Source organism: Bacillus sp. K2I17 (genome assembly GCF_002209985.1).
Lineage (GTDB): Bacteria > Bacillota > Bacilli > Bacillales > Bacillaceae_G > Bacillus_A > Bacillus_A wiedmannii.
Map to the genome: position 1 here is coordinate 56,777 of NZ_NJGF01000004.1, position 57,671 is coordinate 114,447.

Annotated in this window: 61 protein-coding genes, 1 pseudogene and 1 riboswitch (2 of these 63 running past the window's edge); of the genes and pseudogenes, 41 read left to right on the forward strand and 21 right to left on the reverse strand. The window is 36.0% G+C overall.

The window, feature by feature from the left end; all coding sequences use genetic code 11:
• Nucleotides 1-725 carry the 5' portion of an MFS transporter gene (locus CER22_RS06960; RefSeq protein ID WP_088608431.1) on the reverse strand. It extends 478 nt beyond the left edge of the window, so 725 of the gene's 1,203 nt are visible here — the first part of the coding sequence; the start codon lies at nucleotides 723-725; its stop codon lies off the left edge, out of view.
• Between the two features lie 317 nt (nucleotides 726-1,042).
• On the opposite strand from CER22_RS06960, the gene CER22_RS06970 reads away from it, so the two are divergent.
• From CER22_RS06970 to CER22_RS32440, 8 genes and pseudogenes are all read left to right on the forward strand, one after another.
• On the forward strand, nucleotides 1,043-2,131 hold the full coding sequence (locus CER22_RS06970) for a DUF871 domain-containing protein (RefSeq protein WP_088608432.1): 1,089 nt from the start codon (nucleotides 1,043-1,045) through the stop codon (nucleotides 2,129-2,131).
• 76 nt (nucleotides 2,132-2,207) lie between these two features.
• On the forward strand, nucleotides 2,208-4,148 hold the full coding sequence (locus tag CER22_RS06975) for a BglG family transcription antiterminator (RefSeq protein ID WP_088608433.1): 1,941 nt from the start codon (nucleotides 2,208-2,210) through the stop codon (nucleotides 4,146-4,148).
• A gap of 111 nt (nucleotides 4,149-4,259) precedes the next feature.
• Nucleotides 4,260-4,580: a PTS lactose/cellobiose transporter subunit IIA gene (locus CER22_RS06980; protein WP_088608434.1), complete on the forward strand. Its 321-nt coding sequence runs from the start codon at nucleotides 4,260-4,262 to the stop codon at nucleotides 4,578-4,580.
• Nucleotide 4,581: 1 nt separating this feature from the next.
• The gene (locus tag CER22_RS06985; RefSeq protein WP_000275649.1) at nucleotides 4,582-4,887 is read left to right on the forward strand and encodes a PTS sugar transporter subunit IIB; all 306 of its coding nucleotides are present in this window, start codon (nucleotides 4,582-4,584) and stop codon (nucleotides 4,885-4,887) included.
• Nucleotides 4,888-4,964: 77 nt separating this feature from the next.
• Nucleotides 4,965-6,275, forward strand: a complete 1,311-nt coding sequence (locus CER22_RS06990) for a PTS sugar transporter subunit IIC (RefSeq protein WP_088608435.1) — start codon at nucleotides 4,965-4,967, stop codon at nucleotides 6,273-6,275.
• On the forward strand, nucleotides 6,251-6,529 hold the full coding sequence (locus CER22_RS06995) for a hypothetical protein (RefSeq protein ID WP_000900037.1): 279 nt from the start codon (nucleotides 6,251-6,253) through the stop codon (nucleotides 6,527-6,529). The genes CER22_RS06990 and CER22_RS06995 overlap by 25 nt, the downstream gene beginning before the upstream one ends.
• Nucleotides 6,519-7,604: a DUF871 domain-containing protein gene (locus CER22_RS07000; RefSeq protein WP_087985792.1), complete on the forward strand. Its 1,086-nt coding sequence runs from the start codon at nucleotides 6,519-6,521 to the stop codon at nucleotides 7,602-7,604. The genes CER22_RS06995 and CER22_RS07000 overlap by 11 nt, the downstream gene beginning before the upstream one ends.
• 80 nt (nucleotides 7,605-7,684) lie before the next feature.
• Nucleotides 7,685-7,807: pseudogene (locus CER22_RS32440) on the forward strand (HEAT repeat domain-containing protein); the annotation flags it as partial.
• Between the two features lie 76 nt (nucleotides 7,808-7,883).
• On the opposite strand, the gene entC reads toward CER22_RS32440, so the two are convergent.
• The 4 genes from entC to CER22_RS07025 all read right to left on the reverse strand — a co-directional run bounded on the left by entC (nucleotide 7,884) and on the right by CER22_RS07025 (nucleotide 12,847).
• Nucleotides 7,884-9,293 (reverse strand): cell wall-binding protein EntC, encoded by a 1,410-nt coding sequence (entC, locus tag CER22_RS07005; RefSeq protein WP_097907877.1) that lies wholly within the window; start codon nucleotides 9,291-9,293, stop codon nucleotides 7,884-7,886.
• 601 nt (nucleotides 9,294-9,894) lie between these two features.
• Nucleotides 9,895-11,046: an ABC transporter permease gene (locus CER22_RS07015; RefSeq protein WP_404841059.1), complete on the reverse strand. Its 1,152-nt coding sequence runs from the start codon at nucleotides 11,044-11,046 to the stop codon at nucleotides 9,895-9,897.
• Nucleotides 11,047-11,072: 26 nt separating this feature from the next.
• Complete coding sequence (locus CER22_RS07020) at nucleotides 11,073-11,747, reverse strand: ABC transporter ATP-binding protein (protein ID WP_000609098.1); 675 nt, start codon at nucleotides 11,745-11,747, stop codon at nucleotides 11,073-11,075.
• Entirely contained in the window at nucleotides 11,744-12,847 is a 1,104-nt protein-coding gene (locus tag CER22_RS07025; RefSeq protein WP_088062044.1) for an efflux RND transporter periplasmic adaptor subunit, read from the reverse strand. The genes CER22_RS07020 and CER22_RS07025 overlap by 4 nt, the downstream gene beginning before the upstream one ends.
• A 211-nt stretch (nucleotides 12,848-13,058) precedes the next feature.
• Here CER22_RS07025 and CER22_RS07030 point away from each other — a divergent pair, with 211 nt between their 5' ends.
• The 4 genes from CER22_RS07030 (at nucleotide 13,059) to CER22_RS07045 (ending at nucleotide 17,816) form a co-directional block, all read left to right on the forward strand.
• Nucleotides 13,059-13,793: a YwaF family protein gene (locus tag CER22_RS07030; protein ID WP_088608437.1), complete on the forward strand. Its 735-nt coding sequence runs from the start codon at nucleotides 13,059-13,061 to the stop codon at nucleotides 13,791-13,793.
• Nucleotides 13,794-13,881: 88 nt separating this feature from the next.
• Entirely contained in the window at nucleotides 13,882-14,748 is an 867-nt protein-coding gene (locus CER22_RS07035; RefSeq protein WP_142293434.1) for an ABC transporter permease subunit, read from the forward strand.
• Between the two features lies 1 nt (nucleotide 14,749).
• The gene (locus tag CER22_RS07040) at nucleotides 14,750-15,754 is read left to right on the forward strand and encodes an ABC transporter permease (RefSeq protein ID WP_088608438.1); all 1,005 of its coding nucleotides are present in this window, start codon (nucleotides 14,750-14,752) and stop codon (nucleotides 15,752-15,754) included.
• A gap of 139 nt (nucleotides 15,755-15,893) precedes the next feature.
• Nucleotides 15,894-17,816, forward strand: coding sequence for an FtsX-like permease family protein (locus CER22_RS07045; protein ID WP_088608439.1), 1,923 nt, complete (start codon nucleotides 15,894-15,896; stop codon nucleotides 17,814-17,816).
• Between the two features lie 36 nt (nucleotides 17,817-17,852).
• Here the strand turns inward: CER22_RS07045 and brnQ2 are convergent, their stop codons facing one another.
• From brnQ2 to CER22_RS07065, 4 genes are all read right to left on the reverse strand, one after another.
• The gene (gene brnQ2, locus CER22_RS07050; protein ID WP_088608440.1) at nucleotides 17,853-19,169 is read right to left on the reverse strand and encodes a branched-chain amino acid transport system II carrier protein BrnQ2; all 1,317 of its coding nucleotides are present in this window, start codon (nucleotides 19,167-19,169) and stop codon (nucleotides 17,853-17,855) included.
• 217 nt (nucleotides 19,170-19,386) lie between these two features.
• Nucleotides 19,387-19,956: a spore coat protein CotJC gene (gene cotJC / locus CER22_RS07055; RefSeq protein WP_000265275.1), complete on the reverse strand. Its 570-nt coding sequence runs from the start codon at nucleotides 19,954-19,956 to the stop codon at nucleotides 19,387-19,389.
• Nucleotides 19,957-19,968: 12 nt separating this feature from the next.
• Nucleotides 19,969-20,232 carry a spore coat protein CotJB gene (locus CER22_RS07060; RefSeq protein ID WP_000194492.1) on the reverse strand — a complete coding sequence of 88 codons (264 nt, stop codon included), beginning with the start codon at nucleotides 20,230-20,232 and terminating at the stop codon, nucleotides 19,969-19,971.
• A gap of 8 nt (nucleotides 20,233-20,240) precedes the next feature.
• Nucleotides 20,241-20,456 (reverse strand): spore coat associated protein CotJA, encoded by a 216-nt coding sequence (locus CER22_RS07065; RefSeq protein WP_046957262.1) that lies wholly within the window; start codon nucleotides 20,454-20,456, stop codon nucleotides 20,241-20,243.
• Nucleotides 20,457-20,504: 48 nt separating this feature from the next.
• On the opposite strand from CER22_RS07065, the gene CER22_RS07070 reads away from it, so the two are divergent.
• Together CER22_RS07070 and CER22_RS07075 are read left to right on the forward strand one after the other, a co-directional pair.
• The gene (locus tag CER22_RS07070) at nucleotides 20,505-20,918 is read left to right on the forward strand and encodes a VOC family protein (protein ID WP_097891327.1); all 414 of its coding nucleotides are present in this window, start codon (nucleotides 20,505-20,507) and stop codon (nucleotides 20,916-20,918) included.
• Between the two features lie 14 nt (nucleotides 20,919-20,932).
• A complete protein-coding gene (locus tag CER22_RS07075) occupies nucleotides 20,933-21,712 on the forward strand; it encodes a DUF2935 domain-containing protein (RefSeq protein WP_088608441.1) in 780 nt (259 codons plus the stop codon).
• A gap of 17 nt (nucleotides 21,713-21,729) precedes the next feature.
• Here CER22_RS07075 and ku read toward each other — a convergent pair whose 3' ends face one another.
• Nucleotides 21,730-22,542 (reverse strand): non-homologous end joining protein Ku, encoded by an 813-nt coding sequence (gene ku / locus CER22_RS07080; protein ID WP_088608442.1) that lies wholly within the window; start codon nucleotides 22,540-22,542, stop codon nucleotides 21,730-21,732.
• A 350-nt stretch (nucleotides 22,543-22,892) separates the two neighbouring features.
• On the opposite strand from ku, the gene CER22_RS07085 reads away from it, so the two are divergent.
• From CER22_RS07085 to CER22_RS07100, 4 genes are all read left to right on the forward strand, one after another.
• Nucleotides 22,893-23,174, forward strand: a complete 282-nt coding sequence (locus CER22_RS07085) for a YkvA family protein (protein ID WP_000733852.1) — start codon at nucleotides 22,893-22,895, stop codon at nucleotides 23,172-23,174.
• Nucleotides 23,175-23,185: 11 nt separating this feature from the next.
• Entirely contained in the window at nucleotides 23,186-23,791 is a 606-nt protein-coding gene (locus tag CER22_RS07090) for a DedA family protein (RefSeq protein ID WP_061677846.1), read from the forward strand.
• Nucleotides 23,792-23,901: 110 nt separating this feature from the next.
• The gene (locus CER22_RS07095; protein WP_088062054.1) at nucleotides 23,902-24,270 is read left to right on the forward strand and encodes a DUF3992 domain-containing protein; all 369 of its coding nucleotides are present in this window, start codon (nucleotides 23,902-23,904) and stop codon (nucleotides 24,268-24,270) included.
• 20 nt (nucleotides 24,271-24,290) lie between these two features.
• The gene (locus tag CER22_RS07100) at nucleotides 24,291-24,635 is read left to right on the forward strand and encodes a DUF3992 domain-containing protein (RefSeq protein ID WP_000525803.1); all 345 of its coding nucleotides are present in this window, start codon (nucleotides 24,291-24,293) and stop codon (nucleotides 24,633-24,635) included.
• A gap of 57 nt (nucleotides 24,636-24,692) precedes the next feature.
• On the opposite strand, the gene CER22_RS07105 is transcribed toward CER22_RS07100, so the two are convergent.
• Nucleotides 24,693-25,118, reverse strand: a complete 426-nt coding sequence (locus CER22_RS07105; RefSeq protein WP_088608443.1) for an S-Ena type endospore appendage — start codon at nucleotides 25,116-25,118, stop codon at nucleotides 24,693-24,695.
• 362 nt (nucleotides 25,119-25,480) lie between these two features.
• Here CER22_RS07105 and CER22_RS07110 point away from each other — a divergent pair, with 362 nt between their 5' ends.
• From CER22_RS07110 to CER22_RS32970, 3 genes are all read left to right on the forward strand, one after another.
• On the forward strand, nucleotides 25,481-27,943 hold the full coding sequence (locus CER22_RS07110; protein ID WP_142293435.1) for a LamG-like jellyroll fold domain-containing protein: 2,463 nt from the start codon (nucleotides 25,481-25,483) through the stop codon (nucleotides 27,941-27,943).
• An 80-nt stretch (nucleotides 27,944-28,023) separates the two neighbouring features.
• Complete coding sequence (locus CER22_RS07115) at nucleotides 28,024-28,227, forward strand: hypothetical protein (protein ID WP_088608445.1); 204 nt, start codon at nucleotides 28,024-28,026, stop codon at nucleotides 28,225-28,227.
• A gap of 12 nt (nucleotides 28,228-28,239) precedes the next feature.
• Nucleotides 28,240-28,404 carry a hypothetical protein gene (locus CER22_RS32970; protein ID WP_075312097.1) on the forward strand — a complete coding sequence of 55 codons (165 nt, stop codon included), beginning with the start codon at nucleotides 28,240-28,242 and terminating at the stop codon, nucleotides 28,402-28,404.
• A 34-nt stretch (nucleotides 28,405-28,438) separates the two neighbouring features.
• Here the strand turns inward: CER22_RS32970 and CER22_RS07125 are convergent, their stop codons facing one another.
• Entirely contained in the window at nucleotides 28,439-29,842 is a 1,404-nt protein-coding gene (locus CER22_RS07125) for an amino acid permease (protein WP_088608446.1), read from the reverse strand.
• A 180-nt stretch (nucleotides 29,843-30,022) separates the two neighbouring features.
• Between CER22_RS07125 and CER22_RS07130 the strand changes: the two genes are divergently transcribed.
• From CER22_RS07130 to CER22_RS07170, 9 genes are all read left to right on the forward strand, one after another.
• The gene (locus CER22_RS07130) at nucleotides 30,023-31,246 is read left to right on the forward strand and encodes a cation:proton antiporter (protein WP_142293444.1); all 1,224 of its coding nucleotides are present in this window, start codon (nucleotides 30,023-30,025) and stop codon (nucleotides 31,244-31,246) included.
• Nucleotides 31,247-31,372: 126 nt separating this feature from the next.
• Complete coding sequence (locus CER22_RS07135; protein WP_046956701.1) at nucleotides 31,373-31,687, forward strand: hypothetical protein; 315 nt, start codon at nucleotides 31,373-31,375, stop codon at nucleotides 31,685-31,687.
• 29 nt (nucleotides 31,688-31,716) lie between these two features.
• A complete protein-coding gene (locus CER22_RS07140; protein WP_000648163.1) occupies nucleotides 31,717-32,580 on the forward strand; it encodes a MurR/RpiR family transcriptional regulator in 864 nt (287 codons plus the stop codon).
• 296 nt (nucleotides 32,581-32,876) lie between these two features.
• Nucleotides 32,877-33,761 carry an N-acetylmuramic acid 6-phosphate etherase gene (gene murQ, locus CER22_RS07145; RefSeq protein ID WP_088608447.1) on the forward strand — a complete coding sequence of 295 codons (885 nt, stop codon included), beginning with the start codon at nucleotides 32,877-32,879 and terminating at the stop codon, nucleotides 33,759-33,761.
• A 24-nt stretch (nucleotides 33,762-33,785) separates the two neighbouring features.
• On the forward strand, nucleotides 33,786-35,150 hold the full coding sequence (locus CER22_RS07150) for a PTS transporter subunit EIIC (RefSeq protein WP_000711311.1): 1,365 nt from the start codon (nucleotides 33,786-33,788) through the stop codon (nucleotides 35,148-35,150).
• 48 nt (nucleotides 35,151-35,198) lie between these two features.
• Entirely contained in the window at nucleotides 35,199-36,263 is a 1,065-nt protein-coding gene (locus tag CER22_RS07155) for a DUF871 domain-containing protein (RefSeq protein ID WP_088608448.1), read from the forward strand.
• Nucleotides 36,264-36,423: 160 nt separating this feature from the next.
• Entirely contained in the window at nucleotides 36,424-36,828 is a 405-nt protein-coding gene (locus CER22_RS07160) for a DoxX family protein (RefSeq protein WP_088608449.1), read from the forward strand.
• 155 nt (nucleotides 36,829-36,983) lie between these two features.
• Complete coding sequence (locus tag CER22_RS07165; protein WP_088608450.1) at nucleotides 36,984-37,385, forward strand: nuclear transport factor 2 family protein; 402 nt, start codon at nucleotides 36,984-36,986, stop codon at nucleotides 37,383-37,385.
• Nucleotides 37,385-37,870 carry a PRK06770 family protein gene (locus tag CER22_RS07170; protein WP_088608451.1) on the forward strand — a complete coding sequence of 162 codons (486 nt, stop codon included), beginning with the start codon at nucleotides 37,385-37,387 and terminating at the stop codon, nucleotides 37,868-37,870. Before CER22_RS07165 ends, CER22_RS07170 begins: the two co-directional genes overlap by 1 nt.
• Nucleotides 37,871-37,904: 34 nt before the next feature.
• Here the strand turns inward: CER22_RS07170 and CER22_RS07175 are convergent, their stop codons facing one another.
• Nucleotides 37,905-38,816, reverse strand: a complete 912-nt coding sequence (locus CER22_RS07175; RefSeq protein ID WP_088608452.1) for a DMT family transporter — start codon at nucleotides 38,814-38,816, stop codon at nucleotides 37,905-37,907.
• A gap of 204 nt (nucleotides 38,817-39,020) precedes the next feature.
• Here CER22_RS07175 and CER22_RS07180 point away from each other — a divergent pair, with 204 nt between their 5' ends.
• Complete coding sequence (locus CER22_RS07180; protein ID WP_000446106.1) at nucleotides 39,021-39,515, forward strand: Lrp/AsnC family transcriptional regulator; 495 nt, start codon at nucleotides 39,021-39,023, stop codon at nucleotides 39,513-39,515.
• 128 nt (nucleotides 39,516-39,643) lie between these two features.
• On the forward strand, nucleotides 39,644-40,099 hold the full coding sequence (locus tag CER22_RS07185; RefSeq protein ID WP_048545675.1) for an N-acetyltransferase: 456 nt from the start codon (nucleotides 39,644-39,646) through the stop codon (nucleotides 40,097-40,099).
• A gap of 65 nt (nucleotides 40,100-40,164) precedes the next feature.
• On the opposite strand, the gene CER22_RS07190 is transcribed toward CER22_RS07185, so the two are convergent.
• A complete protein-coding gene (locus CER22_RS07190) occupies nucleotides 40,165-40,935 on the reverse strand; it encodes an SDR family NAD(P)-dependent oxidoreductase (RefSeq protein WP_088062077.1) in 771 nt (256 codons plus the stop codon).
• Nucleotides 40,936-41,072: 137 nt separating this feature from the next.
• On the opposite strand from CER22_RS07190, the gene CER22_RS07195 reads away from it, so the two are divergent.
• The 5 genes from CER22_RS07195 (at nucleotide 41,073) to CER22_RS07215 (ending at nucleotide 44,651) form a co-directional block, all read left to right on the forward strand.
• On the forward strand, nucleotides 41,073-41,432 hold the full coding sequence (locus CER22_RS07195; RefSeq protein WP_088062079.1) for a MerR family transcriptional regulator: 360 nt from the start codon (nucleotides 41,073-41,075) through the stop codon (nucleotides 41,430-41,432).
• A gap of 413 nt (nucleotides 41,433-41,845) precedes the next feature.
• Nucleotides 41,846-42,190: a DMT family transporter gene (locus CER22_RS07200; RefSeq protein ID WP_048545668.1), complete on the forward strand. Its 345-nt coding sequence runs from the start codon at nucleotides 41,846-41,848 to the stop codon at nucleotides 42,188-42,190.
• 2 nt (nucleotides 42,191-42,192) lie between these two features.
• Complete coding sequence (locus tag CER22_RS07205) at nucleotides 42,193-42,507, forward strand: DMT family transporter (protein ID WP_000539670.1); 315 nt, start codon at nucleotides 42,193-42,195, stop codon at nucleotides 42,505-42,507.
• 151 nt (nucleotides 42,508-42,658) lie between these two features.
• Nucleotides 42,659-43,237: a TetR family transcriptional regulator gene (locus tag CER22_RS07210; RefSeq protein ID WP_001993037.1), complete on the forward strand. Its 579-nt coding sequence runs from the start codon at nucleotides 42,659-42,661 to the stop codon at nucleotides 43,235-43,237.
• A gap of 211 nt (nucleotides 43,238-43,448) precedes the next feature.
• Nucleotides 43,449-44,651, forward strand: a complete 1,203-nt coding sequence (locus CER22_RS07215) for an MFS transporter (protein WP_048545666.1) — start codon at nucleotides 43,449-43,451, stop codon at nucleotides 44,649-44,651.
• Nucleotides 44,652-44,779: 128 nt separating this feature from the next.
• On the opposite strand, the gene CER22_RS07220 is transcribed toward CER22_RS07215, so the two are convergent.
• Complete coding sequence (locus tag CER22_RS07220) at nucleotides 44,780-45,118, reverse strand: winged helix-turn-helix transcriptional regulator (RefSeq protein WP_061113258.1); 339 nt, start codon at nucleotides 45,116-45,118, stop codon at nucleotides 44,780-44,782.
• 170 nt (nucleotides 45,119-45,288) lie between these two features.
• Between CER22_RS07220 and CER22_RS07225 the strand changes: the two genes are divergently transcribed.
• Entirely contained in the window at nucleotides 45,289-45,828 is a 540-nt protein-coding gene (locus tag CER22_RS07225) for an ester cyclase (protein WP_000511566.1), read from the forward strand.
• A 19-nt stretch (nucleotides 45,829-45,847) separates the two neighbouring features.
• A complete protein-coding gene (locus tag CER22_RS07230) occupies nucleotides 45,848-46,393 on the forward strand; it encodes an NAD(P)H-dependent oxidoreductase (protein ID WP_088608519.1) in 546 nt (181 codons plus the stop codon).
• Between the two features lie 120 nt (nucleotides 46,394-46,513).
• Here the strand turns inward: CER22_RS07230 and CER22_RS07235 are convergent, their stop codons facing one another.
• The 6 genes from CER22_RS07235 to gapN form a co-directional block, all read right to left on the reverse strand.
• Nucleotides 46,514-46,717 carry a hypothetical protein gene (locus CER22_RS07235; RefSeq protein WP_001063864.1) on the reverse strand — a complete coding sequence of 68 codons (204 nt, stop codon included), beginning with the start codon at nucleotides 46,715-46,717 and terminating at the stop codon, nucleotides 46,514-46,516.
• A gap of 238 nt (nucleotides 46,718-46,955) precedes the next feature.
• Complete coding sequence (locus CER22_RS07240; protein WP_088062087.1) at nucleotides 46,956-47,471, reverse strand: type 1 glutamine amidotransferase domain-containing protein; 516 nt, start codon at nucleotides 47,469-47,471, stop codon at nucleotides 46,956-46,958.
• Between the two features lie 23 nt (nucleotides 47,472-47,494).
• A complete protein-coding gene (locus CER22_RS07245; RefSeq protein ID WP_142293436.1) occupies nucleotides 47,495-49,492 on the reverse strand; it encodes a catalase in 1,998 nt (665 codons plus the stop codon).
• A gap of 191 nt (nucleotides 49,493-49,683) precedes the next feature.
• Nucleotides 49,684-50,883, reverse strand: a complete 1,200-nt coding sequence (locus CER22_RS07250; RefSeq protein ID WP_088608453.1) for an ABC transporter permease — start codon at nucleotides 50,881-50,883, stop codon at nucleotides 49,684-49,686.
• Between the two features lie 60 nt (nucleotides 50,884-50,943).
• Nucleotides 50,944-52,368, reverse strand: coding sequence for an amino acid permease (locus tag CER22_RS07255; RefSeq protein WP_088062091.1), 1,425 nt, complete (start codon nucleotides 52,366-52,368; stop codon nucleotides 50,944-50,946).
• A gap of 146 nt (nucleotides 52,369-52,514) precedes the next feature.
• Nucleotides 52,515-52,696: riboswitch (Lysine riboswitch) on the reverse strand.
• 178 nt (nucleotides 52,697-52,874) lie between these two features.
• The gene (gapN, locus tag CER22_RS07260) at nucleotides 52,875-54,314 is read right to left on the reverse strand and encodes an NADP-dependent glyceraldehyde-3-phosphate dehydrogenase (protein WP_087985762.1); all 1,440 of its coding nucleotides are present in this window, start codon (nucleotides 54,312-54,314) and stop codon (nucleotides 52,875-52,877) included.
• Nucleotides 54,315-54,900: 586 nt separating this feature from the next.
• On the opposite strand from gapN, the gene CER22_RS07275 reads away from it, so the two are divergent.
• Together CER22_RS07275 and CER22_RS07280 are read left to right on the forward strand one after the other, a co-directional pair.
• On the forward strand, nucleotides 54,901-56,661 hold the full coding sequence (locus CER22_RS07275; protein ID WP_048545647.1) for an ABC transporter ATP-binding protein: 1,761 nt from the start codon (nucleotides 54,901-54,903) through the stop codon (nucleotides 56,659-56,661).
• Nucleotides 56,658-57,671, forward strand: partial view of an ABC transporter ATP-binding protein gene (locus CER22_RS07280; RefSeq protein ID WP_088608454.1) — the 5' portion only. Its footprint extends 987 nt past the window's final position; only the first 1,014 of its 2,001 coding nucleotides appear in the window; it begins with the start codon at nucleotides 56,658-56,660; its stop codon lies beyond the right edge, outside the window. Before CER22_RS07275 ends, CER22_RS07280 begins: the two co-directional genes overlap by 4 nt.

Here is a 57,671-nt window from a genome sequence, read left to right on the forward strand (position 1 = left end):
ACTTCCGTAGCAAATAATGTAATAAAGCTCCCGATTCCGCCGTACATTAATGTAATACATAATATTAATAATGAAGGAAGTAAAGCTTTGCGCTCAATAAATCCATCGAGAAAAGTACCAGATGTTTGCTGTGGTGGTTGCGGCGATTTTTTGATTTGAAGTAGTTTCGTTAATATTAATGAAACAATTGTACATGAAAGTGCACACAAAAAAAGAATCGTGAAGTTATATGTTTGCATAAGCCAAAGTCCGATAAGCGGACCAAGCGCCATTGCAATTGTTCCAGAAAGACCGAAATATCCCATGCCTTCACCGCGGCGAGCTTGTGGAATTAAATCTGAAACGACAGTTCCATATGTAGTCGTTGTAATACCAAAACCAGCTCCGTGTAAAATTCGAACGGCAAGTAATAGGAAGACAGTTGAAGCGAAAAGATAACTACCCATAGCGAGTAAACAAATTGCAGTACCAATCATTAAAATAATTTTTTTGTTGAATTTTTGCAAGGCGTTTCCCGTTAGTGGTCTAACAAAAAGTGCCGCCACGGTAAACATGCCGACAACAAATCCGATATTAGAACTTGTGCCGCCAATTTCTTTCACATAAACAGGTAAAGTAGGAATTAACATTTGAAACCCTAAAAACATACATAAGTTTGCTAGAATTAAAGCAACAAACTCTTTTGTCCATAATGGTTCTCGTTTTACGAGTATTGCTTCTCCCATATATTCATCCCCTATATAAAATTTCTCTGTTCTTTCGAGTATATGTATTGGTCAATGTAACAGTCAAGGAAGGTGCCTTGAAAACGTATAACAATTTTCGAGGTAAAAAACTGACAAATTTGTGTAAAAGCTACACAATGATGAAAAAAAGTTGTAAAGTATAGATGTATAGACTTGTAGTTGTTATGAATGATGGAAATTGTTTTTCCTTTAAAGAAAGCGGATTCAAAAAGTAGTGAATGAGAAGGGGATATATACTTTTTCACTACATATATTTGAAAAGGTTTACAAAACAATGAAGAAAGAGGCGTGTACATATGAGACGATTAGGTATTTCTATTTATCCAGAACATTCAACAGTAGAGAAAGATAAGGAATATTTAACATTAGCAAGTAAATACGGATTTACACGTGTATTCACATGCTTATTGTCTGTAGATGGAGAGAAAGAGAAAATTATAGAAGAGTTTAAAGAAACGATCTCGCATGCAAATGCATTAGGGTTCCAAGTATTAGTTGATATTAGTCCGTCTGTCTTTACACAATTAGGTATTTCATATAATGATTTATCGTTCTTCCATGAGTTAGGAGCGTACGGTATTCGTTTAGATGTTGGTTTCTCAGGATTAGAAGAATCGATTATGACGTATAATCCATATGGTTTGAAAATTGAGATTAATATGAGTAACGGTACGAAATATGTTGATAACATTATGAGCCATAGACCAAATCGTGAAAATTTAATTGGTTGCCATAATTTTTATCCGCACCGTTATTCAGGATTATCATATGATCATTTTATTAAATGCTCGAAACAATTTAAAGATTACGGTATGAGAACGGCTGCTTTTATTTCATCATTTGATGCAACATATGGGCCTTGGCCAGTAACAGAAGGATTATGTACGTTAGAGCAGCATCGTGAATTACCGATGACAACACAGGCGAAGCATTTATTTGCAACAGAATTAATTGATGATGTCATTATTGCGAATGCGTATGCATCAGAAAAAGAATTAGAGGCACTAGGTGCATTAAATAAAGAAAAACAAACTTTTGATATAGAGTTATATGATACAACAACAGAATTAGAAAGAATTATCGTATTAGAGGAACCGCATTTTTACCGCGGAGATGTATCTGAATATATGATTCGCTCGACACAAAGTCGTGTGAAATATAAGAAAGAAGAGTTCAAACCGCATAATACACGCGCAATTAAGCGCGGGGATCTTTTAATTGATAATGAACAGTACGGTCAATATAAAGGTGAATTGCAAATTGCTTTAAAAGATATGGTGAACACAGGAAAAACAAATGTAGTTGGCCGAATTGTGGAAGAAGAAATTTTTTTATTAGATTATTTACAAGCATGGGATAAATTCGGATTTACATTAAAGAAATAGATAAAATAAAAAAGGAAAAAACTACTGACCTCAGCAGCTTTTTCCTTTTTATATATAAATTGCGAGAGGAAGAGCTATGACAAAGGTGTATCAGCGATTAGTTTCTATTTTAGAGGTGTTTTTAGAAGAGAAATCGATGTTAAATCGAGCTTTTTTAGCGAGCCGTTTACATGTATCAACGAAGACGATTCAAAAAGATATAAAGTTATTGAATGATATATTGGAAGAAAACGGAGCAAAAATTGAATCGCAAAGAGGGACTGGATACGAACTAGAAATTATACAAACGAAGAAGTTTGAAGAGTTTTGCGTGAATCTATTTCAAAAACAGACGGAAAAGATCCCAACTTCTTATGAAGAAAGGATAGCGTACATTCTGCAACGTATTTTAACGACAGATGGGTATGTGAAGCTTTCGCAGTTAGCAGAGGAGATTTATGTAAGTAAATCGACTGTAAATTTAATTATGAAAGATGTTACAGATATATGTGGTCGCTATCAATTACAAATTGAAAAGAGACCGTATTATGGTATACGTATTGTCGGAGAGGAGTTTCGTATTCGTTCTTGTTTATCACAATATGGTTTACCACGTTATGATCATACTCCGTTTCATGAGCAATTTGAGCAGAGTGATACATATGTATCGTTACCTCATATACCGCTTATCCGTTCGGTTATATTAAAGTATATTGAAGGAGGAACGATATATTTATCAGATATAGAAATTGATAATTTAGTCATTCATATTGCAATTGCATTAAAGCGTTGTGAAGATCAACATTATATGAAAGGACTAAATGCAGAGCAAGCTGAACTTATCATAAAGAAAGAATATACAATTGCGAAAGCGATTTTAGGGGATTTAGAGAAAGCGTTGCATCTTTCATTTCCCGAAGAAGAAGTTTTATATGTAACGATGCATTTATTAAGTACTGCTGTTACAGCGAAAGACCGTTATGAAAATGTAGAAGAATTATTAGGGAAAGATCTATATGCATTTATGCAACATATTCTCTTTAAAGTAGCGGAAGAACGGAATCTTATTTTTTATTATGATGAGGAATTATTATTTGGATTTGGTGTTCATTTAAAAACATTATTAAACCGTTTGAAGTATAAGTTAAATACGAGAAATCCTCTATTGGCAGAAGTGAAAAAGAATTATCCGTATGCTTTTGAAATTGCGGTTCTCGTTGGAGATATAATTGGTGAATATACGGGAGAATCGATTCCGGAAAGTGAAATTGGTTATATTGCGATTCACTTCGGCGGAGCGATGAGTCGTTTACAAGAACAGAATCAAAAGAAAAGATGTTTATTAGTTTGTGCGACTGGTCAAGGAAGCGCCCAGCTATTGAAATATAAAATTCTATCACAGTTCCGAGATAAATTAGAGATTGTAGGGATTACAGGCTATTATCAATTGAAAGTAGAAGATCTCTACAAAGAAAAGATAGATTGTATTATTAGTACCATTCATATACCAAGTGGTTTGCCTGTACCTGTTATAAAAGTGAACTCAATATTTGATGATAAAGAGATTAAGTCAATCGGTCAGCAGTTGTTTACGAATGTGAATACGAGTGTGCAGCAATATATGAAGGAAGATTTGATTTTCTTAAATCATAGCGCTTCTACGAAGGAAGAGGTTATTCGATTTTTATGTGAGAAAGCTGCTGAGAAAAACTATGTACCAGAAAGCTTTTATGAATCTGTTATGGAAAGAGAGAGTACATCTCCTACAGCGGTCGGGAATTTAGTTGCGATTCCACATCCAATGCAGTTATTAAGTGAGAAAACATTTTTGATGTTTTGTACACTTAATAAAGTGGTTGACTGGGGAGATAAGAAAGTACAAGTTATTATTTTATTTAGTGTAAAGCGCAATAATAATGAAGATTTACAAAAGCTTTATGATTTTTTATATGATATTATGTCTAATCAAAATACAATAGAGAAATTAGCTCAGGCTGAAGTGGTTGAAGATTTTCAAGAGATATTATTATCGTTATAAGAGAAGTATATAAAAACTTCCGTTACACAACGGAAGTTTTTTATGTTTAATTGTATGCGTTTTCATAATAAGATAACCATATAGAAAAAAGATAGCTTGGGGGAATTTGAAATGACTGATATGCAAACTCCATTTGCGTTAATTTTACATGGTGGCAACGCGAGAAGCGCGTCACTTGAAGCAATTGCTTTTGCAAGACAAGGAGATTTTGAGAATGCGAGTGAAAAGATGACAATTGCTAGTGAAGAGATTTCAGCAGCTCATCGCATTCAAACAGACTTAATTCAAGAAGAAGCAAGAGGAAATCATGCAGAAATAAGTTTATTGTTAGTGCATGCACAAGATCATTTAATGAATGCAATTACAGTGAAAGAACTTGCTGAAGAATTTATCACTCTTCATAAACGAGTAGAAGAGAAAGTGACAGTATAAGATGTACATTTTATTATGTTGTGCAGCAGGCATGTCAACGAGCATGGTTGTAAGAAAAATGCAAGAAGAGGCAATGAAACAAGGGAAGGATTATAAAATTAAAGCAGTTGATTCAGAACTTGTGAAACTGGAAATAAAAAATGCTGATGTTGTTTTAATCGGACCACAAGTGAAGTATTTGTTTCCAGCGGTACAGTTTCTTGCGAAGTCATACGATATACCGGTTGCAATAATAGAACAAAGAGATTATGGCATGTGTGACGGTTTAAAAGTACTGAAACAAGCAGAACAATTAGTTTTAGCATAATTATATTTTTTTAAATATAAACATTATAATGTTATAACTTTTTGTCCTTACGTAGTAAAGAGAAAGAAGGGGTATTGATGAATGGTTTTATGAGTTTTATGGAACAAAAGATTATGCCAACAACGCAAAAGATTGCAGGACAACGACATTTATTAGCAATTCGAAACGGAGTTATTTCTACATTACCGTTAACGATTGTCGGATCATTTTTCGTTATCTTTTTAAATTTACCAATTGATGCATATATGGAATGGATTGCACCATTTCGCCATATTTTAGATATTCCATTCCGGTTTACAGTAGGTTTAATGGCATTATACGCAGCATTTGGGGTAGGAGCTTCACTCGCAAACTTTTATCAGCTCAATCAGTTAAGTGCAGGGTTGTTATCTGTACTCGCCTTTTTACTAGCATCAGTTGAACCAATTCAAATTACGAAAGCTGTACCAGGTGTTATTGATGCGGGAAGATATATTTCAGTAGGAACATTAAGTGCAACGTCTTTATTCGGCGCAATTGTTACAGCTTTAATTGCAGTAGAAATTTATCACTTTATGATTAAGCATAATATCTCGATTAAATTACCAGACAGTGTACCACCAGCAGTTGCAAACTCGTTTGCTGCATTAATTCCAACTTTAGTCGTTATTCTTTTATTCTGGGGTATTCGTTACGGTTTAAAATTCGATGTAAATACAACAATCACGTATTTAATCGCACCACTAAAATCAGTATTAGTAGGAAATAATTTATTCGGCGGTTTATTAACAGTATTCTTAATCGTGTTCTTCTGGTCATTCGGTATACATGGCCCAGCGATTTTAGGACCAATCATTCGTCCGATGTGGGATTCAGCAATTCTTGAAAATATGGAAGTATTCACAGCTACAGGAAATGCACATCAATTACCAAACTTATTTACAGAGCAATTTATTCAATGGTTCGTATGGATCGGTGGATCAGGCTCAACGTTAGCTTTAGTTATTATGTTTATGTTCTCTAAATCTAAGTTCCTAAAAGAGTTAGGTAGATTATCATTCGTACCAGGTTTATTCAATATTAACGAACCAATTATTTTCGGGGCACCAATTGTAATGAACCCAATCTTAATTATTCCATTCGTTATTACACCGTTAGTTACAACGACAGTATCATATTTTGCAGTTGTTTCAGGCATGATTCCGCTCATGATGGCGAAGTTGCCATTTACGATGTTAGCACCAATTGCAGCGATTATTAGTACAGACTGGACAATTATGGCTGGTGTACTTGTACTTGTTAACTTTGTGATCTCATTCGTTATTTACTATCCATTCTTCAAAATGTATGAGAAACAACAATTAGTAGGAGAGGAGAAAACAGAATGCTCGGAGCAATTATCATCTTAATTACATTCGTAGCGGGGCAGTGTATTGCACATTATTCAAAATGGGTACAAAGTAAATCTTTATTAGTGTTACTACTCGTATCAATTGTATTTATCGGTAGTTCAATGGGTGCATATGTAATGCTAAGCTTACAATCACCGTACGTAATTATTGTACCAACGATTTTATGTGCAACATGTTTATCTGCAAAATATAGATTTACGAGCATGGCATTAATACAACGTGTGAAGGAGATGCAAAAGCATGGAGCGTAAATTAGGAATTTCACTTTATCCAGAGCATTCAACGAAAGAACAAGATATGGCATACATTTCGGCAGCGGCACGCCACGGTTTTTCAAGAATATTCACATGTCTATTATCTGTGAATCGTCCAAAAGAAGAAATTGTAGCTGAATTTAAAGAAATTATTAATCATGCAAAAGATAACAATATGGAAGTTATTTTAGATGTAGCTCCGGCAGTATTCGATCAACTTAGTATTAGCTATAGTGATCTATCATTCTTTGCAGAGTTAGGTGCAGACGGTATTCGTTTAGATTTAGGTTTTGACGGATTAACAGAAGCAAAAATGACGAATAATCCGTACGGCTTAAAAATTGAACTAAACGTAAGTAACGATATTGCATACTTAGAGAATATCCTTTCGCATCAGGCGAATAAACCAGCTTTAATTGGCTGTCATAACTTTTATCCGCAAAAATTCACTGGTCTTCCGTATGATTATTTCATTCGCTGTAGTGAACGCTTTAAAAAGCATGGCATTCGCACGGCAGCGTTTATTACGTCACATGCAGCTAACATCGGTCCATGGGATATTAATGACGGATTATGTACGTTAGAAGAGCATCGTAACTTACCGATTGAAGTACAAGCGAAACATTTATGGGCGACAGGGCTTATTGATGACGTTATTATTGGAAATGCTTACGCGAGTGAAGAAGAGTTAGAGAAACTAGGAAACTTAAATCGTTACATGTTACAGCTGAAAGTACACTTTGTAGACGAAGCGACTGAAGTAGAAAAGAGAGCCACGCTGCAAGAATTACATGTAAGGCGCGGTGACATAACAGAGTATATGGTACGTTCTACAGAAGTGCGTAAAAAGTACAAAGACTATGACTTCCCAGTGCGCGAAAGTGTATTACAGGAAAGAGGGCAAGTTGTAATTGGTAACAACTCGTTTGGTAAGTATAAAGGTGAACTACAAATCATTCTAAAAGAAATGCCGATAGATGAACGGAAAAATATTGTCGGTACAATTGCAGAAGAAGAGTTATTCTTACTAGATTATGTAGGAGCTTGGACGCAGTTTACTTGTGTGGAATAGGGAAGGGCAGGAGAGGATGCTATGGCATCCTCTTTTTTTTGTGAAATTATATAGAATGCAAAGAGATAGATTTAATTTGGACGGGAGAGAAGGAGATTGTCATCGCTCTTCGTTTTTTACCTAAGTTTGTTAATCATGAAGAAGTTTTAAAGGCGTTTGATAAAGTATATAAAAACCGAGGGAACTTATTTATGTCAGAGTGAAAGTTTCAAGAGAAAGTTAGAATGTGAGAATCAAAAAAAGAGTCAGCCTCAATGAGACTGACTCTTTTTATACGAACTAGTTTAATACTTTAACTGTAACTGTTTTACGTCCCCAGTTACTAGATGTACCTTTATCAGGCATTAAAACGTCGATTTTATTTCCTTTAATAGCTCCACCAGTATCACCAGCGATTGCTACTCCGTAACCTTCAACCCATACTTTTGAACCTAATGGAATGACACTTGGATCAACTGCAATTAGTTTCATGTTTGGGTTAGCTGTTAAGTTGTGACCTAAAGCTGATTTTACTTGGTCGCCTGCTTTATAACCATTTTCAAGTGGATCTGCTGTGTAAGCTGTTGCTACAACGCGTAGTTCACGAGAAGATGATGGTGCACTTGTTTCAGTTTCTTTTGCAACAGGTTGTTGTGTAGCAGGTTTTTGAGCTTTAGCCGCTTCACGAGCTTTAGCTGCCTCTTGAGCTTTAGCCGCTTCACGAGCTTCAGCTGCTTCTTGAGCCTTAGCCGCTTCACGAGCTTCAGCTGCTTCTTGAGCCTTAGCTGCTTCACGAGCTTTAGCTGCTTCTTGAGCCTTAGCTTCTGCTTGAGCTTCAGCTTCTGCCTGAGCTTTAGCTGCTTCACGAGCTTTAGCTGCTTCTTGAGCCTTAGCTTCTGCTTGAGCTTCAGCTTCTGCCTGAGCTTTAGCTTCTGCCCCGGCTTTAGCTGCTTCACGAGCTTTAGCTGCCTCTTGAGCCTTAGCTTCTGCTTGAGCTTCAGCTGCTTCACGAGCTTTAGTTGCTTCCTCCGCCTTAGCTTTAGCTTGCGTTTCAGCTACTTCACGAGCTTTAGTTGCTTCCACTGCTTTAGCTGTATCTTGAACTTTAGTTGTTTTTTCAGCTTTAACTACTGGTTGAACTTTAACTGGTGCTTTACCTGTTAAGTAAGGAACATGAACATAAGCTGTTTTGCCGTTATATTCAAATTGGATCCAGTCGTTTTGTACTTGGTGTGTTGTTTCAATTACATCATCTTGTTTCAATTTACCAAGAATTTCTGAGTCTGTGTTTGCACCAGCACGTACGTTTAATACGTTTGCTGTTACGTAGTAAGTGTCTTTAGTATAGTCAGCGCTAATGAAAGCTTCTTTACCGCTGTTTAATTTCACTTTTGACCATCCGTTTTCTGTATGTAAAACGTTAACTTTATATCCATCTAATAATTTTCCTACAACTTTTGATTCAGTAGTTGGGTTTTCTCGTACATTTAGTACATCAGTCGTTACGATTGTTTCTGCTTTAGCAGATGTTGTGAAAATCCCAAGACCAAAAACCGCTGCTGTTGCTATACCCATAAATTTTTTCATAATAGCCTCCATTGCATTTGTTTTCGTTGACCTCATTATAGCAACCATTATTTTCTTATTTGCGGAAAACATAAAATTACAAAGGTTTCGTAACGGGTCATTAATATTCTGTAATAATTCCAGTAATATCCTAAAAGCGCTTTCTTATAGTTTATAGGGGAGGTTAGAGCATACAATACATAAAAAGAGGAGTATTTCAATTTCTAATAGGTTAATAACATTTCTGTAGTGTTACGTAATCATTTCGAAATCATTACAAAAACGGCGTTTTTTTCTATTGGAACAGGAAAGTAGTTATGTAAAAATAACTATTTTAGTTGTAGAGAAATATAAATGAGGTGAAAATCGATAAAATATCGCCATAATTGTTACAAAATAAGTCGAGGTATGGAAAAAATTACGCCTTGATTTTAGTCTGTCACATATTATTTTTGCAATAATAGGATTCTATAATAGCTTTAGTAAGCTAAAATAATGAAAGGTGTTTATAACGTGAAACATATATAATAGAAGAAACACGATTTAATAGATAAAGTGAAACTTTAATCAGTGGGGAGGATTCTTCCTCCCCCACTGATTATTAGTTGAACCAATCGGGCTTTTATGGGCAACCCGACCCCCACCTAAATTCTTTGCTTTCGCTGAATTTTGAGGTGGGGGTCTTACTGCCCATTAAAGCGGGATAAATAAAAAAACGTAGGAGTGTAAATTCCTACGTTTTTGTTTATTCATATCGTAAACATTCAATTGGATCAAGTTTTGCAGCTTTGTTAGCTGGTAGTAGACCGAATATAATACCGATTAACATGGAGATACCTACTGCAAGAAGTCCAAGTTCTTTTGAGACAACGAGTGGCCATCCGGCAAAGATTGAGACGATCCAAGCGAAGAAGATACCGAGCATGAATCCGATGAAACCACCGAGTCCTGTTAAAATACAAGATTCAATTAAGAATTGTGTTAATACTTTACCGCGCGTTGCACCAAGTGCTTTACGAATACCAATCTCACGTGTACGTTCTGTTACAGATACAAGCATAATATTCATTACACCGATACCACCAACAAGTAAGGAGATAGCGGCAATACCACCGAATACCATTTTCATCATACCGATGGATTCGTCTAATTGCTTCGTAAATTCACCTAAGTCTTGTGCTTCGAATTTGTGCTCAAATTTCGGAGCTTTCATTTCGTTTAAAACAGAAACGGCTTGTTTTTCTACACTTTTACGTTCTGTTGGAGAGGTCATCGTTAATCTTACAGAGTCATACTCATTTACTCCTGAAATGACAGGTGCGTTTTCCAGTGATGTGTAACCTTCAGGCATAGCCATTCCAAATTCGTTTTTCGTTTCGTATACACCGACTATTTTATACGGCTTTCCTTTTATATCTGTGTATTGATTTGATTCCCAACCACTAAATAATTTGTTGAAAGCTTCTTCATTTAATATAACAGCAGGGATTGCCTGGTTTAATTCGCTGTCGTTTAATTCACGACCGTGAACTAATTTTATTTTCGAATCTGTCATAAAGGCACCTGTTCCACCTTTTAAATCAAGAGAGACATCTTTTGAACCAGCAGATGCTTTTACTTTCATACTTACATCTGGATACACATCTTTAACGCCTGGTACGGTTTGAAGACGGTTTAGCATATCAGGTGTGATTTTGGCACTATCTGTTCCATAATCAGGGTTGTTGTAGTAAATCGTTATTTCATTATCTTTTCCTTGGCCTAGCTCTTCTTTAAACTTTGCATTTGTACCATCACCCATTGAAATGATAGTAATAATGGCACTAATACCGATAATAATTCCTAGCATTGTTAAGATGGAACGCATTTTGTGGGCAAAGATAGAGGAAAGGGCCATGCGTATATTTTCACTCGTGTTCAAAATTAACCTCTCCAATCTTGGACGATGTTTCCGTCACGAATTACAATTTGCCTTGCTGCAGCTTCCCCAATTTCACGATCATGGGTAATCATAATGATTGTTGAGCCTTGTTTGTTTAATTCGTAAAAGAGATCCATAATTTGTGTACTTGTTTTCGTATCAAGTGCTCCTGTCGGTTCATCGGCTAAAATGAACTTTGGATTATTTACGATTGCACGTGCGACTGCGACACGCTGTTTTTGTCCACCTGATAATTCGTTCGGTAGGTGAGTAGCACGATCAGCTAAACCTACTTTTGTTAAAGCGGCTAATGAGCGCTCGCGTCTTTCTTTTTTATCGACTCCAGCGTAAATAAGAGGTAGCTCTACATTTTGAAGTGCTGTAAGTCTCGGTAATAACATGAAGTTTTGGAATACGAACCCAATCTCTTTATTACGAACGCGTGCAAGTTCTGTCTCAGACATGTTTGAAATATTTTGACCAGCTAGTTCATACGCACCTGTCGTTGGTTTATCTAAGCAGCCGATAATGTTCATTAATGTTGATTTACCAGAACCAGATGGTCCCATAATAGAAGTGAATTCTCCCTGGTTCAGTGTTACGTCAATGCCGTGTAATATTTGAACGGATTCTGCACCATTTTGGAAAGATTTCGTGATGCCTTTTAAGTTAATCATCGGGCGACGACCTCCATACCATCTTTTAAGTCTTTTTCAGGTTTAGAGATAATTTGCTCTCCTTTTTTCACTCCAGAAACTTTTGCTTCGCTATCAGTTTCGAATTCAACAGTAACAGCTTGTTCTTTCGCTTTACCGTCTTTTACAACGAAGACAATATTTTTGTCACCTTTTTTCACGATGCTGCTTTTCGGAACAATCGTACCAGTTGCTTCGCCAGATTTACTTGTTACGTAAACGTGGAAGCCGTTTTGTAATTCTTCACTATTATCTAATGTGACAGTGAATTGATAGTTAGAAACTGTTTTGTTTTCATCCATGCTCTTTAATGGTGTAGAACCGATTTCTGTTACTTTTCCTGTCCAAGTCTTACCAGCGACAGTTTTTGAGGAAACAGTTACTTCTTGCCCGACTTTCATACTAGCAAGCTCATATTCAGAAAGTTGACCTTTTACTTTAAATGGCCCAGCGTGGCGAAGTGTAATGCCGCTCATACCTGTTTTTTCATCAGCAGTTTTTACGATATCATCAATTACGCCATCAGTAGGGCTCGTTACAGAAAGTGTATTTACTTTCTCTTTTGCTGCTTTAATCATTTCATCAGATTTTTCAACTTCAAACTTTTTCATTTCAATTTGTGATTCTAATTGTTGTACTTCGACTTCTGATGCTTTTAATGCTTCAGCAGGAAGGCCTGCATTTTTATCTTTTTGTAATTTTTGTTTCGCTGTATCAATTTGTTTTTGGAACAATGTTACTTCTTTTTGTGCGATTTTCTTTTGCATTTCTGCTTCCGTTACACCTTGTTTCGCAGTAGGGTCATTATATTTAAACAGAAGCTGCCCTTTCTTAACTTCATCGCCTTTTTTAACAGCTAATTCATACGTACCTTTTGTTGGATCAAATGAAATTGTTTCGATGCCGTTTGGAATGACTTCACCGCCAAATTTTTGCGCGTTTTCAATTTGTTTTTCTGTTACTTTATATCCGCTATATGCCATTGCTACTTCTGAACTACCGCCAGCAAATGCAAAATATGATCCAGCTGCAATACCGATTGCTACTACACTAGTAATTAACACTTTATTTTTCTTCTTCATCTATTTATCACCTTTTCGTTCGTTTTAGTATCTACATTAAGTATAGAAGAGGTGAAGAATCTGACAAATCGTTTTAGCTTACAATAACCTTACAGTTTTGTAAGGTATGAATATGTAAATGTAAGGTAGAGCTTGTCCAAGTGTGAGCAAATGAATTGACTCGTCGTTTCTTTCTAACAATAATATTGTATGAAAGAGAGGAGGAGGCAAGATGGAAGCTTATTTTAGTGCGCATCCATTAAAACCATTTATTCCATACTCAAGGCAACATGTCCTTATATTATTTATTATGTTGGTGGGGATATTTTTTCTATATCAATACCAAGATTTATTGCGTCAAAATGAGTGGAATATAACGGTTCGATATGCGATTGCATTTTTATTTGTTGGGAGTGAAATTGGGCTCCATATGTGGGAATGGAAAGCGGGGATTTTTGAACTAGGCACTTCATTACCATTTGAGTTATGTACGATTAGTTTATTGTTAGCATCGATTATGATTGTAACGAAAAGTTACCGCATATATGAGATTGTATTTTTTACAGGAATTATCGGTGCATCACAAGCTATTATAACGCCGAACGTGCAATATGCTTTTCCACATTTTCGCTTTATAGAATTCTTCGCCGCACATGTATTACTCATTTGGTCACCACTCTTTATGACGTGGGTAGAAGGATATAGACCGACCTTGCAATCAATTAAGCGTACGATGATATTTTTAAACATAATAATTCCAATCGTTTCTTTTGTGAACTACAAAACAGGTGGCAATTATATGTTTTTAGCTCGTAAGCCAGAAACTGCTTCATTACTCGATATGTTAGGGCCACACCCTTACTATATTATTTCATTAGAAATAGCTGCGCTTATTGGATGTTTTATTTTGTATATGCCGTTTGCGAAAAGAGAAGGGCATGCGCATAAAGAATCACTAGGATCATAACCTAGTGATTTTTTTATTTGAATATTTACAATTCAGAAAATTAAGAATAAAATTAGAGGGTAAATTATATAAAGAGAGAAGGGAAAACGTGGTCAAAAAAGTTTTTCTGAATGGGATGGAAGTGACGGTTCAATTTATTATTTCGATTTTGGGTATTATTTGTTTAGGAGCATTGCCGACATTATTTTATGGATTTGAGCTGCATGTATCAAAGTACATACAGAGTTTAAAAGAAGTGTTTGTGAACTTAATGGATATCTCCAATTTTCAATATGTGAGAGGTAAATTTTTATTTCCGCAGTTGTTCGTCCATTATAAAGAAACGATTGTGATTTTTTTGGCGGCTTTTTTCATTTCATTATTTGTAGCATTTTGTATTGTTTATGTCATTATGAGTAGTTCACCGCGTATACAGCATCGCATTAAATCATTTCTCATCTTCCTAGAATCTATTCCAGACATTCTTCTTATTTTAGTATCACAAATTTTAGTTGTATGGTTTTTTAAAAGTACAGGTTTTTTACCTTTTCAAATTGCGTCAATCGGAGGCGAATCGATTAGAGGATTGCCGATATTTTGTTTGAGTATACCGACTACGATTTTGTTTGTAAAAATGTTAGTGCTTCGTTTTGAAAATGAGCTAGAAAAAGATTATGTACTATTTGCTAAGGCGAAAGGGCTGAATCGTTTTCATATTTTAAATCGTCATGTTTTACGAAATGTGTTGCTTAGTACACTTTTCTTTGCGAAAACGAATATCTTTTTTATGTTATCTAATTTATATATTATAGAATGGATTTTTAATACGGGTGGTATTTTTATTTTTTTGAAATCGTATGAGAGTATTAGGGTTGAGGTTTTCATCGTTAGTGTGCTGCTTATTTATATTCCGATTTTTATTTTGTTTAAAGTGTTTCATTATCTCATTCCAGCTGCGATGAAGGAGAGACTATAATATGTGGACGTATATAAAACGCGATAAAAGATTTTGGATAAGCATTGGTTTTCTTCTCATATTAGTTCTTTTGAGCATCGGAAATACGATATGGAATGATGGACATATTAGACAAGTTACATTGCAATATGATGCGGATGAAAATCCACAAGTGCCACCGTTTTCACCTTCATTACAATTTTTACTTGGGACAGACCGGAAAGGATACGACCTGTTACATTTAGTCATTGAAGGTGCGAAGTGGACGATTGGTATATCTATTTTAATTGCGGCACTTAGAATGGTGATAGGTGTGTTTTTTGGTGTTGTGCTTGGAACATATGTAAAAAGAGGGTTTTCAAAAATCGAGGCTTTTTTTGATAGTTTTACAGTTATTCCAACAGTTATGATTGCGTATTTTTTTCTTCACCTTGCAAATGCATTTGGGAGTGGAGAGGAAACAACAACCTTTTTTGAAAGAGCTTCGTTTCAAGTTTTATTACTTGTAATGCTTGTGATGCCAGTTATTGCACTGTATGTTGCGAAGGAAGTCCGTAAATTGAGAACCGAAGAATTTATTGAAGCTGCGTGCATATTGGGTGGATCGAGAAGGCACATTGTTATAAAGCATATTTTCCCGCATCTCTATATGACGTTTATACTTGTATTTTTTCAGCAGTTTACGCAAACTCTTACTATTTTACTGCACTTAGGATTACTGGAAATATTCTTTGGTGGAACAGTTCAGTTTTTAGGACCGATAGAAGAAATAGAATCATACACGCATGAATGGTCAGGTTTAATTGGAGTCTATTTTAGATCATTAACAGTGAATCCATGGATTCCTCTCGTTCCCATTACATTTTTTGGACTTACTATTTTTTCAGGAAATATGATTGTAAAAAGTATAGAAGAGGCGATGATGAAAGTAAGGTTAGGAGGAGAGATAAAGAAGGACGCTATAGAAGAGGAACAATCTGCTGTGCAGTCAAAAGAAGAGTTATTTACTTTTAAACATACGATGTGAAGAACCTAGGAAACTAGGTTCTTTTATTTTGCTATATTACAATATCGTAAGAGAGATGTAATGAAAATCGATAGGGGAGAAATACAATTTCGTATACACTTCATGTATAGAGAAATGCGAGAGCGGGTGAAGGTGTACGATGGATTTTTTAGAAGTATCAAAACGTAGCATAAAACGAAATATGAAAGATTATTTTCTATACTTTATTTCATTAGTAGGCAGCATTATTATTTATTTTACATTCGTATCGATTAAACGAAATGAAAGTGTAGTAGCTCTTTTAAAAGAGTCGGATAAAGTGGAAACGACATTTACGTTTGCACAAATATTGTTAATTATCTTTTTAACGATATTTATTTTTTATTGTAATAGCTTCTTTTTGCGAAAGAAGAAAAAAGAAATTGCGCTATACAGTTTATTAGGTATCCGTAAAGAAGAAATTGCGAAGTTACTCTTTTATGAAACGTTATTAGTTGGTGGTGCGGCAAGTGTGTTAGGTATTCTTGCTGGTTTATTTATAGCGAATATGTGCGCAGGGCTTCTTGTGAAGCTAATGGGAAGTGCGTTTACGTTCACATTTACGATTTCATTTTTATCTATAGTAGAAGTTCTTATAACGATAGGCGCAATTTTCTTTATTGCATCATGGAAAAGTAAAAAGTTAATTTATGAGCATCGTTTAGTTGAATTACTATATGGTGAAAATCAGAAAGAAGAGGCACCTACGTATGCAAGTGAGAAGGCAAAACGAGCGATTGCTTTATTAATTACAGGTTATATCATTGCGCTACTTACACAAATCTTTGGGTTTGGGGCCATTTTCATTACAGGTCTACTTATTTTTGGTTGTATTGTAAAAGGTACGTTTTTACTATTTGAGCAATATACAGTGAAATCACTCCATAAAATAAAGGGAGATAAAACGAAATATTGGAATGGAACGAACATTTTATCGATTTCTTCATTGTTCTTTAGAATAAAAGGGAACGTAAAGATGCTGGCGCTATTATCTTTATTAAGTGCGGTAACATTATGTACGATTGGAATTAGTTCTAGTATGTATTATGGAGCGCAGAAGACAGCGGCATTAATGAATCCAGTTAGTTATGAATATGTAACAACTGGAAAAGGATTAGATAAGAAAGTTAGAGAAGAAATTCAAAAGCATGAGTTAGCAATTAAAAATGAAACGTCTGTAGCTATGCTGTCTATGCAAGGGAAGATAGATGGAAAACAAATATTAACAGGGTATTTAATAGGTAATGGTAATGTACAAGTTATAAAAGTGACAGATTATAATAAATCAGCTTCTATGTTAGGCAATAAACAAGTTATTCTCGGTTCTGAAAAGGAAGTTATTTTATTAGATCCATATAAATCATATAACATCGAAAAGAATTCGCTTGAAGGAAGTAATGTGTCCTTTGAAGGGATGAAGAGTGGTTTAACAATCGTTGATCACCGCGAAGAAACAGTTGTTAGTGCGAAACTTGCACCAGTGGGGCTTGTTGTTCGAGATTCGCTATTTAATAAGTTGCAGCAAGGAAAGGATGTTTCAACAGTTAGCGGATTTATCGTTGAAGGAAACGGTAATAGAGAGCTAACGAAAGAGCTAGGGACAATCATTCCTAAAGAAGTGAAATTCCAATCATTTGAAGAGGCGAGCCAATCTGAATTGCAAGATGGTGCAGTATTATTATTTGCTAGCGTATTTTTAGGGATTGTTTTTATTCTTGCAACAGGTTGTATTTTATACTTTAAACAAATAACAGAAGCGATGGCAGAGCGACCAGCGTACGGAATGTTAAAGAAAATTGGACTAACGAAAAAGGAAGCAACAGAGTCTGTAAGAAAGCAAGTGGGGGCGATATTCGTAGTACCATTACTGCTGGCAATATGTCATACATTCTTTGCATTTTTAAGTTTGATGGGCTTTACAGGAATGTTTGAATATAGCCTTCCTTTACTAGGCAGTATAGGTGTGTATATAATCATATACTTTAGTTACTATACGTTAACGGTCCGTTCGTACACAAATATTGTATGTAGCGATAGAAAATAAAAAAGAAGCAAGCATGGAGTTCATGCTTGCTTCTTTTTATTTTGTAGAAACTTCACCTTCAGCTTCAGCTTGGGGAATAAAGTATCCAATTATACCACCGATGATTGCTGGAATAATCCAACCAATTCCTAAGTTATAAAAAGGAATGGTGTGTACGATATTAGCGATAAAACTTGGTATCAATTCCACATTATCAAGTGCATGAATACAGCTAATAATGAATGCTGCGATCATTGCTCCGATGTAGACAGAAGGTTTACGTTTCGTATATTTATCAATAAATGATACGAAAATTAAAATGATTGTAATTGGATACAAAATGATTAATACAGGTAATGTAATTTTTATTAGTAAGCTTAATCCTAAGTTTGAAATAACGAAGCTAAAGATACAAACGTATAGTACGAGTTTCTTATATGAAACGTTTGTTAGTACTGTTGCAAAATAGTTTGCGAACGCACTTACAACACCAATTGCTGTCGTTAAACAAGCAAAGATAATGGCGATACTTAATAAAACATTACCGCTTGTCCCAAAGAATTGGTACATAACAGTAGCTAATAGTTGACCACCGTTCTCAAATTGTCCTAAGTTGCCGTTTGAAGCGCCGATATAACCGAGTAAGAAATAAACAATTGTTAAGAATAAGGCTGCAATGCTTCCGCAAATAATTGTATATTTCGCAATTGATTTCTTCTCTTGTATACCGTTTTGGCGAATTGCATTTACAACAATCGTTGATAATACGAGAGCACCGATTGCATCTAACGTTAAAAATCCTTCAAGAAATCCTTTGAAAAATGGAATTTCTTTATAGTCACCAACAGGTTCTGCAAATGTTCCTGGTGAAAGAATCGCTTTTGTTGCCATAATTGCAATAATTCCAAGTAAAATTGGTGTTAATATTTTTCCGATATGATCTACTAATTTTGATGGATTTAATGATAAGAAGTAGACGACTGTAAAGAAAATTGCACTAAAGATTAACATAGAGTACCATTGGTCCGGGAAAAGTGGTGCAATCCCAATTTCGTAAGATACAGATCCAGTTCGTGGAATAACAAATAGTGGGCCGATTGAAAGATAAATAATGATAGCGAATATTGCTGCGAATTTTGGATGAACACGGCTTGCTAAAGTGTTAAAACTACCACCGGCAAGGGCAACAGCGACGATAGCAAGTAAAGATAAACCGACGTCTGTAATAATAAATCCTGTAATGGAGACCCACATATTTTCTCCGGAAAAAAGACCGAGAAGGGGCGGGAAAATCATATTACCAGCACCGAAGAAAACTGCGAATAGTAATAAACTAATCGAAAGTATTTGCGCTGGTTTTAAAGTTGTACGCATATAAAGAAAATCCTCCTAATGAGTGTTTTTGTCGAAAATTCAAATAATTTGTCGAGTAACTGTTACTATTTTAAAGGTCTGATGACTAGAAAGCAATAGGGAATTTTGAAAATATTAAAAAATAATACATTAAATCGAATAAATATACTATTTATATCTTCAATAGGAAGGATTTAACTTTGAACGTAAAAAAACACATATCACTAGGATACGTGTTTTAAAAAAATATTTTTTTATCACGTTCTTCTTTTAATATTTCAACTGCTTCTCGGAACCGTTGTGAATGGACAATTTCTCGTTCACGTAAGAAGCGTAGGCTGTCATTTATATCTGGATCATCTGATAAGTTAATGAGCCATTGATATGTTGCGCGTGCTTTTTCTTCAGCTGCGATATCTTCGTATAAATCGGCAATTGGATCACCTTTAGCCTGTATATAGGTTGCAGTAAATGGAACACCAGCAGCATTATGGTAATGAAGTGCACTATCATGATCAACATAATGAGGATCAAGTCCAGCAGCCTTCATTTGTTCAGGAGTTGCATCTTTCGTTAGTTTATAAACCATCGTAGCAATCATTTCAAGGTGAGCAAATTCTTCTGTACCAATATCAGTAAGTAGGCCAATGACTTTATCAGGAATTGTATAACGTTGATTTAAGTAACGTAGTGCAGCGGCTAGCTCGCCATCTGCACCGCCGTATTGCTCAATTAATAATTTTGCAAGTGCTGGATTGCAAGTTCCCACTTTAACTGGGTATTGTAATTTCTTTTCATAAATCCACATAGTTTCTCTCCTTTATATTTGCCATGGCCAAGGACCTTTGCTCCATTCCCAAGGAGCATTAGAATAGCTGTTTCCAAACTGTTGGAGTGGCCCGTATTTTTCTTCCATCTTTTGTTTTAATACTCGCCGTTTATAGGAAAAATCATTAAATTGATTAATCGCAGCGGTGTCATCTGGATGTGTATCTAAATAAAGAGTGAGTTCAACTAGTACAAAGTCCAGTTCTTGAAGCTCCAGTAAAAGCTGATAGTATTCTTCTGGTAGCGATTGAGTCACGTCAGTAGTCACCGCCCTTTTTTATAAGGATTTTCATAATAGTCATAAAAAATAGGCCATAAAGTCCCTTTTTGTAGCGCTTCTTTTGGCGTGAATTGTGGTAAGTTTGGCGGTTGAAAGCCTAAAAATAAATTAGGAGGAGTAGAATAATATTTTTTTCCGATAGGAGGACAAGGGTCGAGAGGACTATGATAGGGCACGAATGATCTCATATATTTATTCACGAATAAACCTCCTTACATGTTCATTACTACGTATTGTATTCAGACATAATGAGCATTTATGACACATATAAAAAAGTAATAAGTACAGGGGGAATGAATGTGGAGAATGTAAAGAATTTAATTGTGTTAGAAGTAAAGAACTTAAAGGAAACTCTGTATTTTTACGAAGGGATTTTAGGAATAACACCTAGTTCAGAGAGGCCGCAATTAGATATTACAGGGGTTTGGTATGATACCGATTCAACGAGAATTAGTTTTGTTATGAATCGCAGCTTGGGCGGGCGTGAGAAGAGTGTTACGGACTCAGTTGATGTTCTAACGTTTTCAATTTCTAACATAGAGAATGTAAAGAAGAGGTTAGTATTTTATAAAATTGCATATACAGAAAACAAAAGTGAGAAAAGTATTGTAGTACAAGACCCAGATGGATATAAACTTCAAGTGGTAGAGAAGGATGAATAAACGGAGGGGATTTAGTGGAGAGAAATTATGAAGAAAGTGCGTTGTTTGAGCATCAATTTTGGCTAAAGGTACTTACTGATCATGCACAATTTTTACTTGATGCATTAGCTCCGAAGGAAAAAGCGGATATAAAAAAAGCTACTTACTTTGTTGAAACATTTACGAACCTGTTAAATAAAGTTCGGAATGTGAATCTGATGGCATTCTCAAAAGAGGCAGAACAAGCTGCAAAGGAAATTCGGACGTTTAAATTAAGTATTATACAGAAGCAGTTGGAAGGGAAAATTACTATTCATTTTACACCAACTTTTATTAATCATATGGTAAACGAAGTGGAAGAGTATATAACGGTTTTAGAGTTTTTGAAGAAAGGGGAAGTTCCGCCTGTTTTTCATGAATTGCATTATCATCTCGTTTGGTTAACGGATGCGGCTGGTCATGCGGGCTCTATTTCTGGTGGGCTAGATCTTGTTGAAAAAAGATTAAAAGAGAAAAGCGAAGAATTTACGAAGCATTTTGAACAATTTTACTTAAAGGCAGTTGAGATGACTGGGTATTTACGAACGGAGCTTCATCATTTTCCAGCATTAAAGAAGTTTACAAAAGATGTTTCACTTGAATTGAAATTATTTTCGCATTTTTTACATGAAGTGGAAGAGCTGGAGTTATCGCATGAAGTATTAAGTGCACTATCAGCTAGAATGGCAGATCATATGGCAAGAGAGGAATGTTATTATTTATTAAAATTAGCTCAATCATCTGGACTCGAAATGCCGAAATGTAATCCGCTTTAAAGAACAAGAGGTCAATTTCATTTGGCCTCTTGTTCTTTTTTGTTTTCTCTTTTTATTTTTGCTTGTTCAATGCTTGCCTGTAATGTCTCCATAATATTAATGATGTTCGGAGCTGGAGAGATTGTTTCAGTTTTTTCCTGTTGTTCAATTTTATTCTCGATTAATTCGGTAAGGGCTTCTGCATATTCATCTATATACATTTCTTGTTCAAAAGGATTTGTAAGGTGGTGGATTAAATTAATTGCTGCGGTGAGTTCTTGTTTTTGGATAGGGTAATTTTCATTACTTGGTAAGTTAGGTGTATTTGTTATATCGCGAATTTCATTAGGGTAGTGGATGGTTTGTAACATAAGTCCATCTTCAAAGTTACGGATAATAGCTAAATGTTGTTTTTTTCTAATAGAAATATGAATAAGCCCAAGTTTATTTGTACGTTCAAGAGCTTCTTTTAATAATAAATATGATTTTTCATGTCCTGGGATAGGGCCTATAAAATAAGAACGGTCATAAAGAACAGAATCGATTTCGTTATTTTGGATAAAAGATATAATACGAATGGATCGTGGTTCGTGAGCTTTTTGCAACGCAGCTAATTCTTTTTCATCAATAATGATGTATTTATGAGGTGCATATTCATAGGCTTTTACAATATCTTTATCATCAATTTCTTCATCCGTACAATCAGGAGCAAATTTTTTATATTTAATAGGTGTTAAGCATTCTTTATGGAGACTTAAAAATTTTATATCGGTTTCTTCTACGGCGCTATATAGTTTAATTCCTATATTTAATAGTCCGAGTGAAAGTGCACCTTTCCATACGGTATGCAAATGAAACCTCTCCTTTCATTCAAAAATGATTATGTATATTATGAGATAGTAAGAAATTTCCTATACGTTTTTTGTTTTTTACGGAAGGGTAAGCAGGAGGGATTGGGATATAAAATATATTGACAAGCCCTCTGAAATATTTTAATGTGAGTGTATAAAATTGTGTATAAAGGGGAGTAACTTATTACAATAAAGTCGTCATTACAGGGAGAAACCCTCGGCTTTATTGGCAACGTTTCGTTGTTAGTGAGACCTTTACCAGCAATGGTAAAGGCCCCTTATTGTCTTTTTTAGGACCCTTACCATATTTGGTAGGGTCCTTTTTGTATACAAAGAGAGGAGAAATAAAAATGAAAAAACTTATTAGTAGATTAAGAGTTGTATTTCATGTCCGTCGTTTCGTTCCATTCCTATTTGACTTTTTTACTTCAAAAGAGGTTTCAATAAAGAAGAAAATTTTATCTGTTGCTTTTTTAGTTGGGTATGTTGCGATGCCGCTTGATTTAATTCCAGACTTCCTGCCGTTTATCGGTATTTTAGATGATATTGGAATTGTGTTATTCATTTTGAACCGAATTGTAAAAATGGCGCCAGTTCAATTACAAGAAAAGCATAACGTAAACGTAGGATAGGAGTTAAAAATATGGAGCAAATTATTTTAGATATAATTGAGTTTTTAAAGCAGTTTTCTTATTTTGGAGTTGTGTTAGCATTAACGTTTGAATTTATTCCAGCAGAAGTAGTGTTGCCCATGGTTGGATATTGGGTGTACGAGGGGGATATGAATTTTTGGCTAGCTGTATTAGCTGGAACACTGGGGGGAACGACAGGACCATTAACGTTATACGCACTCGGTTATTACGGTGGTCGTCCTCTATTAATAAAGTACGGGAAATACTTCTTTATTAAAGAAGAACAAATTCAAAAAGCAGATGATTTCTTTGAGAAATATGGACCAGTTGTAGCATTTGTTGGACGCTTTGTGCCAGGGGTTCGAACGCTTATTTCTGTTCCATGTGGAATGGCGAAAATGAACATATGGAAATTTAGTATATATACATTTGTAGCAATGTTCCCGTTAACGACTTTGTATATTTATTTTGGGATGAAATTAGGTCCGCATTGGGAAAAAGCGGCGGATGTTGTTGGACAATATATGTTACCGATATTACTAGTCGTAGTTATTGTTGTAGGTGGTATTTTAATCTATAAATTTATGAAAAAAAGAAACAGAACGGAATCTATCTAGTCATTAGTACAGGAGTTGTCTTATTTTTTGAAAATAGATGAATAGTACAGGCAAAAGACTCTGAGGGACATACACATATAAGGAATAAGTAAGAGAGAGGGGAAACTTCTATGTCTTGTGAATGCTCAGGGGCGGCATTAACGTGTTGTCCAGATAAAAATTATGTGCAAGATAAAGTGTGTAGTCCATGGTCTGCTACTGTAGTTGCAACAGCAATTGATAATGTTCTTTATACAAATAATATTAACCAAAATGTAGTTGGTACTGGTTTTGTTAAATATGATGTTGGCCCAGGTCCAATTACTGTAGAAGCGCTTGATTCTGCTGGGGCTACAATTGATACACAAACATTAAACCCAGGAACGAGTATTGCTTTCACGTATCGTCGCTTTGATAGTATACAAGTTGTGTTACCTGCAACACCTGCTGGAACGTATCAGGGAGAATTTTGTATTACAACACGTTATCCACTTTCATAGCAGAATAGGAGAGGATCAAAATGGGAATGAGAAGTTCCGGTTTGTCTTGTTGTTCTAATAAAACACTTGTGCAAGATCAAGTATGTACAGACTGGTCTATTACAGGTGCTGGTACTCAAATTGTATATACGAATAATATTACACAAGAAGTATATGGTTCAGGTTATGTGAAATATGATGTAGGCGCGAATCCCATTACAGTTGATTTTTTAGTAGGTGCTACAGTAGTTGATACAATTACTGTACAACCACAAAGTAGTGGTACTTTCACTGTACGATATTTTACGACTGTCCGAATTACTACGACAGGAACAACTGTTAATCAAGGAGAGTTTTGTATTACTGTACGTTATCCAATTTCATAAAAAAGCATACCGTAAATGGTATGCTTTTTTTATTAAGGACGTAATGAAATTGGTATTCTATAAGCAACATGTAAATTGGCAACAGTACTTACCTTCTAAATATAGTGAAGGATTACTTTGTATATTGATAATCCTGACTGACTCTAAGTCTTTTCCTGTGTACGATATTGTATTACCAGGAAACACAGTGAAAACATTAGTTACTGCTCCAGTGATTTGAATTGTAATTGCTTCTGTGCTGCTAGTACTATTGTAAACCGAGACATTACCTGATATAAGTAGTATCCCATCACTTTGCCATAGTATCATTGACTGTAATGCACCTTTGGCAGATGGGATGGTGTTATTAGTTATGAGGAAATTCCCTGCAAATTCATTAGTTACTCGCTCGCAATTTGGATTTGGGGGAGGGGGCGGTGGACAAGGGTCTGGACAAATAATAGATAAAGGAGCGAAACAGCCAATATTTCTTTTATTCTTCAATATACCCCCTCCTTTTAAGTTGTCTTTTACTACTATTAAATGTAGAAGCATGGCCGATGTGTTAAAAAAGAAGGAAATGTTAAAAATTAAGATTGTCCAATAGGCTTAAACTTTAATTTATCATTAGTGTTATAGAAAAGATTATATGTGAATAGTCATAGGAAAAGAATGATCAGACTCTTTTAGACAAAAGGTGGTTGTATACAATAGTACGAGGAATGTACGAGGAATGTTGGACTTAACTTCTAATTAACTGTATATTTACAAAAATCTAATAAAATTAATTTGTTATTTAAACGGCATTAATATGTTTTAGATAAAATAGCCCTTGTAATGAATCAATTATTATGAGGAGGATTCACGTGGAAAGAACTATTTTACGAAAAGTAAAAGGCCTTATTGGATTATTAATGGTTTTTGTATTAGCGTTCGTATCATTTCCGTGGAGTACATCAGTCAAAGCGGAAGAGAAGAAGCAAGAAAAGGCACCAAGTGAGAAGAAGATCGTTTTTCCAGTCGTAAGTGATGTACATATTAAAAATAGTGGAACGGATGATACGTTTCGCTGGAAACGAGCAATCGAGCAACTTAATACACTTGCACCTAAACAAGATGCGTTCGTAATTGTGGGAGACTTTACTGATTCAGGATCGGTACAACAATATGATCGTTTCATGCAAGTATATAATGAAAATGCAAATAAAGATGCGGTACGAATGAATTCTCTAGGCAATCATGATTATTGGAACGGTTTATCTGTAGAAGGAGCGCAGAAGCGTTTCTTAGAAAAAACAGGTATGAAATCAATTTATTATCATAACGTGGTAAAGGGTTATCACTTCCTTGTTATGTCTCCAGAGGACGGGACAACTCATGGATATTATTCAGATAAACAAATTAATTGGTTAAAAGAAGAAATGGAAAAGGCACAAAAAGATGATCCAGAAAAGCCGATTTTCGTATTTTTACACCAACATATTAAAGATACAGTATACGGTAGCCAAGAATGGGGAACAAAAGATAGTGCGAAAATTAATGAGGTATTAAAACAATACCCACAAGTTATTACGTTTTCAGGTCATTCACATTATCCGTTAGATGATCCAAGATCGATTCATCAAAAAGACTTTACATCAGTTGGCACATCTTCAGTAAGTTATATGGAGGTTGAAGGTGGTAAAGTACAAGGAAATATCCCGTCAGGAGCTAGTACATTAAGCCAAGGTTTATTAGTAGAAGTAGATGATAAAGAAGTAACGATTAATCGCCGTGATTTCCATACAAATTCTTGGACAGGCGAGCCTTGGAAAATTAAATTACCATCAAAGAAAGACACATTTACACATGTAGAAGATCGTGATAAAGAAAAGCCATACTTTGCAAAAGATGCGAAGTTGTCGGTATCAAATGTAACAGAAAATGCAGCAACAGTAACATTTCAGCAAGCGTTGGACAACCTTCTTGTTCATTCTTACCGTGTACAAGCGAGAGATAAGCAAACGGGAGAAATAAAGAATAAATTGTTAGCATTCTCAGAGTTTTATCGTGATCCAGTGCCGAAAGAACTGACATTTACGCTTGCAGGACTAGATGGCGGGAAAACATATACACTGGAAGTCGTTGCGATCGATTCATTCGGCAACGAAAGTGTACAACCATTAACGGCAGAGATTACTACGAAAAAAGATAATATTGACCCGAATGTGAAAGTACCAAAGGCGGATGTTTTTGATGTAAACTTTGCAGATGGTACATTTAAAGACAATTCATCATTTGGTACAAAAGGTGATGTTAAGGGTAATGTGACTATTGAATATGATAAAGTGTTGAAAAAGAATGTTATGAAGCTAAACGGAAAAGCAAATACATTTGGATACCTTCCATTTTCAGCAGCACAAAAAGAGAAAGTAGCAAATACATTTACATTAGAAACTGTGTTTTCAATGAATGAAATTCGCGGACAAGGTATTTTACAAAATACAGAGAGCGGCGGAATTGGTTTTGAATCTACAGGAAGTGGTTATGTAGAATTATGGGCTCATATTGGTGGAAGTTATAAACGTGTTGGCGTTCAATTAGAGGCTAATAAAACGTACCATTTAACAGGAACGTATAACGGAAGTGAAGTAGCAATTTACGTAGATGGTAAAAAAGTAAATAGCCAACCAGCTACAGGGAAAGTATATCACCCGAACGTACCATTTGCGCTTGGGGCAGACCCTGATAGTAATGGGAATGGTGGTATACCGCTAAATGGACAAATTGCGCTTGCAAAATTATATAGTAAAGCATTAAGTTCTTCAGAAGTATTAGCAGCGTATAATGAGTTTTCTAATCGTACAAAATTAGAGCAAGTAAACGCGTTATATGAAGAGCTTGGGAAAGTGAAAGAAGTGTTAGCTGGTACGTATGAGTTTGGTGACAAACCAGGTCAATATTCAAAGGAAGCATTTCAAGCACTAGAGAAAAGCTATAACACTGCAAAGCAAGCATTTGAAAATGTAGGAAGTACTGGAGAGCAAATCGTTCAAGCGTATAACGAATTAAAAACAGCTAATGTAACATTTGTACAATCTAAAGTAGCAGAAGAACAACCGAAAACACTGAAAGAAAAATTACAAATCAATATTGAAACTGCAAAAGCAGTAGTGAAAAAAGCGCAAGCTGCAAATGTAACGGACGGTTCAGTGAAATCATTGAGTCAAAAAATTACAGTGGCAGAAGCTGTATTAAAAGATGCGAAAGTAAAAGATGCACAAGTAGAAACGATGAATCGTACGATAGAATATGCGATTTCACTCGTTGAAAAAAGCATAAGCAAATAAGAGAGAAGAAAAAGAAGCTTATCATGATAGGCTTCTTTTTTGTTATACTAAAAATAGCATAGTATGAGGGAGCGAATAATTTGGAAGAGAAAAAGCTAAAAAGAATTCTTGAATATTTATGGATCGCGGTTGTGCTCCTTGTAGGATATTATTTCTTAAAAGAGAAAAGTATATGGGTTCTATTTTTAATGACGTTTTTATTAGCGGGTTTAGGCACGTTATTTATTAACTTCTTCTTTGATAGTTTAAATGCATGGAAGAAGAAAAAGAAGGGAACGAAGTAAAGGAGGGAACATATGCAAAAGTGGAAGCTTATATATCAGGTGATTATTTTCCTATTGCTTGTAGGTATTGGCGTTTTTAAATACGCCACACCGATAGGAAATTGGGCATCGTTTACAGCTTGCATCGGCATGTTTTTCATTTTACAATCGTTAACGAAAAAAAATAATCAGACATGAAGGTTGCTCGCCGTTTTATCGGCGAGCTATTTTGTTATGCTTTTTTCTTTTCATCATTTGTTTTTTCAGTAGCTAAATGACTATGTTTTCTAGAGTAGAAGAAATAGAAGCATAAGCCGACTAGAAGCCAAACTGCAAAGCTTATCCATGTCGTTTTAGACAAATTGATCATTAAATATAAACAGCAAAGAATTGCAACAACTGGTAATACAGGTACGAAAGGTGCGCGGAATCCACGTTTTAAATCAGGATGTGTTTTTCGTAAAATAAGTACAGCGCAGCAAACGAATGTGAATGCTGTTAACGTACCGATGTTTACTAAATTCGCTAGTAAATGTAAGTCTAAAAGTCCTGCTAATAAAGCTGACACAACGCCAGTAATCCACGTGTTTAATAAAGGGATTTTTACTCTTTTATTCACACGTGCTAACGCTTTTGGAAGTAAACCGTCGCGGCTCATTGCATACGAAACGCGAACTTGTCCATACATAACGACTAAGAGAACGGTTGTCATTCCAGTCATCGCCCCAACAGCGAGTAGTCCTGCAATTGTATCTTCGCCAACGAAATGTAAGGCAAACGCAACCGGATCAGAAACATCTAATTGTGTATACGGAACCATACCTGTTAAAACGAAAGATACAATCATGTATAAAACAGTACAAATAAGAAGGGAACCGATAATGCCAATTGGTAAATCGCGCTGTGGTTTTTTCGTTTCTTCTGCAGCGGTTGCGATTGCATCAAAGCCTAAGAAGGCGAAGAATACAGTGGCAGCCCCAGTAATGATACCGTCGTATCCGAATGGAATGAACGGAGTCCAATTTTCAGGTTTTACATATTTTGCCCCTGCTACGATAAAGGCGATAATAACAGCTAACTTGATAAGAACCATAATATTATTAATGCGTGCGCTTTCGCGTATACCGAAACTTAAAAGTCCCGTAATGAGTAGTAAAATACAAACAGCCGGTAAATCGATAATACCGCCTTTTCCTACGCCAGGGGCCGAGGCTATTATGGTGGGCAGATGGATGTTAAATCCTTGTAGTAAAGATTGTAAATAACCAGACCAACCGACAGCTACTGCCGCGACTGCAAGTAAATATTCGAGCATTAAACACCAGCCGACGATGAAGGCGACGACTTCTCCGACTGTCATATATGCGTAAGTGTACACACTTCCTGAGACAGGAATAGAAGAAGCAAATTCAGCATAACAAAAGGCTACACAAGCACAAGTAAATGCAGCAATAAGGAATGATAACATAATACCAGGACCAGAATGTTTCGCTGCGACAATACCTGTTAATACAAAGATCCCTGTCCCAATTACGGCGCCAATTCCTAAAAATGTTAAATCAAGTGCAGTTAAGGTTCTATCTAACTGCCGTGGTGATTCAGTACTAAGCGGTTTTTTTCGTAATAATGACTTCACTTTGGACTCTCCCCCCGTTTTTTCATTTCCATAACTGCGAATATAGTATGAGCCCACTAGAAAAGAGTATGTAAGTAAATGGAGGTACAGTTATGGTAGGTTGTTTTTTAAAATTGCTGGATTAATTTTATTATAATTCAGAATATTTTGTCAAATAAAAATGTGACAAATAAAATGCGAATGAATAGGGGAAACTACTGGCAGGAATGGACGAGGGTTAACAGAGTGACAAAACCACTCATAAAAGTTTTACTTTATAAAGTAGGAGAAGATGTTATGTTATTTTATTTTGAACTTGTCGTCATTTTACTTTGTACGAAATTAGCTGGTGATATTAGCGTTAGGCTTGGCCAGCCTTCTGTACTTGGTAAATTAATCGTTGGTATTATTATCGGTCCGGCTGTGCTTGGTATTATTAATAGTTCTGAACTCATTGATGAACTGAGTGAAATTGGTGTTTTACTACTTATGTTTATGGCAGGACTTGAAACAGATTTAGAAGAGTTAAATCGAAATTTGAAATCTGCATTCGCAGTAGCGATGGGAGGAATTATTTTCCCATTCCTTGGTGGGTATTTAGCAGGACTTGCGTTCGGAATGTTACAGTCGCATGCGATCTTTTTAGGGTTATTACTTTGTGCCACGTCGGTTAGTATTTCTGTTCAAACACTAAGAGATTTAGGGAAAATGAATACGAGAGAAAGTACGACGATTTTAGGGGCAGCTGTATTTGATGATGTAATTGTTGTTATTTTATTAGCATTTGTGATGAGTTTTTTAGGTACACAAGATGTAAATGTAACGCTTGTCATTGCAAAGAAAATTATCTTTTTTGTAAGTATCGTTTTCATCTCTTGGAAAGTTGTTCCATGGATTATGAAAATGCTCGTACCACTTCGCGTAACAGAAGCGTTAATTAGTGCAGCTCTTATTATTTGTTTCTCATTTTCGTATTACAGTGAAATGATGGGGATCGCAGGTATTATTGGGGCATTTGCAGCTGGAATTGCCATTTCGCAAACAGAGTATAAGCATGAAGTAGAACATAAAATTGAACCGATTGCTTATGCGATATTTGTACCAGTGTTCTTCGTAAGTATTGGAATGGAAATTACATTTCATGGTATCGGAAGCCAGCTTTGGTTCATTATCATCATGACGCTTATTGCAATTTTTACAAAGTTAATCGGATCAGGTTTAGGAGCAAGACTGACAGGGTTCAACCTTCAATCTTCTATTAGTATTGGTGCGGGGATGGTTTCGCGCGGAGAAGTGGCGCTTATCATCGCAGCGAATGGACTTGCGACGAATTTATTAGCGAAAGAAAATTTCACAGCGATTGTTATTGTTGTTATATTAACGACGATTATTACGCCGCCGCTTTTGAAGAAGTATTTTGTATAGAAAGGAAGAGCTTATCTGATGTAGGTAAGCTCTTTTTTATTGGAAAAAAGCAATAGTCATGTGGCGTGAAAGGTTTGTAATTATGGTAAAATCTATGTATGTGATATGACAAAGAGAGGGATGTGTTTGAGGATTACGAAGGGAAAGATTATAGGTGTAATTATACTTCTTGTATTGTGCATACCATTTACTGCATGGAAAGAATCAAAAGTGAAAGATTTTCCGGTTTCTATTTTCTCGGAAGAAGCAGATGGTGAGTACGACCAGAAGCTGAAATATACTGCTTTTTTACCTGATGTTGCGATTTGGATGAACGGTTGGGAAAAGAAGTGGACAGAAGGGGAAAGAACTGTTTATCAAAAAGGGAATCGCATTGTAAATGTGTTTCATCCTCCTGGCGATGATGGTTTTTACCTTCTTGAAGCAAGAGAAAATAAGTGAACGCAACCGTAAGAAGTGGAGGTTAAATAGTGAAAGCTTCAACATTACTATTTAAAATTGAAAGTAATATGGATCAATTTTCACCAGCTGAAAAGAAGGTTGCCATGTACATAATGGAGAATGCAGAGATTGTTCCGAACTTAACGACGAAAGAAGTGTCAACGAATGCAGGCGCGAGTGAAGCAAGTGTTGTTCGCTTTTGTAAGTCAATTGGAATCGGAAGCTTTAAAGCATTTAAAATCGCGCTCGTTCGTGAATTGACGATTGCTGATTATAATATTAATGATTTTTCAGTTATGAATACGGAAGATGGACCGTATGATTTGTTTAATAAAGTTACGTATGTGAATAAAGCTGCAATTGAGGCGAGCGTTACTGCGATAGATAAAAAGGAACTTGAGAAAGCTGCAGATCGTATTGTAAATGCAGATAAAATTATATTTTATGGAGTAGGCGGATCAGCTACTCCTGCGATGGACGGGGCTTATAAATTTACAAGGCTCGGATTTACAGCGATGATGCTATCAGATTTTCATATGATGTTGCCGCTTGTGACGAATTTAAAAGAGGGCGATATATTTGTTGCCATTTCAACATCTGGTCGTACGAAAGATGTACTTGAAATGGCGCAATATGCGAAGAGACAAGGTGCAACAGTTATTGCGATTACAAAGCTTGACCAATCATCACCTTTATATAAAGAAGCGGATATTCGTCTTTGTATGCCAGATGTAGAGCAAGATCATCGTATTGCGAGTATTGCTTCGAGAATGACACAGCTGAATATGATTGATGCTTTATATGTGATTACTTTTAATCGTATTGGTAATAAAGTGCTGGATCAATTTATGGAGACAAGGGAAGAAGCTCTACGGTTACGGAAGTTAAAATGAGAAGATGGGGGAACCCATCTTTTTTTTGCGTACTGACATAAAGTGAAACTTTAATAAGTGGGGGGCATCCCCCACTTATTATTAGTTGAACCAATCGGACTTTTACAGGCAGTTGATCCCCCACCTATCTTCTTTGTTTTCGCTGAATTTGAGGTGGGGGTCTTACTGCCAGTTAAAGTGGGATAAATTCGTCATGAAAAGAAATAAAATTTCATAAAATAATAAAGTAATATTGATTTTAAATTTCTTAAAGTTATAATGAAAGTATGAAATTAAATTTCAAAGCAGGTGATAATATGTTAGAAAATTTATCGACAGAACATCGTAATGAGAAGACGATGAATTTAGATGAGATGAGTATAAAAGAAGTGTTACAAAGTATGAATGAAGAAGATCGAACTGTTGCGTTAGCAGTTGAAAATGAAATAGAAGAAATTGAAAAGGTTGTACAGATTGTCATTAAATCCTTTGAAGATGAGGGACGATTAATTTACATTGGGGCTGGTACGAGTGGCCGTTTAGGTATTTTGGATGCGGTGGAATGTCCGCCGACATTTGGCACAGATGATAAAATGGTACAAGGATTTATAGCAGGTGGATTGAAAGCGTTTACTAAGGCGGTGGAAGGTGCAGAAGACCGCGAAGAGTTAGCAGAAGAAGATTTAAAAAGTATTGGATTAAATGAGAAAGATACAGTGATTGGAATTGCGGCAAGTGGTCGAACTCCTTATGTAATTGGCGGTTTGAAGTACGCGGCTAGCGTGGGAGCGAGCACGGCGAGTATTTCTTGTAATAAAAATGCTGAAATAAGTAAATATGCAAAACTAAATGTGGAAGTAGAAACAGGCGCAGAAATTTTAACAGGCTCAACGCGTTTGAAAGCTGGTACAGCGCAAAAATTAGTACTTAATATGATTTCAACAGCTTCTATGATTGGTGTGGGGAAAGTATATAAAAACTTAATGGTAGATGTTCAATCTACAAATGAAAAGTTAGTAGAACGATCAAAACGCATTATTGTGGAAGCAACAGGTGTGAGCTATGAAATAGCAGCAGAGTGTTATGAAAAAGCAGAACGTAATGTGAAAGCTGCGATTGTTATGGTGTTACTACAGTGTGAGTATGGGGAAGCACTGAAGAAATTAAAAGAAGCGAAAGGGTTCGTGAAGAAGGCACTATAAAATAATAGGGAGGGGGATTCTATTATGAAGAAAGAAGAGAGAATGGCCAAAGAAATATCAGAGCAACTTGGGGGAGTAAAAAATATTCGTGGCATTGCTCATTGTATGACGAGGCTGCGATTAACGCTTCATGATGAAAGTAAAGTGAATATGGACCTTTTGAAAAAGGTTGAAGGGGTTATGGGCGTTATTGAAGATGAGACGCTTCAAGTTGTTGTTGGCCCAGGGACAGTAAATAAAGTAGCAGCTGAAATGGAAGGTTTAACGGGACTGCGAATCGGTGAGGTGGCAGATCATCACCTTGAAGACCTTGGGCAAGAAATGAAGTCAGAGATTAAGAAGAAAAATAATACACCAGTGAAAAACTTTTTAAGAAAAATAGGAAGTATTTTCATTCCGTTAATTCCAGGTCTTGTTGCCTCAGGAATTATAAACGGGGTCGCTAACTTTGCGAAAAACGCAGGTGCTGATCCGAATGCAACGTGGCTACAAATGCTACTACTCATTGGTGGCGGTATCTTTACATTCTTAGGAATTTTAGTCGGCTGGAATACAGCGAAAGAATTTGGCGGGACACCAGTTCTTGGGGCGATTGCGGGTATTTTAATTTTTAACCCGGCGATGGCGAATGTAAAATTATTTGGTGAAGCGCTCGTACCCGGACGGGGCGGATTGTTTGCAGTTATTTTTGCAGCATGGCTTATGGTTGTAGTAGAAAGACAAGTTCGAAAAGCAGTGCCAAATGCAGTTGATATTATCGTGACACCGCTCATTACTGTGTTAGTCGTAAGTATTGTAACGATGTTAGCCATTCAGCCGGTAGCAGGTTTCTTATCTGAAGGAATTACAAGCGGAATTAATGGTATTTTAAGTATTGGCGGCGCATTTGCGGGAGCAGTACTTGCTGGAACATTTTTACCTCTCGTTATGGTCGGATTGCATCACGGTTTAACACCAATTCATATGGAATTTATTAATCAAACGCACGTAACACCTTTATTACCAGTACTCGCGATGGCTGGAGCTGGGCAAGTAGGAGCAGCGATTGCCATCTATGTGAAAACGAAAAACAAACGACTTCGTAACGTAATTAAAGGTGCATTACCAGTTGGATTTTTAGGAATTGGCGAACCGTTATTATACGGGGTTACATTACCACTTGGGAAACCGTTTCTTACAGCTTGTTTAGGTGCAGCAGTTGGCGGTGCATTCCAAGCAGTTATGAAAACAGCCGCACTCGGAATCGGTGTATCAGGATTATCATTAATTCCGTTAATTGCTGATAATAAATATTTATTATATTTCCTTGGATTAGTAGTGGCATATACTTTCGGATTCATTTTTACGTACTTCTTTGGCTTTAAAGAAGAAATGGCAGAAAACATATAGAGAAAGGGATTCCTTTCTCTTTTTCTATTCATAGAAAGGGAGATTCATATGATAGGAGTTTCAATTTATCTTTCAAAAGAACGAGTAAAGAAGCAAGAAGAGTGGCTAAAAGTAGCGAAGGAAAACGGGTTTTCATCTATTTTTACATCACTTCACATTCCTGAAGATGATCCTGGTACGTACAAAGAGCTAATTCAAATACTTGGGAAACAAGCGCTCAAATATGAAATGGAATTAATGGTCGATGTTTCTCCAAAATCGTTACATCATTTAGGGATGACGTATGAAAATGTGGAGGAGCTATTAGACTGGGGCATTACAGGCTTAAGAATGGACTACGGCATCACGCCGAAAGAAATCGTACGCGTATCTCATAAAATGAAAGTAGCTTTAAATGCGAGTACGATTACAGATTCATTTTGGAAAGAGTTAATCATAGAAAATATAAAAGTAGAGAATGTAGAAGCGTGGCATAATTTTTATCCGCGTCCAGAAACAGGACTAGCAAAGTCCTTTTTACAAAAACAAAACGAATACTTACATGAGTGCGGAATAAAAACGATGGCATTTATTCCGGGAGATGGTGAAAAACGTGGTCCGCTATGTGAAGGTTTACCAACGTTAGAAAAGCACCGCAATATGCGCCCACTTGAAGCGTACTTAGAACTTGTACAAGATTGTGGTGTCGATAAGGTGTTAATCGGGGATATAAGCGGAAGTATAGAAAGTGTACAAGAGATAGCGAGTGCGAGTAGAGGAATTATTCCGCTGCGATACGAGCCATTGATAGAGAAAAGTGAAGTGTTAAAAGTGGTGGAGCGAGTGCATACAAATAGACTAGATCCAGCTCGTGATGTCATTCGTTCAGTTGAATCAAGAGAAGGAAATAAAGTGATTTTAAAGCCGATGCATACAATTGCAAGAAAGAAAGGCAGCATTACAATTGATAATGAATTGTACGGTAGATATGCAGGAGAGATGCAAGTTGCCACACATGATTTGCCTAAAGATGAGAAAGTGAATGTTGTTGGCATGGTTGTAGAAGAGGACTTGTCTTTATTGCCGTATGTTGGCGCTGGAAAAATGTTTCAACTTTTTTGTGCAATAGAGTAAAAGCTTGAATTAGCACTATTCTGTAGGAAAACATTATCCGTAAAAGGGATAATGTTTTTTGTTTTCTTAAAAAAAGTATTTGACGAATGAAATGAAATACCGTATTGTTTTGACTTGTGAATAAAAGTTCACCATAACAAAACAAAAAGGAGAGTTCAAAATGAACCAATATATTGGGAATTTAATTATTCGTATCGTGTTAGGAGTGACATTCTTTGCGCACGGTTTAGCGAAGTTTCAATCAGGTATCGATAACGTAGCAGGATGGTTTACAAGCATCGGCTTACCAGGTGGTCTTGCATACGGCGTAGCAACAGTTGAATTAGTTGGTGGTATATTATTAATTATCGGTTTAGGCGTAAGATATGTAGGACTATTATTCGCTCTTATTTTAGCTGGGGCTATCGTAAAGGTAAATGGAGCAGCAGGTTTATTAGGAGATGGAAAGAATCCAGGGTATGAATTAGATCTTGCATTATTAGCAATGGGTGCGTATTTATTCGTTGTAAAAACAGAAGGATATGTAGATCGTTTCGTAAAAGAGAAAGTAATGAAAGCGAAGTAAACTTATTTATAAATTGTTGACTTGAATCATAATTGTAACTATAATGATTACAACTAGTTGATTAAGAATAAAACAATATAAATATTTTTTTACACAAGTTGTAACTGAGGTGGTTACGACTTGTGTAAAAAATAAATAAAACGGGAGGAAGTAACATGCCTAAATCAAATTTAGAAATTATTCGAAGCACGTATGAAGGATCAGCTTCTTCAAATGCAAAACATTTAGTAGAAGCCCTCTCTGAAAAAGTAGAATGGACAGAGGCAGAAGGATTCCCGTACGGGGGAACTTATATAGGTGTAGAAGCAATAATGGAAAATGTATTTAGCCGATTAGGATCAGAATGGGATGATTTTAAGGCGAGTGTAAATATGTACCATGAAGTAAAAGGAAAAGATGTAATTATTGCTGAAGGTGTTTATTCAGGAGTTTATAAAGAAACGGGAAAATCATTTGAAGCAGAGTTTGTTCATGTATGGCAACTGGAGAACGGAAAAATCGTGAAGTTTAAGCAGTATGTAGATAGTCATATTGTTAAGGAAGCGATGAAGAGCTAATGCTTTTTAAATGGATTGTAGGCATATGTATTACAATTATAGTAATCATCTCGTCTATAGTTGGTGGAAAGAAATTGCTTGCATATGTAGAAAAAGAGAATAAAAATATTCAAATTGAGCAAGCGGAAAACGAAAAAGAGAAGAAAGTTGCAGAAGAATCTCCACAAGCTAGTGAAGGTGAAATTATTTCTACTATGCATAAAATGGTGCACCAAAAAGTAAAATCCTCCGAAAAATGGGGATTTTTAGAAATGACAAAAAAGGAAATTTTTAATGTAAAAAGAGATATTGAAAATAGTACAGGTTTTCAATATAAAATGAAGTTATTTTCTATTATAAATAGATGGGAAAAAGGAGATTTTTCTCAAACTGTTGAGGAGCACAACTTTTTATGGAGCCTTCAAGGTGGAGATACTGGCAAGGCGACGGAACGTTTATCACCAGAAGAGGAAAAGCGGTATATAAAAGAAATGAAGAGTAAATAAAAACATCGCCACCCGGATGACGATGTTTTTTTCATTAAGAATGTTTTCGCATTAAAGCTCTAGTTGGCTGAACAGTAACCGTTTTGAAATGAGAAAATAAATAACATCCCGTCACAACGATCATTGTCCCGAAAATTTGTATCCACGTTAGTTCTTCTCCGAGGAAAAGGAATGCTAAAATAGCTGTGAAAATCGGATTGAAGTTTAGAAAAATACCGGATGTAGTCGCTCCTAATTTTTGCACGCCAATATTCCAAAACACCATACAAAGAACGGTAGAAATAAGCCCTGTATATAAAAGAGATGTTAGGAAAGAAGTGTTTATGTTTGTAACAGTGAAGCTTCCTATGTTAAATGGCAGTAATAGAATAACGCCGAAAATTCCTGAGTATAATGTTGCCATAAGTGGTGTCGTTGTTTTTGTTGCCCATTTACTACAAACAGAATAGATTCCCCAAATACAAACAGCCGCAATCATCCATAAATCGCCGCTATTAAAATGTAGTGAAAATAAAAGTGCAAAGTTACCTTTCAATAGGACAAGAATAACCCCAAAGAATGAAAGAATCATGGATAGAATTTGAAGTGTATTTACTTTTTCTTTTAGAAATAATACTGAAAATAGTGCAATTGAAATCGCATTTAATGTAGAAATAAGCCCTACATTCGTTGCGGATGTTTTTTCTAGTGCTAGAAATTGAAAGATGTTAAAAAGAGCGACCCCTGAGATTCCCATTAGTATTAACGGAAGTATTGCGGCACGAGGTGGAATGATTTTCTTTTCTTTAAACCATACGATCGGTAATAAACAAACGATCGCAATCATCCATCTTAAACTTGTTAGTGTCATCGGTGATGCATGATCAACGAGCGATTTTCCAACGACGAAATTTCCTCCCCATAATAAGCTCGTTAGTAATAGTAAAAAGACATAAAAATAAGGCATATTAAAATCCCCTTTGTTATAATCAATGTGAATTGTAAATAATTTTAGCATTTTTCTTCGTTGTGTAATATATTCTTTTGTATAATGGTTAAAAGTCGATAAAATATTTTGTTGTAAATAGTGTTTGTAGAATGATATTCAGTTTTATATAAGTTGTAAGGTGTTTTTTCGAATAATCATCGGTAAGTAAAAGGGGGAATTGTAATGGAGTCGTCTGTTATTAAAGTGTTAGATGATTTGGACGTACAAATTTTAGATATATTGCAGAAGGAGTCTCAAGTAAGTAATGCTGAGCTTGCGCGACGCGTTAATTTATCACCAGCTGCGATGCATGCGAGAATAAAAAGATTAGATGGAGAAGGGTTCATTGATAAGCAAGTAGCCATTTTAAATCAAGAAAAGCTTGGTTTTGATTTGTTATGTTTCATTTTTATGAGTACGAATATTCATCAATCGGATAAACTTGAGGTGTTGGAGAAAGAATTAGAAGCGATGCCAGAAGTGTTAGAATGTCACTGTTTAACAGGAGAATATGATTATTTATTAAAAGTTGCAAATCGTGATCGTAAAGAGCTGGAGCAGTTTATTCGAAAGTTGAATAAGCTTGGTATTACAAGGATACAGACGAGTTTAGCACTTCGTGAAATTAAATATTCGACGGTATTGCCGATACGAAATGAGGAACCGAGCATCGATTAGATTGCTTGGTTTTTTGTTTGTATAAAGTGATTGACGGGGAGAAAAGAGAGATGTATTATTATATAAAATTATGTATTAAAATTCAATTTAGGTTATAAATATTAATATCGGGGACAAGGGGATATAATATGAAAATCTTTAATGCGGTTACGAGTGATGTGAAAGAAATTTATAGTCTTATTGAAGCTTATGCAAAAGAAGGAGTAGTTTTACCACGTTCTCTTTTATCTCTCTACCAATATTTACAATGTTTATATGTTGTGAAAGAAAGCGATGAGATTGTTGGGGTTGCTGGTTTACATGTGTTAGGGGAGGACCTTGCAGAAGTTCGGTCGTTAGTCGTCTCGCATACATATGCAGGGAAAGGAATCGGGCGTATGTTAGTGAACCATGTAATAAATGAGGCAGCGAAAATAAAAGTGAATAGAGTCATTTCTTTAACATATGAAACGGAATTTTTTCAAAAGTGCGGGTTTGATTTTGTGAATAGAGATGCGTTACCAGAGAAAGTATGGATCGATTGTAGACATTGTCCAAAGGTGGATTATTGTGATGAGGTGGCGATGATTCGATATGTTGGGTGAAATTTTCAGAGAAAAAAGGCCCACTATTATGTACGTAATAGTGGGCATCTATATTTTAGGGGAATTTAAGAACTTGAATTCGTTTTTCTTACCGCAAAATTAAAAATGGGATTTTTAAGCTCATAGTTATAAGTAGAACCATCGACAAGCCCTACAACTTTATCGCTTTCGTAAAGATCAAGCATAAATTGTGCCATTTGTTTTGCGGTGTGGAATTTCGGTACAACATTATCGTATTGGAATTCATCAATATCAAATGAACGTTTTGCAAATTCTGTTTCAGTTGCACCAGGTGCTAAAACCTTTGCTTGCAGTTTTGCACCTTGTTGTTTCAATTCGTGAGATAAACCTTCTGTAAATGCACTTACATAGAATTTCGTAGCGCAATACGTAACAGCATCAGCAACGATTGTGTATCCACCGCCTGATGAAACGTTAATAAGTTGTGTGCCATCAACCATTGAATAATCTCGAACGAAAAGAGAGGAGAGTATTGTTAGTGCTTCTATATTTACATGTAACATCGTTTCTATTTTATTTAAATTTTGTTCAGCAATGGAGGCGAAATTACCAAAACCGGCGTTGTTAATCCACGTTTCAATTTGAAAGGCTTGTAGGCTTTCATACAGCTTATAAACATTTTTCGTGATAGATAAATCCGTTCTTCGAATAACAACATCCAATTCTGGATTCATTTCGTTAATTTTTAATTTTAATCCGTCTAATTCTTCTTGTCTTCGAGCTACAAGTATTAAGTTCTTTCCGCGAGCTGCAAAGGCTAAAGCCGATTCATAGCCAATTCCAGAACTTGCACCAGTAATAACAGTGTATTTCATATAAAATCCCCCTAAGTTCAAATAAATATATTATGGTTAGATTTTATTTGTTAGAGTATACTCTAAGTCAAATGTTTTTTATGAATTTGATAAGGCTATAAAATATATGAGGGTAAGCACGTGGAGGGAGTTAGAGTATGTACACAATTAGCGAGGTGGCTAAATTAATAGGAGTGAGTACACATACACTACGTTATTATGAAAAGGAAAATATATTAATTGCAAATCGCGATACAAATGGGAATCGAATGTATGCAGAGTCGCATATAAAGTGGTTGCAGTTTGTAATGAAATTAAAACAAACGCAAATGCCAATAGCGAAAATAAGAGAATACGCTAGATTATATTTAGAAGGGGAGCATACAACCGAAGCTCGTTTACAGCTCCTAGAAGATCATAGGAAATCTATTCAGATTCAAAGAGAAAACTTAGTAATTACAGAAAAGATGCTGGAGAATAAAATTATTGCATATAAGGCCTCTTTGGAAAGTAAATAGAAAACATAATCCGACTCTTAATTATTTATGATAAAAATGGATTTGATCTCATAGTGTGCCGGCAAATAAAAAAGAGCAGCTAGCAAAAGCTAACTGCTCTATTCAAGGGATCTCTCCAAGGGGGAGTGGAGAAAATATTATGTTACTAGCAGTATTGACGGGTTATTAGGAAATATACAAATCGGATGAAAGAAATTTTAAATAATCTTTCGGTATTGACAGTTTTTAAAATATTCATGTACAATACATATGAATGACATTCAGTCATTTTCGTATGGCAGGATTTAGTTAGTTTGGCAATGGAACAAATATAAATGGTAAATGAGGATGATAGTTGTTTATATATTAGTGATGAAGGAGTATATTTTTTTAAAACAAAAATGACTGATAGTCAGTCATAAGAGGTGAGAGGTATGAAAAATAGAGCTTGGTTATATGTCATATTAACATGTATCTTTGAAATTTTTTGGGTGTTTGGTTTTAATACCGCGGATACTTGGTGGCATTGGATTATTATTTTAGGAGTTATCGCTGTTGATTTTCACTTCCTTTCTAAAGCGTGTGAACATCTTGCGACAGGGACTGTATATGCCATTTTTGCCGGAGCTGGTACGGTAGGTACTTTCTTAATGGATGTATTCCTTTTCGGCGGGAGTTTTAGCGTAGGGAAACTATTCTTTATCATGATGGTTGTAGCCGGTGTTATCGGTTTAAAGCTGGCTGATAATAAAGAAGAAACTGTGGAAGGAGCTGCTTAAAGATGGGTTGGTTTTTCGTATTTTGTGCTGCAATTAGTGAAATAGTCGGTGTGATTGGTCTTAAAATGTATAGTAAAGATAAAACGTTAGCAAATGGTGCAATTTATATAGGTGGATTTGCTACATCCTTCGCATTCTTGTATACATCTTTCTTATTTTTACAAGTAAGTGTCGCTTATGCGGTTTGGATTGGTATTGGAACAGCAGGTGCCGTTTTATTAAACATGTTCCTGTTTGGTGAGTCGAAAAGTAAAGCACGTATCATTAGTGTGGCTCTTATTGTATGCGGAGTGACAGGATTAAAGGCTCTTTCTTAAAGATATATTGTATTTTATCTCCTAATGGTTTATTAGGAGATTTTTATTATTAAAAAATGATTTCCTCTTAGAGTTCACTATCATTGACAGTACAATCGATTATCTTATAAAATGAGTGACAGTCATTCAATATGTGTGTGAAAGGGTTTAGATGATGAATAAAAAAGAAAAAATTGTCTATGCAGCTATTGAAGTGTTTCAGGAAAAGGGCGTTGAAAAAACGAAGATTTCTGATATCGTGAAATTGGCTGGCATTGCACAAGGAACTTTCTATTTATATTTTCCTTCTAAGTTATCTGTTATGCCTGCAATAGCAGAAGTAATGGTTGAAAAGATGATACTTGCAGTGAAAGAAAAAGTGCAAAATGATGCGCCTTTCTCAAGTAAAGTGACGCAAGTAATAGATGCGGTGTTTCACTTTATAGCGGAATATCGTGAAATACAAGCTTTAATGTATGCGGGTCTTGCATCTACAGAGCATATAAAAGAATGGGAAGCTGTGTATGAGCCTCTTTATATGTGGCTAAGCGAGTTTTTAAGTGCGGCGAAAGAAGCTGGTGAAATTCGTGATTCGGTTCACGCGGAAAGAACGGCTAAGTTATTTATCGCTCTTGTTGAATCTGCAGCGGAACAAGTTTATTTATATGACCATAAAGATGATGAGCAAGTCGAGCTACAAAAGGCAGAAGTACTAGATTTTTTAACGCATGCACTACATATAAAGAAGTAGTAAGATGAACCTGTCTGAAAAGGTAGGTTCATTTTTGAGGAAAACTGAATGATAGTCATTCACCTAATGCGTATGTATGTGTGGAAGGATAGAGTGAAATTCTAATGAGTGGGGGCATCTCTACTCATGACTAGCCCACAAATAGCAGGATAAAGAAAAAACTTCTTGGGCATTATTTTTTTGAGGAACTTACGGGAAGAGGTGTTAAAAAGTGAAGAAACCGATAAAAGAACAAAAGATGGTATTGGTCATTCTTTTGAGTAATATATTTATCGCTTTTTTAGGGATTGGATTAATCATTCCGGTTATGCCGTCCTTTATGAATGACATGAGTTTAACAGGGAAGACGATGGGATATCTCGTTGCAGTATTCGCAATGGCTCAGCTCATTACGTCACCTATTACAGGCCGGTGGGTCGATCTTTACGGTAGGAAGAAAATGATCATCATTGGATTATTTATTTTTGGTGTTTCAGAACTTCTTTTTGGATTAGGAAAAGATGTCTGGATGCTTTATGCAGCACGGGTGTTAGGCGGAATTAGTGCGGCGTTTATTATGCCTGGTGTTACGGCATATGTTGCGGATATTACATCTATGCAGGAACGTCCAAAAGCGATGGGGTATTTATCAGCAGCGATTAGTACGGGTTTTATTATAGGACCTGGAATTGGCGGATTTATTGCAGAATACGGTATACGTGTGCCGTTTTTCGTTGCAGCAGCAATTGCCTTTATAGCATGTGTAATTTCGATCTTTATTTTAAAAGAACCGTTAACGAAAGAAGAACTTGCAGAGATTTCTGCTAACACGAAAGAATCAAGTTTTATTGGTGATTTAAAGAAATCATTACATCCAATGTATGCAATTGCATTTATTATCGTATTTGTACTCGCATTCGGATTATCAGCGTATGAAACTGTGTTTAGTCTATTTTCTGATCATAAGTTTGGATTCACACCGAAAGATATTGCGGCAATTATTACGATTAGCTCCATCTTTGGGGTAGTTGTGCAAGTATTTATGTTTGGTAAATTGGTTGATATGTTCGGTGAAAAAGTGTTGATTCAAATATGTTTAATTGTAGGTGCAGTATTAGCGTTTGTTTCAACTGTAGTCTTTAATTATTGGATTGTACTTCTCGTTACTTGCTTTATTTTCCTTGCATTTGATTTGCTTCGTCCAGCTTTAACGACATTTTTATCAAAAGCAGCTGGAAAAGAGCAAGGATTTGTTGCTGGTATGAACTCGACTTATACGAGTTTAGGAAATATTGCAGGACCAGCGATGGGCGGAATATTATTTGATATGAATATTCATTATCCATATGCATTTTCAGGAGTTGTTTTAATAGTTGGTCTTGGCATTACATTTATGTGGAGAGAGAAACAGCTAGCTGAAAGTTTTGCGAAGTAATAAAACCCCTTACGACGGTAAGGGGTTTTTATTTTATCCCGCTTTAATGGGCAGTAAGACCCCCGCCTCAAAATTCACTGAAAGCAAAGAATTTAGGTGGGGGATCAACTGCCCATAAAAGTTTCACTTTATAAGCTTAATCCAAACCGTTTTAATTCAATGAAAATCCCCTCTAATTGCTTTCCTTTATCCGTTAATGTGTACTCTACACGAGGCGGAACTTCTGGATATACTTTTCTCGTTATAATGCCTTGAGATTCTAGTTCTTTTAGTCGAAGCGATAATGTTTTCGGGCTAATCCCATTCATTGATTTTTGTAAATCACTAAAGCGTAATGTTCCTTCGATAAGAAGGTCGCGAATGATTAAAAACGTCCATTTTGTACGAATTACGTCAAGTGTTTTAGCGATAGGACAAGGTATGCCAGGTAAACCTTTCGTTAATTCAACTGGATCTATATTGTTCATGGAACTAGCCTCCATAAAATTTTTTTGGATGAATTTGCTTTATAGTATCACAAAACTATACTTTTGGTAACTATATGAAAAAAATATCACTACTTCCATAAAGGAAGTTAGTGCATATACAATAGCAATATGAAATACAAAGGGTTTATATGAAGGAGGAGGTGATTTTCATGGGGATAAAAAAGTTGTTTGGATTCCTTAGTTTGTTTGTTGTTTGTATTGTACTTGTAGCATGTAGCGGGGAACAAAAAACGGAAATCCAGTTATTAAAAGAAATGCCAAAGCCAAAAGCGATGACAATTGATCCCTCACTAAGTAAAAAGGAAGCGACCGAAATGGTTCATGCAGCGCAGCGTTTTTATGCATTTTGGGATACAGGTAAGGAGGAACTTATTCTGCAAACTGTTTCTGAAGATTTTTCCGATAATACATTGCCGAAAGGGCGACCACAAGGCACTGAAGGATTAAAGTTTGCGGCACAAAATTTTCGTAAAGTCGTTCCTAATATACATTGCGAGATTGAAGATTTATTAGTCGTCGGTGATAAAGTAACAGCTCGTCTTTCTTTTACAGGAACGCATAAGGATAAGAAAATCAATTTTTTTGCAATTGATATTTTACATGTGAAAGACGGAAAGATAACGGAAGACTGGCATTTAGAAGATAATCTTACGCTGAAACAACAACTTGGGTTAATAGCCGAGGAATAAAATAGGGGAGAGAAAAGTGATGAAAAATATATTTATTATAAATGGACATGAAAAATACGGTACGAAAGAAGGACGATTAAATAGAACGTTAGTTGATTATATGGTAACGGTATTAAGTGAGAAGCATCATGTGAAAACAACAACGATTCAAGATGGCTATAGTATTAAAGAAGAACAAGAGAAGTTTTTATGGGCGGATGTTGTGATTTATCAAACACCGATTTACTGGTTTAGTGTACCGGGCTTATTTAAAACGTATATGGATGAAGTATATGAATATGGTTTGTTCTTTAAAGGTGCTGATGAATATGGAACAGGTGGTTTATTAAAAGAGAAGCAGTATATGTTTTCTACAACTTGGAATGCACCTGAAAAGGCATTTGGAGATAAGACGAAGTTCTTTGAAGGGGAAAGTTTAGAGTCAACGCTTAGCCATTTACACCGCGTGCAAAAGTTTCTTGGCATGAGTCCGTTAAAGAGCTTTGCTTGTTATGATGTGGTGAAGAATCCTACAATTGATAAGTATTTAGAGAACTTGAAGAATCATTTAGAAGAAATCATTTAATAATTACAGCCATCCCCATATTTAATGCGGGGATGGCTGTATCCATAATTTCGCAAAATTTGCCCAGCCGAATGAATCAATTGTTACATTTTTTAAAGAAGAAGGGTATGTTTTTTCTTTTTAAAACGGATCAACTTCAGCTAAATTTGGAGTAGTACTAGGCTGTAGCAAAAGATTTTTTAACGTTCCTACTTCAGAAAGAGCTACTAATATGTAGCCACTAATCAGTACAATAAGCCCAATGACGCGTAACGTTTGTAAGCTTACTTCATTATTATTCGTTTCCGTTGGATTTGGGGGCGTTGAAGGTGGATTATTGTTCATAGCTAGGCTCCCATCTTTTTTTATTTATATATGTGTAAAATTATTATTTAACTTATGGATAGGAATCGTATAGTCATTTTCACTATATGAGAAATGCCTATGAAAAGTGATTAGAAATTTGGGGACGAAGAAGGGAGGAATCCACAGGTCATTAAAAATGATATTCCTTTTTAATTTTCATACAAATAAAAAGGTTAACCAAAGTAGCTAAACAGCTATTTTGGTTAACCTCTAATAACTATCCTAATATACGCAATGATTCTTCAATAAACGCTGGGATATCCTCCGGTTGTCTACTTGTTACTAGCTGATTTTGGCATACGACAACCTCTTTGTCATGAAAATTTCCGCCGGCATTTTTCAAATCGACCGAAATGGATTTATATCCAGTCACATCACGTCCTTCAAGCGTTTGGGCAGTGATGAGTAATTGGGGGCCGTGACAAATAGCAAAAACAGGTTTTTTCGCATCCATAAATGCTTTGCTAAAGCGAACGAAACGTTCATCTGCACGAAGTATATCTGGGGAAAATCCGCCTGGTATGAAGAGGGCATCAAAGTTCTCTGGAGAAACATCATCGATACCTTTATCAATTACAACTTCACTTTTTCCTTGTTTACCGTGTACCGTTTTACCTTTTTCTGCTTCAATAGTTGTTAATTCATATCCCTTTTGTTTAAAAGCTTCTGCTGGCTCTGTGTATTCTGTGTCCTCGAAATAATCTGTTATTAAAGTAGCAATTTTTTTACTCATTCTAATCCGCTCCTTACATTATATTATCGGTTCCAGAATCGTCCTTGGGCAATGCCTTCTATAAATGATTCAATTGAAGTATCTGTTAAGTTGTAAACTCCTCCTCCATCCAGTTTAACCTTACTATGGTCTAAAGCATGAGGGTCGCTAAGGACATAGGCTATCGGTTTAAAGTGTTTAAAAGTAGTTTCTGCAAATTCTAAAACAGGGGGTTTAATGACAGATTCACTACTAAACACTAAGACTGCATCAAAAAGTGAGGAGTCTGCTGTTGTATAAGTATCCGTTACTTTAATAGAATCATTGAAATGATGAATTTTATTATCTATGATGCCATAGTTAATTCGGTGCTGTGCAAAAGCTTGAATCCATTCGAACAGAAGGGAAATGCTTGGATCGCCATTTAATAGAATTGCCACATTTTTGGAATCAGCTTTAAAAATAGTATTGGACATGCTGAGTGCAGGTGATTTTGCATCCGAATTTATTTCTTGATTTTCCTTAGGCAAGGGAGCTCCAATCATGTTAGCGACTTCCTTTGCTAATTGACAATCGACGTGGTTTAAAAGAGCAATTACATTTGCCTTCACCATGTCTGATTTGCACTTCCCAACTTCAAAGCAAAATGCGTCTTTTATGTGCTGCTTTTCAATAGCATTCATACTATTGTAGAAAAGTTTAGCCTGAGAATAAAAGTTAAGGAAGCTTTTACTGCGCCCCCTAATTTTATGTCCATCAACCTTTTCTTGATAATGTTCATATCCGCCCTGTTCGGCTTGGACGGTTGCTGGTTGATTGTTATTTAAGCCATTAGGATGATAGCTTGTTTGACCGCGATGAATCTGCATTTGATGCATACCATCACGTTGATTATTATGAAAAGGACATACAGGCTGGTTAATAGGAATTTGGTGGAAATTAGGACCTCCTAAACGAGATAATTGTGTATCTGTATAGGAGAACAATCTTCCTTGCAGAAGAGGATCATTTGAAAAATCAATACCTGGTACGACATGGCCAGGGTGAAAAGCTACCTGTTCCGTTTCGGCAAAGAAGTTATCAACATTTTTGTTCAGTGTCATTTTACCAACTAGTTTTACAGGAACTTCTTCTTCAGGCCATAGTTTCGTTGGATCTAAAATATCAAAATCAAATGCATGCTCATCTTCTTCCGGAATTAACTGTAATCCAAGCTCCCATTCCGGATAATCGCCTTTTTCAATTGCTTCGTATAAATCTTGACGATGGAAATCAGGATTTTTCCCAGCAATCCTTTGAGCCTCATCCCATACTAATGAATGAACCCCTAGGGTAGGTTTCCAGTGAAACTTTACGAAGTGGGCTTTTCCTTCTTTATTAATAAGTCGAAATGTATGAACTCCAAAACCTTCCATCATTCGTAAACTACGCGGAATTGCGCGATCACTCATCTGCCACATAACCATATGAGTAGACTCGGGATTATGCGCAACAAAATCCCAAAATGTATCATGAGCACTAGCTCCCTGAGGAATATCATTATGTGGCTCTGGTTTAACTGCATGTACAAAATCAGGAAATTTAATAGCATCTTGGATAAAGAATACTGGCATATTATTACCTACTAAATCATAGTTACCTTCATCTGTATAAAATTTTGTGGCAAATCCGCGCACATCTCTTACTGTGTCATTGGATCCTTTAGAGCCTTGAACGGTCGAGAACCGTACAAATACAGGTGTTTTTTTTGAAGGGTTAGTAAGGAAATCTGCTTTTGTATATGCCTCTAAAGATTCATAAAGCTGAAAATAACCATGTGCGCCAACTCCGCGCGCATGAACAATCCTTTCAGGAATTCGTTCATGATCAAAGTGGGTCATTTTCTCGCGAAAGTGGAAATCCTCCATTAAGGTTGGGCCTCTTAAGCCCATCTTTAAAGAAAATTCATCCTCGGCTATTTTTACTCCTTGGTTTGTTGTTAAAGCGTGTTTGCATTGATTATCTGTAATGTGATGTTCCAATTGCTCCATTTTCTTATTCACAATATAGGCACCTCCTTTGCCCTGTTAATTTAATACATACCCTTTTTATTAGGACGTAAACATGTATTATCGTTTTTATATGTAAAATTATAAAATATCGATTGTGCCGATGATTCTTGTTTGAGGAGGAAAAATAAAAACGCCAAGGAGAGAATTTATTTTCTCCTTGGCTTTTATGATAATCCCTTTCGTTAAAACGAGGAAACGCGTTGCTTCGTTTTTGGTACAATAATACATTTGATCCAGAGTAACCCGACAATCATAATGATAAGGCTATGTAAAAATTGTCCTGTAGCAATGAGTATAACAATTGAAAATACAATGAGTTGAATGCTTAGCAATATAAAGATTAAGTGAAGAAATTGATTCATTCGTTTCTCAGTATCAATTGGATATAATGCTACAATAATATTTCCCGAAAAATATTTCCATAGGGAACGGAGCTGCATAGAAATCATATATAGGACGATGTAAGCGATAGCGCCTTTTACGTATATGTTTGGTATAAAATATAAGGCGAAGGCACCGATCAACCCTAAACGAATATATATACCGAAATAATCATTCCCACGTAAAAATGCTAGTGTATGTAAATAGAAGAAAGTTGCTCGTTTTTTATGTAATAAAGGTTCAATCCAATTTGTAAGCCATTTTCTTTTACTTACTTGCTTATTTAGTTGTGGAACATCGGTGAAAATGCTAGCAAATTGATAAAAACGGACGTTCATTTTTTCTTCTTGTTCAATTATGTAATCCCATGGTATTCGTTTTGTAGGCTGTTTTTTCATGTATAGAAGTAGGAAAGCAAGTAGTAAGAGCAATCCGCCTAATATGAGAACATGTGCCGAGTAAAATAGCATGTAAATGATTAGGGCGTTACAAGCAATACGAATAATGAACCATATGTTTTTTTCATGGCTATCACGCCACATCCAATGTATGTACATGTTCCAAGCTTTCGTAATCATTAAAACGATAAAGATTGTACATAAGAAAGGTACAGTTAATTGTAATGATTGCAGGGCAAGTGGAACGAGAATAAGGAACGTAAATAATAATGGGAAAAGCTGAATGATGTAATTATATAGAAGAGATTTTTTAAAATAAGACGTTAGTTTCTTTTCTAATGCAAGCAAATAGACAGCATCAGGTTTTTGAATAAATGTACGGATAGGACATCTCGTTATAATCGCTGTTAGGACGATTGTAATAAGTAATAAAGATAGTCCTTTAGAAGGAGCTGTCTTAAGAAACTTTGCGTAATAGTAAGCACCTATACAGGCAACGAAGATAAAGCTATATAGTAAACCGTTAATCATACGTGCAAAGTATGTAATGATATTTTGCATATGTTGTTGGAAGCGGCTGCTCCATAGTGATTCAATTGACATGTTTTTCACCTCTTTGTTCTATTATATATGTTTTACAAAAGAAAAAACGAACAAATTGCGTTATGCAACTTGCCCGTTTTTCTTTTCGTTATTTTTTTTCTCATCACGATTCATTAATGGATAGAAAGCAAATCCGATTACGAATAAACCAATTCCGAGAAGGAACGTTTTTATATCGGATGCGCCGGTTTTAATAACCCATAGTGCGTAGCAAAGTGCGATTACTGCTACTATGCCATCTGTAATTCTTGCCCGCATTTCATTTTTATATGTTTCACCAGTTGCGACTAGTTTTAACTGGAAGATTGGTGAAACGAGATATGGAATGAGGTAGGCTAGTGTTGATACGGTAATAACGAATGTATAAGCTTCCGCAATTGTTCCGGATAGTGTTGAGAATAAGAACACTTGCGACATAATGTTTGTTAATCGTAATGAGTAAATTGGACTTCCTTTTTTATTTGTTTTCGTAAAGAAGGAAGGGAAGAAACCTTCTTTTGCAGCTTGATATGGTACTTCTGAGCTTAATAAAATCCAGCCCAAGATAGAACCGAATAGGGAAGTAAGAGCAAGTAATGCCATCAGTTTCCCGCCGCCATGCCCCATTGCAGCGTTTAATGCGTCTGCTAATGGACGTTCAGAAGCTTGTAATTTATCAACGTGAAGGACACCCATTGTTAAAATTGTAATTCCTAAGTAAATCGCAACTGTAATAAGTAATCCCGCAACTGTTGCGCGTTTTACTGTTTTAGGAGAGGTAGCACGGTTTGATAAAAGTACTGCTGATTCAATTCCGATAAATGCCCAAAGTGTTGTAAGAGCGGCTAAATTTACTTGTGAAAGAAGGCCGTGTGATACACCTGATTTATCGATCATCGGTGTGTACCATTGTCCAAACTTAGAAGCCTCGAATGCAAATAACGTAACGACGATGAATAAAAGGAATCCTGTTACTTTCGTTGTTGTTGCTAAGAAGTTTAGTTTTCCAGCTCCGCTTACACCGTTTGTTAATATAATATGAGTTCCCCAAAGTAAGATGGAACAAATCGTAAATGTAATTAGTTTTCCGACTTCTATGTTAAAAGAACCGATTGAAAATAGTAGTCGTGTATCTTTCATAATTGGGAAGAAGAGTGATAAATATCCCGCAAATGATGTAATGATGGCAACGTTACTTGCCCAGTTTGCTACCCAATATCCCCATACCATACTGAAACCAGCCATTTTTTTCTTTTTTGGTGTTGAGAATAAAGCATATGCATGACTTTGTGGTCCTGTCGTTAAATCAGGACGACGAATTGCTAAATTACCGAAAACAAGAGCTAGCATTAAAACACCAAACCCTGTTGTTAACCAAGCTAAAGTGACACCGAGAGGGCTTGCTGTTTGTGCCAACGTACTTGGCACCATGAAAATACCAGCGCCAACCATGTTACCGACAACGAAAGCTGTTAGTACCCAAAAGCCCCATTTTTTTTGTTGCATAGAAAATACCTCCAAAGTTAGTATAACCAAGTCAAGCGAGGAGATATGTATGTCTTCTTAGTAGAGAAGAGAAGTCCCAAACAAAACAAAAAAAGCACGTAATTTGCCGCTACATGCTTTCTATCTTATAAGAAACCCACGACATACCTCTCGATAGCTCTCCACAAACGAAACGTTTGTGACAGTTCTGCACTTATTAAATGCAGACCCAGCAAGCGTGCATGGTGGACACAACTTACTTCGGCAATCATTCCTTTCTCATTCCTTCATCAATGCCACTACATCTCCTGAAATGATACTCTTAATGACTGCAACCTCTACCTCACCGAGATACGAATGAGGATTTAAATATTAAATTAACGTCTTTAAGAGTAACAAATGTATTTTTATACGTCAATGGATATAGTAATAATCAGATTATAGAGAAGAGTTTGTGATTAGGAATGAATAATTATTTGATATAAAAAGAAGCTGATCCAAAATTAGATCAGCTTCTACATATAAGATTAAACTAAGTTTAATACTGTTACTTTTTCACGTGTCATAGACTCAAGGCTCTTACGAATACCTTGTGCGCCCATACCTGAACCTTTTACACCGATGAATGGGAAGTGGTCAGGGCCGCGCTCTGTACGTCCGTTAATTTGAACAGAACCAGTTTCGATTTTGTTAGCAATTGCAAATGCTTTGTTAATGTCTTTTGTGAAGACACTTGCTTGTAAGCCGAACTCTGATTTGTTAGCAATTTCAATTGCTTGCTCATCTGAAGAAACACGGATGATTGGAAGGATTGGGCCGAATGGCTCTTCCCAAGCAACTTTCATTTCTTCTGTTACGTGGTCGATTAATGTTGGGTAAATTAAGTTACGCTCACGTTTGTTACCGATAACAATTGTTGCACCTTTTTCTACAGCGTCGTCAACTAAACCTTGAACGAAGTCAGCAGACTTGTCGTCGATTAATGGAACGATTGTGCTATCTTGTTCTGGAGATCCAACTGATAGTTCAGCTACTTGCGCTTTTAATAAGCTAACAAGCTCATCTGCTACGTTTTCGTGTACAAGTACACGTTTAATAGCTGTACAACGTTGACCAGAGTAAGAGAATGCACCGCTTACGATATGGTTTGCAGCATCTTGTAAGTCAGCATCTTCACGAACGATACCAGGGTCTTTACCACCAAGTTCTAATACAAGTGGAATCATTGCAGCTTTTTTCGCTAAATGTTTACCTGTGTTTGTACCACCTGTGAACGATACCATATTGATGCCTTCGTGTTCTACTAAGTAGTCACCAATTACAGAACCGCGTCCTGTAGCTACGTTTACAAGACCTTTTGGAAGGCCAGCTTTATGAAGTGCTTCAACCATTTTAATACCACTAATTGCACCTTGGGTTGCTGGTTTGAAAATAACAGCGTTACCCATAATTAATGCTGGTGCAAGTTTTGCAGCAGATAAGTTTACTGGGTAGTTAAATGGTGCGATTGCTAATACAACACCAAGTGGTGCGCGTTGGATGATCGCAAGTTTAGATTTCGTTCCGCCAGGGAAGCTATCGCCCATCATGCTTTCTCCGTGCATATGAAGAGCTTCTTCGATTGTGTAACGAATGAAATCAGCTGTACGAACAACTTCTTTCTTCGCATCTTTATAACCTTTACCGACTTCTTTCATAATGATATCGGCAATTTCATCTTGCATATTTACGAGCTCATCAGCCCATTTATATAAATATTTTGCGCGATCTTGTAGAGAAGCTTCCGCCCATGATTTTTGAGCTTCTTTTGCAGATGCAATTGCTTCATCTACTTCTCCGCGAGTAATTGCTTGTACTTGTCCAATTACTTCGTGTAAGTATGGAGATGGAATTTCGATTGTTTCTCCTGAAGAGCTTTCTCTCCATTCTCCGTCTAAATAAAATTTGTACGTATTGCTAGTTGTCATGATTAGTCCTCCTAAAATAGCAACTTGTAAGAGTGAGTATAAGGTGATTGTAGGGTGTTTGATAACATTTTTCAAATGAAATGTTTGTGAAAACGATTTCTTATTCTTTTTTTATTTTGTATGCCCTTTCTTACAGAAGATTCCCTTATTTCAAAATGATGTAGCGTATATTTTTATTCGGTTTGTAAAAAAAACAATTGACAGAATACTCAATAAAGTTGTAAGATTATAAATGGAAAATAAATGAAGGGGGTGTGCGTAATGATTGTAATCGTAAATGTAATGGGCTTAGCTCTGTTAAATGGCAGAAAACATTCATATCATTACGCAACCCGTGCGGATATATAAGGCATCTTTGTCTTATAAAAAGCGTACGTTGCGTATATCGTAACGTACGCTTTTATGCATTTTTGTGCATATCGTCAAGCGGCGGTATGCTTTTTTTTGTTTTCCACGTTACTATATAAAACTTTGGAAGGTGGAAAAGTGTGATGAGATTGTATGGATTACGAAATGTAAATGTGATGGATCTGGATAGTGGGTAAAGAAATGGGAGTGAAACGAGAACGAGAAGGGAGAGGTTACATTGTTATCAGTATTACTAAAGTTAAAATGGTTTTTTAAAGAGCATTGGAAGAGATATAGTATCGCCATTGGAGCTCTTTTAATTGTAAATATAGTTGAAGTCATTCCCCCGAAAGTGTTAGGGGTTACGATTGATAATATAAAAACAGGAACGTTAACGAATGCAGCAATTATGCAATTTATTCTTATTTTAATAGGGGTTACGGTAATTGGATATGGTCTTACTTTCGTTTGGCAACATCAATTGTTTGGGGGAGCATTCGTACTGGAGAAGACGATGCGCTCTAAATTTATGGGTCATTTACTTAAGATGACACCGACGTTTTATCATAAAAATCGTACTGGTGATTTAATGGCGAGAGCGACAAATGATTTAAAAGCAATTGCTATGACAGCTGGTTTCGGTATATTAACGCTCGTGGATTCGAGTTTATATATGCTTACGATTGTCTTTATGATGGGATTTACAATTAGTTGGGAGCTTACATTTGCGGCACTTATACCGCTTCCGATTATGGCGTATGCGATGAACATATATGGAAAGAAATTGCATGAGAGATTTACAGTTGCGCAAGATGCGTTCGGAGATATGAATGATAAAGTACTTGAATCGATCGCTGGTGTGCGCGTTATTCGTGCATACGTACAAGAGAACGCGGATCAGGAAAGATTTCATCATTTAGGAGATGACGTATACGAAAAAAATATGAAAGTAGCTAGAATCGATGCATTATTCCAGCCAACTGTGAAAATGCTTGTTGGTCTTAGTTATTTAATTGGTTTAGTGTATGGCGCGTATCTTGTATTTCAATCAAAGGTAACACTTGGTGAACTTGTTTCATTTAACGTGTATTTAGGGATGATGATTTGGCCGATGTTTGCAATTGGCGAATTAATTAATGTTATGCAAAGAGGAAATGCTTCATTAGACCGTGTGAATGAAACGTTAGCGTATGAACCGGATGTCAAGGATCCGAAAAATCCAAAGCTTGTACAAGAGCCGGATTATATTCAGTTCGATGACGTTACCTTTTCATATCCTTCATCAACTGAAACAAATTTAAAAAAGGTTTCATTTACATTAAAACAAGGGGAAACGCTTGGGGTTGTTGGAAAAACAGGAAGCGGAAAAACGACGCTCGTACGCCAGCTTCTTCGTCAATACCCACTTGGAGATGGGGATATTGCAGTCTCTGATGTGACGTTAGATAACATAACGAATGAAAATGTACTCGGATGGATTGGGTATGTACCTCAGGAACATATTTTGTTCTCAAAAACAGCGAGGGAAAATATTTTATTCGGAAACCGAGAAGCGACTGAAGAAGAACTCGAGAAAGCGATTGAAATTGCGGCGTTTACAAAGGATTTAGAGTTTTTACCAGAAGGGTTAGAAACGCTCGTTGGAGAGAAGGGTGTTTCTTTATCAGGAGGGCAAAAACAAAGGATTTCAATTGCGCGAGCTGTCATTCAAAATCCAGAAATTTTAATTTTGGACGATTCTTTATCAGCTGTTGATGCTCGTACGGAAGCAGCGATCATTGAAAATATAAGAACAGAAAGAAGCGGAAAAACGACGATTATTACGACGCACCGTTTATCTGCCGTACAACATGCGGATTGGATTCTCGTTATGGATGAAGGAGAAGTAATGGAAGAGGGTACGCATGAACAGCTTATTCAAAGCGGAGGCTGGTATGCTGAGCAGTTTGAAAGACAACAAGGGGAAAATGAAAGTGCGGATAGTGGGGTGAAAATATGAGCGTTTCAAAACGATTGTTTCAATATGCGATGAAAGTAAAAGGGACAATTTTTGCAGCGATGCTAATGTTATTTATTTTCGTTATCGCAGAGCTTGCTGGTCCTTTCGTCGCGAAAACGATGATTGACGATCATATCGTCGGGATAGAGAAACCTTGGTATGAAACAGAAAAGAGTGAAGAGGCTGTTTCGTATAATGGCGCCTTTTATAAGCGAAGTGATCGCTTCCAGGAAGGTGAGAAAAAAGGAAAAGAAGTACGCGTGATGCAAGTCGGTTTTCAATATTACTTTGTACCGAATAAAGTGAATGCTGAAGGGTCACGTACTGTAAAAAATGATATGATTACCGTCCAAAATGGTAAGGCAGTGCAAGTGTATAAAGCGAAAGCATTAACGAAAGAAGAAGTGTTTGCGTTTTATAAACCAGAAATAAACCCCCTATTATTACTTGGTGGTGGTTATTTCGCTTTATTAGTAGTTGTCTCATTATTTGCATACGGAAAGCAATTTTTCCTACAGAAGGCAGCGAACAAAATTATTCAAATTATGAGGGAAGATGTCTTTTCTCATATTCAAACGTTGCCGATTCGTTATTTCGATTATTTACCAGCAGGGAAAATTGTATCGCGTGTAACGAATGATACGGAAGCCATTCGTGATTTATACGTAACGGTACTGGCGACATTCGTTTCTAGTATCATTTATATTATTGGGATATTCGCTGCGCTATTTTTACTCGATGTAAAATTGGCGACGTTATGTTTACTTATCATCCCGATTTTAATTGTTTGGGCAATTCTTTATAGAAAGTATGCGTCTGTATACAATCATAAAATGCGCTCACGTTTATCTGATATTAACGGAACAGTGAATGAATCTATTCAAGGGATGCCGATTATTCAAGCGTTTCGTCAAGAGCGTGAAACGAAGAAAGAGTTTGAAGAATTAAATGGCGATTATTTTAAATATCAAAATAAAATTTTGAATTTAAATGCAGCAACTTCTCATAAT

Bases quoted from the DNA above. Each gene is read 5' to 3' on its own strand.
- CER22_RS06970 (WP_088608432.1), top strand. From the start codon at position 1,043: ATGAGACGATTAGGTATTTCTATTTATCCAGAACATTCAACAGTAGAG.
- CER22_RS06975 (WP_088608433.1), top strand. From the start codon at position 2,208: ATGACAAAGGTGTATCAGCGATTAGTTTCTATTTTAGAGGTGTTTTTA.
- CER22_RS06980 (WP_088608434.1), top strand. From the start codon at position 4,260: ATGACTGATATGCAAACTCCATTTGCGTTAATTTTACATGGTGGCAAC.
- CER22_RS06985 (WP_000275649.1), top strand. From the start codon at position 4,582: ATGTACATTTTATTATGTTGTGCAGCAGGCATGTCAACGAGCATGGTT.
- CER22_RS06990 (WP_088608435.1), top strand. From the start codon at position 4,965: ATGAATGGTTTTATGAGTTTTATGGAACAAAAGATTATGCCAACAACG.
- CER22_RS06995 (WP_000900037.1), top strand. From the start codon at position 6,251: ATGCTCGGAGCAATTATCATCTTAATTACATTCGTAGCGGGGCAGTGT.
- CER22_RS07000 (WP_087985792.1), top strand. From the start codon at position 6,519: ATGGAGCGTAAATTAGGAATTTCACTTTATCCAGAGCATTCAACGAAA.
- CER22_RS07015 (WP_404841059.1), bottom strand. From the start codon at position 11,046: ATGGCCCTTTCCTCTATCTTTGCCCACAAAATGCGTTCCATCTTAACA.
- CER22_RS07020 (WP_000609098.1), bottom strand. From the start codon at position 11,747: ATGATTAACTTAAAAGGCATCACGAAATCTTTCCAAAATGGTGCAGAA.
- CER22_RS07025 (WP_088062044.1), bottom strand. From the start codon at position 12,847: ATGAAGAAGAAAAATAAAGTGTTAATTACTAGTGTAGTAGCAATCGGT.
- CER22_RS07030 (WP_088608437.1), top strand. From the start codon at position 13,059: ATGGAAGCTTATTTTAGTGCGCATCCATTAAAACCATTTATTCCATAC.
- CER22_RS07040 (WP_088608438.1), top strand. From the start codon at position 14,750: ATGTGGACGTATATAAAACGCGATAAAAGATTTTGGATAAGCATTGGT.
- CER22_RS07045 (WP_088608439.1), top strand. From the start codon at position 15,894: ATGGATTTTTTAGAAGTATCAAAACGTAGCATAAAACGAAATATGAAA.
- brnQ2 (WP_088608440.1), bottom strand. From the start codon at position 19,169: ATGCGTACAACTTTAAAACCAGCGCAAATACTTTCGATTAGTTTATTA.
- cotJC (WP_000265275.1), bottom strand. From the start codon at position 19,956: ATGTGGATTTATGAAAAGAAATTACAATACCCAGTTAAAGTGGGAACT.
- CER22_RS07070 (WP_097891327.1), top strand. From the start codon at position 20,505: ATGAGCATTTATGACACATATAAAAAAGTAATAAGTACAGGGGGAATG.
- CER22_RS07085 (WP_000733852.1), top strand. From the start codon at position 22,893: ATGAAAAAACTTATTAGTAGATTAAGAGTTGTATTTCATGTCCGTCGT.
- CER22_RS07090 (WP_061677846.1), top strand. From the start codon at position 23,186: ATGGAGCAAATTATTTTAGATATAATTGAGTTTTTAAAGCAGTTTTCT.
- CER22_RS07095 (WP_088062054.1), top strand. From the start codon at position 23,902: ATGTCTTGTGAATGCTCAGGGGCGGCATTAACGTGTTGTCCAGATAAA.
- CER22_RS07100 (WP_000525803.1), top strand. From the start codon at position 24,291: ATGGGAATGAGAAGTTCCGGTTTGTCTTGTTGTTCTAATAAAACACTT.
- CER22_RS32970 (WP_075312097.1), top strand. From the start codon at position 28,240: ATGCAAAAGTGGAAGCTTATATATCAGGTGATTATTTTCCTATTGCTT.
- CER22_RS07130 (WP_142293444.1), top strand. From the start codon at position 30,023: ATGAATAGGGGAAACTACTGGCAGGAATGGACGAGGGTTAACAGAGTG.
- murQ (WP_088608447.1), top strand. From the start codon at position 32,877: ATGTTAGAAAATTTATCGACAGAACATCGTAATGAGAAGACGATGAAT.
- CER22_RS07150 (WP_000711311.1), top strand. From the start codon at position 33,786: ATGAAGAAAGAAGAGAGAATGGCCAAAGAAATATCAGAGCAACTTGGG.
- CER22_RS07155 (WP_088608448.1), top strand. From the start codon at position 35,199: ATGATAGGAGTTTCAATTTATCTTTCAAAAGAACGAGTAAAGAAGCAA.
- CER22_RS07160 (WP_088608449.1), top strand. From the start codon at position 36,424: ATGAACCAATATATTGGGAATTTAATTATTCGTATCGTGTTAGGAGTG.
- CER22_RS07165 (WP_088608450.1), top strand. From the start codon at position 36,984: ATGCCTAAATCAAATTTAGAAATTATTCGAAGCACGTATGAAGGATCA.
- CER22_RS07170 (WP_088608451.1), top strand. From the start codon at position 37,385: ATGCTTTTTAAATGGATTGTAGGCATATGTATTACAATTATAGTAATC.
- CER22_RS07175 (WP_088608452.1), bottom strand. From the start codon at position 38,816: ATGCCTTATTTTTATGTCTTTTTACTATTACTAACGAGCTTATTATGG.
- CER22_RS07180 (WP_000446106.1), top strand. From the start codon at position 39,021: ATGGAGTCGTCTGTTATTAAAGTGTTAGATGATTTGGACGTACAAATT.
- CER22_RS07185 (WP_048545675.1), top strand. From the start codon at position 39,644: ATGAAAATCTTTAATGCGGTTACGAGTGATGTGAAAGAAATTTATAGT.
- CER22_RS07190 (WP_088062077.1), bottom strand. From the start codon at position 40,935: ATGAAATACACTGTTATTACTGGTGCAAGTTCTGGAATTGGCTATGAA.
- CER22_RS07195 (WP_088062079.1), top strand. From the start codon at position 41,073: ATGTACACAATTAGCGAGGTGGCTAAATTAATAGGAGTGAGTACACAT.
- CER22_RS07200 (WP_048545668.1), top strand. From the start codon at position 41,846: ATGAAAAATAGAGCTTGGTTATATGTCATATTAACATGTATCTTTGAA.
- CER22_RS07205 (WP_000539670.1), top strand. From the start codon at position 42,193: ATGGGTTGGTTTTTCGTATTTTGTGCTGCAATTAGTGAAATAGTCGGT.
- CER22_RS07210 (WP_001993037.1), top strand. From the start codon at position 42,659: ATGATGAATAAAAAAGAAAAAATTGTCTATGCAGCTATTGAAGTGTTT.
- CER22_RS07220 (WP_061113258.1), bottom strand. From the start codon at position 45,118: ATGAACAATATAGATCCAGTTGAATTAACGAAAGGTTTACCTGGCATA.
- CER22_RS07225 (WP_000511566.1), top strand. From the start codon at position 45,289: ATGGGGATAAAAAAGTTGTTTGGATTCCTTAGTTTGTTTGTTGTTTGT.
- CER22_RS07230 (WP_088608519.1), top strand. From the start codon at position 45,848: ATGAAAAATATATTTATTATAAATGGACATGAAAAATACGGTACGAAA.
- CER22_RS07235 (WP_001063864.1), bottom strand. From the start codon at position 46,717: ATGAACAATAATCCACCTTCAACGCCCCCAAATCCAACGGAAACGAAT.
- CER22_RS07240 (WP_088062087.1), bottom strand. From the start codon at position 47,471: ATGAGTAAAAAAATTGCTACTTTAATAACAGATTATTTCGAGGACACA.
- CER22_RS07250 (WP_088608453.1), bottom strand. From the start codon at position 50,883: ATGTCAATTGAATCACTATGGAGCAGCCGCTTCCAACAACATATGCAA.
- CER22_RS07255 (WP_088062091.1), bottom strand. From the start codon at position 52,368: ATGCAACAAAAAAAATGGGGCTTTTGGGTACTAACAGCTTTCGTTGTC.
- gapN (WP_087985762.1), bottom strand. From the start codon at position 54,314: ATGACAACTAGCAATACGTACAAATTTTATTTAGACGGAGAATGGAGA.